This is a genomic window from Streptomyces sp. NPDC030021 (assembly GCF_055574035.1).
Window position 1 is genome coordinate 6,748 of the sequence record NZ_JBVIAH010000029.1, and the last position, 54,740, is coordinate 61,487.

Annotated in this window: 54 protein-coding genes and 1 pseudogene (1 of these 55 running past the window's edge); 28 read left to right on the forward strand and 27 right to left on the reverse strand. The window is 72.6% G+C overall.

Annotation, left to right across the window (positions count from 1 at the left end; all coding sequences use genetic code 11):
* Nucleotides 1-125 precede the first annotated feature (125 nt).
* Together ACZ4YL_RS37040 and ACZ4YL_RS37045 are read left to right on the forward strand one after the other, a co-directional pair.
* Nucleotides 126-1,214, forward strand: a complete 1,089-nt coding sequence (locus tag ACZ4YL_RS37040) for a DNA alkylation repair protein (RefSeq protein WP_468122540.1) — start codon at nt 126-128, stop codon at nt 1,212-1,214.
* Nucleotides 1,215-1,268: 54 nt separating this feature from the next.
* Nucleotides 1,269-3,077: a hypothetical protein gene (locus ACZ4YL_RS37045; protein WP_468122542.1), complete on the forward strand. Its 1,809-nt coding sequence runs from the start codon at nt 1,269-1,271 to the stop codon at nt 3,075-3,077.
* A 60-nt stretch (nt 3,078-3,137) separates the two neighbouring features.
* On the opposite strand, the gene ACZ4YL_RS37050 is transcribed toward ACZ4YL_RS37045, so the two are convergent.
* The 5 genes from ACZ4YL_RS37050 to ACZ4YL_RS37070 all read right to left on the reverse strand — a co-directional run bounded on the left by ACZ4YL_RS37050 (nt 3,138) and on the right by ACZ4YL_RS37070 (nt 9,621).
* Nucleotides 3,138-4,601 (reverse strand): aldehyde dehydrogenase family protein, encoded by a 1,464-nt coding sequence (locus ACZ4YL_RS37050; protein ID WP_468122544.1) that lies wholly within the window; start codon nt 4,599-4,601, stop codon nt 3,138-3,140.
* Nucleotides 4,598-6,337: an N-acyl-D-amino-acid deacylase family protein gene (locus ACZ4YL_RS37055; RefSeq protein WP_468122546.1), complete on the reverse strand. Its 1,740-nt coding sequence runs from the start codon at nt 6,335-6,337 to the stop codon at nt 4,598-4,600. Before ACZ4YL_RS37055 ends, ACZ4YL_RS37050 begins: the two co-directional genes overlap by 4 nt.
* Nucleotides 6,338-6,657: 320 nt before the next feature.
* Complete coding sequence (locus tag ACZ4YL_RS37060) at nt 6,658-7,779, reverse strand: LLM class flavin-dependent oxidoreductase (RefSeq protein WP_052872699.1); 1,122 nt, start codon at nt 7,777-7,779, stop codon at nt 6,658-6,660.
* Nucleotides 7,780-7,874: 95 nt separating this feature from the next.
* Complete coding sequence (locus ACZ4YL_RS37065) at nt 7,875-8,660, reverse strand: SDR family NAD(P)-dependent oxidoreductase (protein ID WP_468122548.1); 786 nt, start codon at nt 8,658-8,660, stop codon at nt 7,875-7,877.
* A 13-nt stretch (nt 8,661-8,673) separates the two neighbouring features.
* Entirely contained in the window at nt 8,674-9,621 is a 948-nt protein-coding gene (locus tag ACZ4YL_RS37070; RefSeq protein WP_468122550.1) for an LLM class F420-dependent oxidoreductase, read from the reverse strand.
* Between the two features lie 149 nt (nt 9,622-9,770).
* On the opposite strand from ACZ4YL_RS37070, the gene ACZ4YL_RS37075 reads away from it, so the two are divergent.
* Entirely contained in the window at nt 9,771-10,409 is a 639-nt protein-coding gene (locus tag ACZ4YL_RS37075; protein WP_468122552.1) for a transmembrane-type terpene cyclase, read from the forward strand.
* Here the strand turns inward: ACZ4YL_RS37075 and ACZ4YL_RS37080 are convergent.
* From ACZ4YL_RS37080 to ACZ4YL_RS37095, 4 genes are all read right to left on the reverse strand, one after another.
* Complete coding sequence (locus tag ACZ4YL_RS37080) at nt 10,381-11,238, reverse strand: L,D-transpeptidase family protein (RefSeq protein WP_468122554.1); 858 nt, start codon at nt 11,236-11,238, stop codon at nt 10,381-10,383. The genes ACZ4YL_RS37075 and ACZ4YL_RS37080 overlap by 29 nt on opposite strands.
* A 64-nt stretch (nt 11,239-11,302) precedes the next feature.
* Entirely contained in the window at nt 11,303-11,977 is a 675-nt protein-coding gene (locus ACZ4YL_RS37085; RefSeq protein WP_468122556.1) for a sensor histidine kinase, read from the reverse strand.
* A 33-nt stretch (nt 11,978-12,010) separates the two neighbouring features.
* A complete protein-coding gene (locus ACZ4YL_RS37090; protein ID WP_468122558.1) occupies nt 12,011-12,541 on the reverse strand; it encodes a HAMP domain-containing protein in 531 nt (176 codons plus the stop codon).
* Nucleotides 12,538-13,200 (reverse strand): response regulator transcription factor, encoded by a 663-nt coding sequence (locus ACZ4YL_RS37095; RefSeq protein WP_468122560.1) that lies wholly within the window; start codon nt 13,198-13,200, stop codon nt 12,538-12,540. Before ACZ4YL_RS37095 ends, ACZ4YL_RS37090 begins: the two co-directional genes overlap by 4 nt.
* Before the next feature lie 90 nt (nt 13,201-13,290).
* Here ACZ4YL_RS37095 and ACZ4YL_RS37100 point away from each other — a divergent pair, with 90 nt between their 5' ends.
* The 6 genes and pseudogenes from ACZ4YL_RS37100 to ACZ4YL_RS37125 form a co-directional block, all read left to right on the forward strand.
* Nucleotides 13,291-13,773, forward strand: coding sequence for a hypothetical protein (locus ACZ4YL_RS37100; RefSeq protein WP_468122562.1), 483 nt, complete (start codon nt 13,291-13,293; stop codon nt 13,771-13,773).
* On the forward strand, nt 13,770-14,894 hold the full coding sequence (locus tag ACZ4YL_RS37105; protein ID WP_468122564.1) for a peptidoglycan-binding protein: 1,125 nt from the start codon (nt 13,770-13,772) through the stop codon (nt 14,892-14,894). Before ACZ4YL_RS37100 ends, ACZ4YL_RS37105 begins: the two co-directional genes overlap by 4 nt.
* 20 nt (nt 14,895-14,914) lie before the next feature.
* Entirely contained in the window at nt 14,915-15,628 is a 714-nt protein-coding gene (locus tag ACZ4YL_RS37110; RefSeq protein ID WP_468122684.1) for an ABC transporter ATP-binding protein, read from the forward strand.
* Nucleotides 15,625-16,851 carry an ABC transporter permease gene (locus ACZ4YL_RS37115; protein WP_468122566.1) on the forward strand — a complete coding sequence of 409 codons (1,227 nt, stop codon included), beginning with the start codon at nt 15,625-15,627 and terminating at the stop codon, nt 16,849-16,851. Before ACZ4YL_RS37110 ends, ACZ4YL_RS37115 begins: the two co-directional genes overlap by 4 nt.
* A 187-nt stretch (nt 16,852-17,038) precedes the next feature.
* Complete coding sequence (locus tag ACZ4YL_RS37120; protein ID WP_468122568.1) at nt 17,039-17,482, forward strand: NUDIX hydrolase; 444 nt, start codon at nt 17,039-17,041, stop codon at nt 17,480-17,482.
* 112 nt (nt 17,483-17,594) lie between these two features.
* Nucleotides 17,595-17,883: pseudogene (locus ACZ4YL_RS37125) on the forward strand (transposase); the annotation flags it as partial.
* 205 nt (nt 17,884-18,088) lie between these two features.
* Here the strand turns inward: ACZ4YL_RS37125 and ACZ4YL_RS37130 are convergent.
* The 4 genes from ACZ4YL_RS37130 to ACZ4YL_RS37145 all read right to left on the reverse strand — a co-directional run bounded on the left by ACZ4YL_RS37130 (nt 18,089) and on the right by ACZ4YL_RS37145 (nt 20,506).
* Nucleotides 18,089-18,553: an SCO4402 family protein gene (locus ACZ4YL_RS37130; RefSeq protein WP_468122570.1), complete on the reverse strand. Its 465-nt coding sequence runs from the start codon at nt 18,551-18,553 to the stop codon at nt 18,089-18,091.
* A gap of 39 nt (nt 18,554-18,592) precedes the next feature.
* Nucleotides 18,593-19,450: a trypsin-like serine peptidase gene (locus tag ACZ4YL_RS37135; protein ID WP_468122572.1), complete on the reverse strand. Its 858-nt coding sequence runs from the start codon at nt 19,448-19,450 to the stop codon at nt 18,593-18,595.
* Between the two features lie 84 nt (nt 19,451-19,534).
* Nucleotides 19,535-20,029, reverse strand: coding sequence for a GNAT family N-acetyltransferase (locus ACZ4YL_RS37140; RefSeq protein ID WP_468122574.1), 495 nt, complete (start codon nt 20,027-20,029; stop codon nt 19,535-19,537).
* A gap of 63 nt (nt 20,030-20,092) precedes the next feature.
* A complete protein-coding gene (locus tag ACZ4YL_RS37145) occupies nt 20,093-20,506 on the reverse strand; it encodes a hypothetical protein (protein WP_468122576.1) in 414 nt (137 codons plus the stop codon).
* Nucleotides 20,507-20,600: 94 nt separating this feature from the next.
* On the opposite strand from ACZ4YL_RS37145, the gene ACZ4YL_RS37150 reads away from it, so the two are divergent.
* Nucleotides 20,601-21,833 carry an MFS transporter gene (locus tag ACZ4YL_RS37150; protein ID WP_468122578.1) on the forward strand — a complete coding sequence of 411 codons (1,233 nt, stop codon included), beginning with the start codon at nt 20,601-20,603 and terminating at the stop codon, nt 21,831-21,833.
* A 62-nt stretch (nt 21,834-21,895) separates the two neighbouring features.
* On the opposite strand, the gene ACZ4YL_RS37155 is transcribed toward ACZ4YL_RS37150, so the two are convergent.
* Nucleotides 21,896-23,122 (reverse strand): amidohydrolase family protein, encoded by a 1,227-nt coding sequence (locus ACZ4YL_RS37155; protein WP_468122580.1) that lies wholly within the window; start codon nt 23,120-23,122, stop codon nt 21,896-21,898.
* Nucleotides 23,123-23,253: 131 nt separating this feature from the next.
* On the opposite strand from ACZ4YL_RS37155, the gene afsR reads away from it, so the two are divergent.
* From afsR to ACZ4YL_RS37175, 4 genes are all read left to right on the forward strand, one after another.
* Nucleotides 23,254-26,493: an SARP-family global regulator AfsR gene (gene afsR, locus ACZ4YL_RS37160; protein ID WP_468122582.1), complete on the forward strand. Its 3,240-nt coding sequence runs from the start codon at nt 23,254-23,256 to the stop codon at nt 26,491-26,493.
* A gap of 178 nt (nt 26,494-26,671) precedes the next feature.
* Nucleotides 26,672-26,872: a hypothetical protein gene (locus ACZ4YL_RS37165; protein ID WP_468122584.1), complete on the forward strand. Its 201-nt coding sequence runs from the start codon at nt 26,672-26,674 to the stop codon at nt 26,870-26,872.
* A 134-nt stretch (nt 26,873-27,006) separates the two neighbouring features.
* Nucleotides 27,007-27,735, forward strand: coding sequence for a class I SAM-dependent methyltransferase (locus ACZ4YL_RS37170; protein WP_468122586.1), 729 nt, complete (start codon nt 27,007-27,009; stop codon nt 27,733-27,735).
* A 76-nt stretch (nt 27,736-27,811) separates the two neighbouring features.
* The gene (locus ACZ4YL_RS37175) at nt 27,812-28,384 is read left to right on the forward strand and encodes a Uma2 family endonuclease (RefSeq protein WP_468122588.1); all 573 of its coding nucleotides are present in this window, start codon (nt 27,812-27,814) and stop codon (nt 28,382-28,384) included.
* 6 nt (nt 28,385-28,390) lie between these two features.
* On the opposite strand, the gene ACZ4YL_RS37180 is transcribed toward ACZ4YL_RS37175, so the two are convergent.
* Nucleotides 28,391-30,025 carry a FadD3 family acyl-CoA ligase gene (locus ACZ4YL_RS37180; protein ID WP_468122590.1) on the reverse strand — a complete coding sequence of 545 codons (1,635 nt, stop codon included), beginning with the start codon at nt 30,023-30,025 and terminating at the stop codon, nt 28,391-28,393.
* 94 nt (nt 30,026-30,119) lie between these two features.
* Here ACZ4YL_RS37180 and ACZ4YL_RS37185 point away from each other — a divergent pair, with 94 nt between their 5' ends.
* Genes ACZ4YL_RS37185 through ACZ4YL_RS37195 form a run of 3 tightly spaced genes read left to right on the forward strand, consistent with a single transcriptional unit; the run spans nt 30,120 to nt 32,504 of the window.
* The gene (locus ACZ4YL_RS37185; protein ID WP_468122592.1) at nt 30,120-31,271 is read left to right on the forward strand and encodes a lipid-transfer protein; all 1,152 of its coding nucleotides are present in this window, start codon (nt 30,120-30,122) and stop codon (nt 31,269-31,271) included.
* Between the two features lie 4 nt (nt 31,272-31,275).
* Nucleotides 31,276-31,731 (forward strand): Zn-ribbon domain-containing OB-fold protein, encoded by a 456-nt coding sequence (locus ACZ4YL_RS37190; RefSeq protein ID WP_468122594.1) that lies wholly within the window; start codon nt 31,276-31,278, stop codon nt 31,729-31,731.
* Entirely contained in the window at nt 31,728-32,504 is a 777-nt protein-coding gene (locus ACZ4YL_RS37195) for an enoyl-CoA hydratase/isomerase family protein (protein ID WP_468122596.1), read from the forward strand. The genes ACZ4YL_RS37190 and ACZ4YL_RS37195 overlap by 4 nt, the downstream gene beginning before the upstream one ends.
* Nucleotides 32,505-32,513: 9 nt before the next feature.
* Here ACZ4YL_RS37195 and ACZ4YL_RS37200 read toward each other — a convergent pair whose 3' ends face one another.
* Nucleotides 32,514-33,113, reverse strand: coding sequence for a hypothetical protein (locus tag ACZ4YL_RS37200; protein ID WP_468122598.1), 600 nt, complete (start codon nt 33,111-33,113; stop codon nt 32,514-32,516).
* A gap of 164 nt (nt 33,114-33,277) precedes the next feature.
* Here ACZ4YL_RS37200 and ACZ4YL_RS37205 point away from each other — a divergent pair, with 164 nt between their 5' ends.
* Nucleotides 33,278-33,742, forward strand: coding sequence for a hypothetical protein (locus tag ACZ4YL_RS37205; RefSeq protein WP_468122600.1), 465 nt, complete (start codon nt 33,278-33,280; stop codon nt 33,740-33,742).
* Between the two features lie 70 nt (nt 33,743-33,812).
* Here the strand turns inward: ACZ4YL_RS37205 and ACZ4YL_RS37210 are convergent, their stop codons facing one another.
* The 3 genes from ACZ4YL_RS37210 to ACZ4YL_RS37220 form a co-directional block, all read right to left on the reverse strand.
* A complete protein-coding gene (locus ACZ4YL_RS37210) occupies nt 33,813-34,310 on the reverse strand; it encodes a peptidylprolyl isomerase (protein WP_327263017.1) in 498 nt (165 codons plus the stop codon).
* Between the two features lie 68 nt (nt 34,311-34,378).
* Nucleotides 34,379-36,781, reverse strand: a complete 2,403-nt coding sequence (afsK, locus tag ACZ4YL_RS37215) for a protein serine/threonine kinase AfsK (protein WP_468122603.1) — start codon at nt 36,779-36,781, stop codon at nt 34,379-34,381.
* Between the two features lie 226 nt (nt 36,782-37,007).
* The gene (locus ACZ4YL_RS37220) at nt 37,008-37,802 is read right to left on the reverse strand and encodes a VOC family protein (protein WP_468122605.1); all 795 of its coding nucleotides are present in this window, start codon (nt 37,800-37,802) and stop codon (nt 37,008-37,010) included.
* Nucleotides 37,803-38,144: 342 nt separating this feature from the next.
* On the opposite strand from ACZ4YL_RS37220, the gene ACZ4YL_RS37225 reads away from it, so the two are divergent.
* On the forward strand, nt 38,145-38,792 hold the full coding sequence (locus tag ACZ4YL_RS37225) for a TetR family transcriptional regulator (protein WP_189971482.1): 648 nt from the start codon (nt 38,145-38,147) through the stop codon (nt 38,790-38,792).
* Between the two features lie 33 nt (nt 38,793-38,825).
* Here ACZ4YL_RS37225 and ACZ4YL_RS37230 read toward each other — a convergent pair whose 3' ends face one another.
* The 3 genes from ACZ4YL_RS37230 to ACZ4YL_RS37240 form a co-directional block, all read right to left on the reverse strand.
* Nucleotides 38,826-39,701 carry an RNA-guided endonuclease InsQ/TnpB family protein gene (locus ACZ4YL_RS37230; RefSeq protein ID WP_468122607.1) on the reverse strand — a complete coding sequence of 292 codons (876 nt, stop codon included), beginning with the start codon at nt 39,699-39,701 and terminating at the stop codon, nt 38,826-38,828.
* Between the two features lie 64 nt (nt 39,702-39,765).
* Complete coding sequence (locus tag ACZ4YL_RS37235; protein WP_468122609.1) at nt 39,766-40,239, reverse strand: nitroreductase family deazaflavin-dependent oxidoreductase; 474 nt, start codon at nt 40,237-40,239, stop codon at nt 39,766-39,768.
* Nucleotides 40,239-41,534 (reverse strand): acyl-CoA dehydrogenase family protein, encoded by a 1,296-nt coding sequence (locus ACZ4YL_RS37240; protein WP_468122611.1) that lies wholly within the window; start codon nt 41,532-41,534, stop codon nt 40,239-40,241. Before ACZ4YL_RS37240 ends, ACZ4YL_RS37235 begins: the two co-directional genes overlap by 1 nt.
* Nucleotides 41,535-41,691: 157 nt before the next feature.
* Between ACZ4YL_RS37240 and ACZ4YL_RS37245 the strand changes: the two genes are divergently transcribed.
* Nucleotides 41,692-42,909: a thiolase C-terminal domain-containing protein gene (locus tag ACZ4YL_RS37245; RefSeq protein WP_468122613.1), complete on the forward strand. Its 1,218-nt coding sequence runs from the start codon at nt 41,692-41,694 to the stop codon at nt 42,907-42,909.
* A gap of 27 nt (nt 42,910-42,936) precedes the next feature.
* On the opposite strand, the gene ACZ4YL_RS37250 is transcribed toward ACZ4YL_RS37245, so the two are convergent.
* Entirely contained in the window at nt 42,937-43,143 is a 207-nt protein-coding gene (locus ACZ4YL_RS37250) for a DUF4287 domain-containing protein (RefSeq protein ID WP_468122615.1), read from the reverse strand.
* Between the two features lie 942 nt (nt 43,144-44,085).
* Here ACZ4YL_RS37250 and ACZ4YL_RS37255 point away from each other — a divergent pair.
* Entirely contained in the window at nt 44,086-44,508 is a 423-nt protein-coding gene (locus ACZ4YL_RS37255) for a hypothetical protein (RefSeq protein ID WP_468122617.1), read from the forward strand.
* A gap of 645 nt (nt 44,509-45,153) precedes the next feature.
* Here the strand turns inward: ACZ4YL_RS37255 and ACZ4YL_RS37260 are convergent.
* Nucleotides 45,154-45,456, reverse strand: a complete 303-nt coding sequence (locus ACZ4YL_RS37260) for a DUF6415 family natural product biosynthesis protein (protein ID WP_468122619.1) — start codon at nt 45,454-45,456, stop codon at nt 45,154-45,156.
* A gap of 158 nt (nt 45,457-45,614) precedes the next feature.
* On the opposite strand from ACZ4YL_RS37260, the gene ACZ4YL_RS37265 reads away from it, so the two are divergent.
* From ACZ4YL_RS37265 to ACZ4YL_RS37275, 3 genes are read left to right on the forward strand one after another with little or no spacing between them, the layout of a single operon-like run.
* Nucleotides 45,615-46,733 carry a helix-turn-helix domain-containing protein gene (locus ACZ4YL_RS37265; protein ID WP_468122621.1) on the forward strand — a complete coding sequence of 373 codons (1,119 nt, stop codon included), beginning with the start codon at nt 45,615-45,617 and terminating at the stop codon, nt 46,731-46,733.
* 12 nt (nt 46,734-46,745) lie between these two features.
* Nucleotides 46,746-47,324: an HD domain-containing protein gene (locus ACZ4YL_RS37270; protein ID WP_468122623.1), complete on the forward strand. Its 579-nt coding sequence runs from the start codon at nt 46,746-46,748 to the stop codon at nt 47,322-47,324.
* A gap of 60 nt (nt 47,325-47,384) precedes the next feature.
* Nucleotides 47,385-48,059, forward strand: coding sequence for a pyridoxine/pyridoxamine 5'-phosphate oxidase (locus ACZ4YL_RS37275; protein ID WP_468122625.1), 675 nt, complete (start codon nt 47,385-47,387; stop codon nt 48,057-48,059).
* Nucleotides 48,060-48,077: 18 nt separating this feature from the next.
* Here the strand turns inward: ACZ4YL_RS37275 and ACZ4YL_RS37280 are convergent, their stop codons facing one another.
* Both ACZ4YL_RS37280 and ACZ4YL_RS37285 read right to left on the reverse strand, forming a co-directional pair.
* Nucleotides 48,078-48,506 (reverse strand): Zn-ribbon domain-containing OB-fold protein, encoded by a 429-nt coding sequence (locus tag ACZ4YL_RS37280; protein WP_468122627.1) that lies wholly within the window; start codon nt 48,504-48,506, stop codon nt 48,078-48,080.
* The gene (locus ACZ4YL_RS37285; protein ID WP_468122629.1) at nt 48,503-48,955 is read right to left on the reverse strand and encodes a DoxX family protein; all 453 of its coding nucleotides are present in this window, start codon (nt 48,953-48,955) and stop codon (nt 48,503-48,505) included. Before ACZ4YL_RS37285 ends, ACZ4YL_RS37280 begins: the two co-directional genes overlap by 4 nt.
* Nucleotides 48,956-49,160: 205 nt before the next feature.
* Between ACZ4YL_RS37285 and ACZ4YL_RS37290 the strand changes: the two genes are divergently transcribed.
* The 4 genes from ACZ4YL_RS37290 to ACZ4YL_RS37305 all read left to right on the forward strand — a co-directional run bounded on the left by ACZ4YL_RS37290 (nt 49,161) and on the right by ACZ4YL_RS37305 (nt 54,316).
* Nucleotides 49,161-50,354, forward strand: coding sequence for a flavin-containing monooxygenase (locus tag ACZ4YL_RS37290; RefSeq protein WP_468122631.1), 1,194 nt, complete (start codon nt 49,161-49,163; stop codon nt 50,352-50,354).
* A complete protein-coding gene (locus ACZ4YL_RS37295; RefSeq protein WP_468122633.1) occupies nt 50,351-50,797 on the forward strand; it encodes a hypothetical protein in 447 nt (148 codons plus the stop codon). Before ACZ4YL_RS37290 ends, ACZ4YL_RS37295 begins: the two co-directional genes overlap by 4 nt.
* Nucleotides 50,798-51,056: 259 nt before the next feature.
* Nucleotides 51,057-53,291, forward strand: coding sequence for an acetate--CoA ligase family protein (locus ACZ4YL_RS37300; RefSeq protein ID WP_468122635.1), 2,235 nt, complete (start codon nt 51,057-51,059; stop codon nt 53,289-53,291).
* A gap of 224 nt (nt 53,292-53,515) precedes the next feature.
* Nucleotides 53,516-54,316 carry an enoyl-CoA hydratase/isomerase family protein gene (locus tag ACZ4YL_RS37305; protein WP_468122637.1) on the forward strand — a complete coding sequence of 267 codons (801 nt, stop codon included), beginning with the start codon at nt 53,516-53,518 and terminating at the stop codon, nt 54,314-54,316.
* An 18-nt stretch (nt 54,317-54,334) separates the two neighbouring features.
* Here the strand turns inward: ACZ4YL_RS37305 and ACZ4YL_RS37310 are convergent, their stop codons facing one another.
* Nucleotides 54,335-54,740: the 3' portion of a VOC family protein gene (locus ACZ4YL_RS37310; protein ID WP_468122639.1), read on the reverse strand. Its footprint extends 380 nt past the window's final position; only the last 406 of its 786 coding nucleotides appear in the window; the start codon falls outside the window, past its right edge; it ends in the stop codon at nt 54,335-54,337.

The following is a 54,740-nucleotide window of genomic DNA, read 5'->3' on the forward strand; positions in this document are numbered from 1 at the left end:
CTCTAACGCCGGCTGCGGGGAGGGTGAGGGGAGACCCACCCTCGTACCTCTACTCCCCCCCCCCCCCCCCCCCCCCCCCCCGGGACCGGCCACCGGACCGGGGCGTCATCGGCGAGACTGGCCCCATGCCCACGGCCGATGAGCTCCTCAGCGCGGACACCGTCACCACCCTCGCCCGACTGCTCGCCCGAGCGGGCGGCCGCCCGTCCTCGCCAGCCCTGCGCGCCCGCGCCGACGCCCTCGACGGGCTGACCTTCAGCGGCCGCGTCGCCGCCGTCCGCGACGCCGTGCTCGACGACCTCCCCGACGCATGGCCCGCCTTCGAGGACGTCGTACGCACCGCCCTCGCCGGGCCCGGCTTCGAGGGCTGGATGACCTTCCCCGTCAACGAGGCCGTCGCCGTCCGCGGGCTGGAGGCGTTCGAGCCCGGGCTGGACCTGCTGCACGACCTCACCTCCCGGCTCACCGCCGAGTCCGCGGTCAGGCCGTTCCTGCGCGCCGACCCGGACCGCGCCCTGGCCGTCGTACGGAAGTGGACGGCCGACCCGGACCCGCACGTACGCCGCCTCGCCAGCGAGGGCACCCGGCCCCGGCTGCCGTGGGCCCCGCAGCTGCCCGCCTTCGTCGCCGACCCGCGGCCGGCCCTGCCGGTGCTGGACGCCCTCTACCGCGACGGGTCCGAGTACGTCCGCCGCTCCGTCTCCAACCACCTCAACGACATCAGCCGCGACCACCCCGCCCTCGCGGTCGAGGCCGCGGGCCGCTGGCTGGCCGAGCCGGAGGCCACCACCGACCGCGTCGTGCGCCACGGACTGCGCACCCTGATCAAGGCCGGGCGGCCCGAGGCACTGGCCCTGCTCGGCCACTCCCCCGACGTGCCCGTCACCGTGAGCGGCCCGGTGGTCGCCGATCCGCGGATCGCCGTCGGCGAGTACCTCGTCTTCGACTGGACGGTCACCAACACCGGCCCGCTCCCGGCCCAGTTGGTCATCGACTACGTCGTCCACCACGCGAAGGCCAACGGCACCCGCACCCCGAAGGTGTTCAAGCTCGTCACCCGCGCCCTGGCCCCCGGCGAAACCCTCGGCGGCACCAAGCGCCACTCCTTCAAGCCCATCACCACCCGCCGCTACCACTCCGGCGAGCACCTGGTGCAGCTCCAGATCAACGGCCGGGTCCGCGGCGAGGCCCCTTTTTCGCTGGACGCGTCCTGACCCCGCCTGACACGCTCTCGGCATGACCTACGGAATCGAGTCCCACCCCGCCCGATGAGCGTCCGCGACGAGCGCGAGCCGCTCGCCCCCCGGACGACGTCCCTGTACGACTACGCCCTCTTCCGGCACGGCATCGAGCCGGACGGCCAGGTCCCGCGCAAGGGCTACCCCTTGCCCGACGGATCCCCGCCGGAGCCCTCCCGAACCCATCTGACCTGGCAAGAGGCGCGGGCCGAAATCACCGCCGCGCTCGCTCCTCCCCTGGCCGACCCCGACCCCGTACGGGCCGCCGAGGCCGTCCACCGGCGGGCCCGCGAGCTGGGTATGACCCACCGCACCCTGCGCGCGCACACCGCACGGCTCACCCTGACCGACGAGGAAGCCGCCCGGCGCACCGCCCGGCAGCTGACCCGCACCGGCACCTCCGTGGCGGCCGTCGGCATCGGCATCGCCCTGCTGATCCGCCTCGGCGAGCCCGAGGACGTGCCCTGCCTCAAAGCCCTCGGCACGCTCTGCGGCCTCGGATCCGCGGCGAGCGCAGCACTCGACCCGCTCGACCGGCAGGCGGCCGCCCTCCTGGTGATCCGCGGCCGGGACCGGTCCGAGCGGCTGACCCCGCTCGCCGCCGCGATCGCCACCGGCGACGCGGAGGCCGTCCGGGCCGCGCTGGTCGCGGTGCCCGACGAGCCACAGGCCCTCCTCCCCCGGCGCATCGCCGAGGCCGCCGACCTCGCCGGGCTGCTGCGCGCCCGTCCTGTGGACCCCGAACTGCTGGCTGTGGCGGGCCGCCTGCTGCACCGGATGTCCCGTGATCCGGGACAACGGCCGGAGGTTCTCGACTACCTGCCGGCCAGGTCCGTGTACGCGTACCTCGTCGGGTATGCCGACTGGCTGCCCCCGACCCCGCAGTTCCACGAGCTGCTGCTGTCGACCGCCCTCGACCTGCACAGCGGTCCCGCCGCACTGCTGAACTGGCGGCCCCACCGGCGGGAGGCCCTGCTCGGCGGCCTTGGGCGGCTGCTGGACGGGCCCGCGTGGACGCCCGGCGCCGAGCCCCCTCCCGGGGCGGAACGCCGCCGCGCGGACTGGATCCGGCGCACCGGGCGGAAGCCGTTCGTCCCCGCGCCGCCGCCGGGATCGCACCCGCGCTGGGAGCTGGCCGTGGTCCACGACGCCCCGGACTCGAACTCCGTCGAGACCCGGATCCTCGTCGACGGACTCCCGCTGCTTCCCGCCCTGTTCGGGAAGGGCCCGGGCAACGCTCCCGAGTACCTGATCGACAACGGCGCCCTGCGCGCCGGGCCCGAGCCGCGCGAGGTACAGCTCGCCGAGGCGTCCTGCACCGAGGGCTGCTGCGGCGCGCTGTACGTGACGATCCGCCGGGACGGCGCGGAGGTGGTGTGGGACGGCTGGCGCGGGGCGAGCGGCCCGCAGCCGCCCGCGTACCGCTTCGACGCGGCCGCCTACGACGCCGAGCTCGAACGTGCCGAGCGGGACCACTCCTGGTGCTGGCCGGCCCGGCGCACGGCGCGGCTGATCACCGCCGGTCTGCGGGAGCGGACGGAGCTGCTGCGGCGCTGGGACCTCGCCGCCACCTGGATCGGGACCGACTGGCACGAGCCGCACACGACAGTGCTGTGGCTGGCGTTCTCGCCCCCGGACGGCGCCGAGGGGCCGGACGGGACCCCGCTGCGGCTGTACTTCGAGTGGCGCCTGCCCGACGACGACGGCCTCCCGCCGCAGGACCGGGCGGCCGCCGCGCTGGAACGGATCGCGAGGTCCGACCCGAAGGGCTACGCCCACCTCCAGCGGGGCAGCGGCGAACTCGCCGAGTCCCTCGGATACAGCTGGCCGCAGAACTAGTTCGGGGTCCGGCCGGGGTATCCACCCCGGCCGGACCCCGTAACGCCGTACCGCCGGGCCTCAGCCCGTCCAGACGATCGACTGCATCTCGCTGTACGCGTGCAGCGCGTACGAGCCCACGTCCCGCCCCACCCCGCTGCGCTTGAAGCCGCCGAACGGCGCTTCCATGTTGCGGCCGATGGTGTTGACCCCGACGCCGCCCGACCGCAGCCGCCGCGCCACGCGGAACGCGCGCGCCGAATCCCCCGACCACACGTAGCTCAGCAGCCCGAAGTCGCTGTCGTTGGCCAGCCGGACCGCCTCTTCCTCGTCGCCGTCGAAGGGGACGACCACGACCACCGGGCCGAAGATCTCCTCACGGACCACCCGCATGTCGTTCGTGCAGTCGACCAGCAGGGTCGGAGCCACGTAGAAGCCGCGGCCGTCCCCCACCACCGGGCGCTCGCCGCCGTACGCGATCCGGGCCCCCTCCTTCTTCCCCAGCTCGATGTACGACTCCACGCGGTCGCGGTGCACCGCCGAGATCACCGGGCCGACGACCGTGCCCGGCGCCGCCGGATCGCCGACCTTCATGAAGGCCAGGTAGCCGGTCAGCTTCTCGATCAGCCGGTCGTGGACGGACCGGTGGGCGATCACCCGGGTCGGAGCCGTGCAGATCTGCCCGGAGTAGAAGGAGAAGGTCGTCCCGATCCCCATCACCGCCGCGTCCAGGTCCGCGTCCTCGAAGACGATCGCCGCGCCCTTGCCGCCGAGTTCCATCAGCTGCCGCTTCATGGAGCGGCCACAGACCTCGGCGATGCGCTGCCCGACGGCCGTGGAACCGGTGAAGGAGACCATGTCCACGTCCGGCGAGTCGACGGCGGCCTCGCCGACCTCCACCGCCTGGCCGCCCACGACGTTCACCACGCCCGCCGGCACCCCGGCCTCGTGCAGGGCGTCCGCCATCCTGAACACCGACAGCGGGTCCTGCGGCGCCGGCTTGACCACCACCGTGTTGCCCATGGCCAGGGCCGGGGCCACCTTGCCCGCCGGGTTCGCCCAGGGGTTGTTGTAGGAGGTGATGCAGGTGACCACCCCGACCGGCTGGCGTACCTCCAGCGCGCCCAGGATGCTCGCCCGCCCCATCGGGCCGGCCTCCGTAACCTGCGGCGGCAGGCCCCGTTCGACCGCTTCGAGGGCCCCTTTCGCATACCGCCGGAAGCGGGTGACGCCCACCCCGACCTGCATGCCGCGCGCGATGCCGGTCGGTGCGCCCGTCTCCTGCCGGGCCAGCACCGCCCACGGCTCGTACTCCCGCTGCATGATGTCCGCGGCCCGGTCCAGGATCGCCGCGCGCGCCTCGGGCGTCGTACGGGACCAGCCCTCGAAGGCCTCGGCCGCGGCGCGCGCCGCCTCCTCGACCTGCAGGCGCGAGGCTTCGGGCGCGAGCCCGACCACCGACTCGTCCGCCGGGTTGATCACCTCGTAGTGGCCGCCCGCGGGCTCCACCCACTCGCCGCCGATGTAGAGCTTCTGCGCGGTCAACGGGTGCTCACCGTCCTCGTGTCCCGGCCCGACCGGAGCACGATCCCGGGGATCGCCCCCGTCACTTCGTCGTCGCGGATGGTCTCCACGCCGTTGACCCGTACCGAGACGATGCCGATGGCCCGCGCGTCCAGCCGCGGGCTGTCCCCGGGCAGGTCGTGGACCAGGGTCGCGGGACCGGCCTCGATCCGCTCGGGGTCGAAGAGGACCAGGTCCGCGTGGAAGCCCTCGGCGAGGCGGCCGCGTTCGCGCAGCCCGAACAGCCGGGCCGGGTCGTCGGTGAGCATCCGTACCGCCTGCTCCAGCGGAACGAGCTTGCGGCCGCGCAGACAGTCCCCGAGGAAACGGGTCGTGTACGGGGCCCCGCACATCCGGTCCAGGTGTGCGCCGGCGTCGGAGCCGCCGAGCATGACGTCCTCGTGCTGCCAGGTCTCCTGGCGCAGGGCCCAGCTCGCCGGATCGTTGTCGGTGGGCATCGGCCAGAGCACCGTGCGCAGGTCGTCGTTGGAGCAGATCTCCACCAGGCACTGGAAGGGGTCCTGGCCCCGTTCGGCGGCGATGTCGTTCACGACCCGGCCGGAGAGGCCCTCGTTCTCCTTGCTGTAGGTGTCGCCGATGACGTAGCGGCCGAAGTGGGCGAGGCGGCGGAAGACGCCGGCCTCCTTGCTGTCGGCGCGGCGCAGCATCTCGGCGCGTACGCCGGCGTCGCGGAGCTTTTCGATCCGCTCGGGGACGGGCAGGCCGAGGATCTCGCCCCAGCCGGGGATGAGGTTGAGCGCGCAGAAGGTCCCCAGCGACATGTTCATGGGGGTGAGGATGGGCATGGTCAGCGCGACGATCCGGCCGCCTGCCTTGCGGGCGCGCTCGCTGGGTATCAGCTGGCGCGGGACCCGCTCGGGGACGGAGGCGTCGATGGTGAGGACGTTCCAGTTGAGGGGCCGGCCGGCGGCGGCGCTCATCTCCACGAACAGGTCGATCTCGTCGTCCGAGAACTGGTCGAGGCAGCCGGCGACGATGGCCTCCAGCTGGGTGCCCTCGTGTTCGGCGACCGCCTTCGACAGCGCGAGCAGCTCGGCGGGCCGGGCGTGGCGGGAGGCCACGGGGGCGCCGGACCCGTCGGAGTGGGTGGAGGACTGGGTGGTGGACAGGCCCCAGGCGCCGGCGTTCATGGCGTCGTGGAAGAGGTCGAGCATCTGCTGCATCTGCTCGGGGGTGGGCTGGCCGCCGACGGCGTCCTCACCCATCACGTGGCGGCGCAGGGCGCAGTGGCCGACCATGAACCCGGCGTTGACGGCGATCCGGCCCTCCAGGGCGTCGAGGTACTCGCCGAAGGTGGACCAGGTCCAGTCGACGCCCTCCTCCAGGGCCTTGAGGGCCATGCCCTCGACCTTGCTCATCATGCGGCGGGTGTAGTCGGCGTCCTCGGGGCGGGCCGGGTTGAGCGGGGCCAGGGTGAAGCCGCAGTTGCCGCCGGCGACGGTGGTGACGCCGTGGTTCATGGAGGGCGTGGCGTACGGGTCCCAGAAGAGCTGGGCGTCGTAGTGCGTGTGCGGGTCGATGAAGCCGGGGGTGAGGACCAGGCCGGTGGCGTCCTCGGTGGTGCGGGCCTCTTCGGTGACGGTGCCGGGTGCGGCTATCGCCGCGATCCGGCCGTCGCGTATCCCCACGTCCGCGACGCGGGCGGGGGCGCCGGTGCCGTCCACGACGGTCGCGCCCTTGATCAGGTGGTCGAGCATGACGTCCCTTCACACTTGGAGCCCCGCCGGCGTTTGAGGCGCGGGGTCCAGGGCGGAGCCCCGGGGAACCCGGCTCCGCCGGGCACCGGGCTCCGCCCGGACCCGCGCCTCAAACTCCCCCGGCTACCGCTGGGAGGTACCCCCTGGCGGGGCTGGAGATGGCCGGCGAGGCTGGATGTGGCCCCGGCCGGTGGCCGCCCGGCCGGGGCCGTGCGGGACGGCGGTCCGGGAAGACGCCGTCCCCGTACACGCGCCGGCCGGCCGGGGCACGTGGGGCTCCGCCCCACACCCCGCGCCTCAAACGCCGGCGGGGCTGAAGATCAGACGGCCTGGCGGAAGCGGGTCGTGCGGTGGACCGGGTCCGTGTCGATGTGGGGGATCACGTGTTCGCCGATCAGCTTGATCGTCGTCATCGTGTCCTCGGGTGAGACACCGGTCGGCAGGCCGAAGGACAGCTGGTCGGCGCCGGCCTGCTCCCAGCGCTTGCACTGGGCCCGGACCTCCGACGGGTCGCCGCAGATCAGCAGTTCTTCCGCGATCAGCAGTTCGATGATCTCCGCGTTGTACTCCGGCAGGGTCTCGGGCCACTGCGGGATCGCCTCGGGCCGCGGGAAGGTGTCGTGGTAGCGGAAGACCAGCGACTGGAAGCGGTTCATGTTGGCGTTGACGGCGATCTCGACGGCCTTGTCGTGGGTCTCGGCGCAGATCGCGGTGGAGGTGACCATGACGTTGTCGTTGACGAAGGCACCGATGGCCTTCGCCTCCCGGATGGCCGTCTTGTACTGGTCGAGGACCCACTCCATGTCGGAGACCTTCTGCACGCTGAAGCCCAGGACGCCGAGGCCCTTCTTCGCCGCCATCGCGTACGAGGACGGGGAGCCGGCGGCGTACCACATGGCCGGGTGGGCCTTGCCGTACGGCTTGGGGAAGATCTTCCGCGGCGGGAGCGACCAGTGCTTGCCCTGGAACCCCTCGTACTCCTCCTGGAGGAACATCTTGGGGAATTCCGCGATGGTCTCCTCCCAGATCTCCTTGGTGCCGTTCATGTCCTCGATGCCCGGCAGGAAGCCGAGGATCTCGTGGCTGCCCGCGCCGCGGCCGGTGCCGAACTCGAAGCGGCCCTTGGAGAGGTGGTCGAGCATGGCGACCTTCTCGGCCACCTTCACCGGGTGGTTCACCGGGGCGAGCGGGTTGAAGATGCCGGAGCCGAGGTGGATGCGCTCGGTGGCGTGCGCGAGGTACCCGAGGAACACCTCGTTCGCCGACAGGTGCGAGTACTCCTCAAGGAAGTGGTGCTCGGAGGCCCAGGCGTACTTGAAGCCGGACTTGTCCGCCTGTATGACGTACTCGGTCTCCTCGATCAGCGCCTTGTGCTCTGCCTCGGGGTCGACCTTGGACCGCGCCTCAGGCACGTATCCCTGCACAAAGAGCCCGAATTCCAAGGGGGTTCACCGTCCTTTGATTTCTGACGTTCCGTCAGATTCGATGTCTCGACTGTTCCACTGCCGGGGCGTGAGCGTCAATACCTGACGCTCCATCAGAGAATGCTGACGCCAGCCAGCCAGCCGCCGTCGATCACGAACGGCTGGCCGGTGATGTACGAGGAGTCCTCGCCCGTCAGGAAGAGCGCCAGCTTCGCGATCTCCTCCGGCTGCCCCACCCGCCCCAGCGGGACCACCCGCTTGTAGAGCTCGGCCATTGCGTCCCGGGCCTCGTCGGTCATGTTCGCCGGGTCCAGCAGGCCCGGGTTGGCCATCGGGGTGTCCACGGCGCCCGGGCACATCGCGTTGACCCGGATGCCCTTGCCCGCCAGTTCCAGCGCGGCCACCCGGGTGAGGCCGAGGATCGCCGCCTTGGTGGCGGCGTACGTGCCGACGTACGCCATGCCCGTCAGGCCCGTGTACGAGGAGGTGTTGACGATGGTGCCGCCACCGGCCGCCTCGATCTCGGGGGCCACCGCCTTGATGCCGAGGAAGGCGCCCACCTGGTTGACCTGGACCACCTGCTGGAACTCCTCCAGCGGGGTCGCGGTCAGCTCGTTGAAGCGCAGGATGCCCGCATTGTTGACCAGACCGTCGATCGGGCCGAAGGTCTCCTTCGCGACGGCGATCGCGGCCGCCCAGTCCTCCTCGCGGCTCACGTCCATCCGTACGTACCGGGCCCGGTCCTCACCGATGTCCTTGGCCACCGCCGCGCCCTGCTCGTCCAGCACGTCACCGAGGAGCACCCGCGCCCCCTCGGCGGCGAAGAGCCGGGCCTCCTGCTCGCCCTGCCCGCGTGCCGCGCCGGTGATGATGACGACGCGCCCGTCCAGCTTGCCCATGGTCCGTCAGCCCCTAGTCGTTGAGGAGGGGGGCCACCTCGGCCCCGAAAGCGGTGATCTGGTCGACGAGTTCGGCGCGGTCGCGGCTGCGGAAGCGCACCTGGATCTGGTCCACGCCGAGCGTCTTGTACTCCCGCAGGGACTCGGCGAGCGCCTCCGCCTTGCCGGTGAGGGTGCGGCGGCCGGTGTCCCAGCCGGGCTCGCCGACGTACAGCGCCTCGGTGATCGCGCCGAATTCGAAGGGATGGGTGACCCCGGCCGCCTCGCGCAGCTCCCCGATCCGGGCGATCTGCTGCGGGAGCTTGTCGCGCGGGTCGCCCTGCGGGAGCCAGCCGTCCCCGCGTACGGCGGCGCGGCGGACGGCGGCGGGCGAGGAGCCTCCGACCCAGACGGGGATCCGCTCCTGCGCGGGCCGGGGCAGCTGGCCGAGGTCCTTGAAGGAGAACAGCTCGCCCTCGAACTCCGGGTACTCCTCGGGCCCCAGCGCCGCCCGCAGCGCGTCCAGGGTCTCGTCGAGGACGGCGCCGCGGCGCGCGAAGTCCACGCCGAGGATCTCGAACTCCTCCTGCACATGCCCGGCGCCCACCCCGAGGATCAGCCGGCCGCCGGAGAGGTGGTCGAGGGTGGCGTACTGCTTGGCGCTGATCAGCGGGTGGCGCAGGCCCAGGATCGCGACGTGGCTCAGCAGCCGCACGCGCTCGGTGATGCCGGCCAGGAAGGACAGGGTCGCCACCGGGTCGTACCAGACGGTGCTCATGGGGCCGGCGAGCCGCCGCGGGATGGCCACGTGGTCACAGGTGGCCACGTACCCGAAGCCGGCCCGGTCGGCGGCCCGCGCGATACCGGCGAGATCGGCGGCGGTGGCCGACGCCTCCCAGGGCTCGGCGTAGATGGTGCTCTGCGACTGGACCGGGAGCTGCATCCCGTACACCAGCCGGCCTTGCGGAAATACGCGCGCCATGACGGGCCCGCCTCGCCTTCGTCTGCCGATTCGTCATATCGGTGCGGGGCCATCGTCGTAGCTGACGGACCGTCAGACAAGGGGTGTGACACACGCCCGGCCGAACAGGGGGCGTTCCCCTGCGCCGTTCCCCTCGCTAGGGTGCGCGGGTGGATCTGATACTCACGCTGGTCAGCGGGATCGCCTGGACGGTCGTGTACGTGGAGGCGATCCGCGTCGGGCTGCGGGACCGGACGTACGCGATGCCCGTCGCCGCGCTCGCACTCAACTTCGCCTGGGAGGCGACCTACGCGGCCCGCGACATCTCGGTCGGGGTCTCCACTCAGGGCGTGGTCAACGTGGTGTGGGCCGTGGCCGACCTGGTGATCGTCTACACCTACCTGCGCTTCGGGCGGGCCGAGCTGCCGGAGTTCGTGACCCGGCCGCTGTTCGCCACCTGGTCGGTCCTGGTGTTCGGTACGGGATTCGCCGTGCAGTGGATGTTCCTGGCGCACTTCGGGGCGCACGACGCGAGCCGGTACTCGGCGTTCCTGCAGAACCTGCTGATGTCCGGCCTGTTCATCGCCCTGTACGCCTCCCGGCAGGGGCCGCTCGGGCAGTCCCTGACCATCGCCGTCGCCAAATGGCTGGGGACGCTCGCCCCGACCCTGCTGTTCGGGGTGCTGGAGGACGCGCCGTTCATCCTCGGTCTCGGGATCCTGTGCAGCGTCTTCGACCTCGCCTACATCGGGCTGCTGCTGCGGCCCCGTCTCGCCCGCCTCAGAAGCCTTCCGGCCCCATCACGATGACCGGCTTGGCCGCCGGGTCGAGGGTCTCCAGGACCTTCTGCATGGCCGCCTTCGGGATGCCCACGCAGCCCTGCGAGGGCCCGTCGTGGTCCACGTGCAGCCAGATGTTGCCGCCCTTGTCCTCGCCGTCCGGCATGACCGGGTCCAGCGGGGACCGGCCCGGCCTGCGGTTGAAGTCGATGGCGACGACGTAGTCGAAGGAGCCCGCCAGGGACTCCCCGTTCACCCCGAGGCCCGAAGGGACGAAGCCGTTGCTCTTGTCGTACGGGAGCCGGGTCCCGGGCGGCTTCGACAGCAGGCCGCCCGCGTCGGTGAGTGCGAAGACGCCCATCGGCGAGGTCAGATCTCCGTACGTGCGTTCGACGGACCAGCCCTTGGCCCCGTTGCGGGCCGGCCAGCTCTCGGTCCGGACCCAGTCGGCGCCGGCCGCGGGGCGCGTGTAGAAGGTGGCGGTGGACTCCGAGGAGTCCACCGACTTGCCGGTGACCAGGATGAGCTGACGGGACTCGGCCGGGATCCGGGCCCGGGTCTGCTCGCTGACGCCGGGCAGCCCCTGCGGAGCGGCGGCCTGCTGCGCGGCCCGCCGGGCATCCTGCTGGGCGGCGGCCCGCTGCGCATCACGCGCGGCACGGTCCTCCGCCTGCGGGCGGGCGTCCGCGCGGGCCTGCGGCCGGGGGTCGGAGGCCTTGTCCGGGTCCTGGGCCACGAACACCCAGCCGGCCGTGAAGGTCGCCAGGCCGAGCACGGCGGCGAGGGCCACCCGGCGGTTCCTGCGGATCGCACGGGGCTTGCGGGACGGGCGGGAGCGGGCTCGGTCGTGCTGGCTCATTCCTCCGACCGTACATCAGCAGGCCCCCGGAGCCCGGGTGGTTACGACGTGCGCGCCTCGCGGGTCAGCGGGAGGCGGGAGGCGGGAAGCGGACGCGGACCGTGAGGCCTCCCTCCGGGGCCGGATTGGCCTCTGCCGTCAGCTCCGCCCCGTGCGCACGCGCGATCGAGGCCACGATCGACAGCCCCAACCCGGCGCCCTCACCTGCGGTGTGCAGCCGTTCGGCGCGTCTGCGGAAGGGCTCCAGCAGCCCCGGCACGTCCGCCGGATCGATCACGGGGCCGGTGTTCGACACCGTCAGTTCCCCCTCGGCGGAGGTGGACACGGTGATCCGGCCGTCCGCGCGGTTGTGGCGTACCGCGTTGGTCAGCAGGTTCCGCAGCAGGTGCCCCAGCAGGGTCCGGTCGCCCGGCACGGTCAGCGGCGCGAGGGTCCGTACGACGGTCAGCCCCTGCTGCGGACAGGCCGCCAGCTCGGCCGCCGCGAGCGCAGCCAGGTCCACCGGACCGGTGGACTCCAGCCCCTGTTCCGAGACGGCGAGCAGCAGCAGCGACTCGATGAGGTGTTCGCTGGAGTCGGCGACACCGATCAGCTTGGCGCGGATCCGGGCCACCTTTTCCGGCGACGGGTCCCCCGCCAGGCCGATCTCGGCCGCCGCCCGCTGCACGGCCAGCGGGGTGCGCAGTTCGTGCGCCGCGTTCGCCGCGAACCGCCGTTGCGCGGAGACCAGCTGCTCCATCCGCCCCAGCATCGCGTCGAAGGTGTCGGCCAGCTACTTGAGCTCGCCGGGCGGCGCGTCGAGGGAGATCCGCTCGTCCAGGTTCTCCCCGGACAGGCGGCGCGCGGTCTCGGTGATCACGCCGACGGGGCGCAGCACCCGGCCGGCCATCCACCAGGCGAGCCAGATCGACAGCACGGCGAAGACGGCCAGCGCGAGGAGGGAGTACATCAGCAGCCGGTGCCGGGTGGCGTCGGTGACGGCATCGGAGAGGTTCTGGGTGTAGGCGTAGCCCTTGAGCTGCTCGGGGGTGGGGGTCTGGCCCGGGGGCAGCTTCTGCGCCGGTTGGCAGGGGCAGCCGGGGGCGAAGGTCCGGCCGGGGACGGGCGGCCCCGGCGACTGGAGGACGTAGGCCGGCGAGACGGTACGGACGGCCCCGCTGACGCTCGCGTACAGGCCCTGGCCGACGAGGACGTAGACCAGCGCCACCAGGCCGCCGCCCGCCAGGAGCAGCAGGGAGCCGTACAGGGCGGTGAGGCGGCCGCGCTCGGTGCGCAGCAGCCGCGTCGCCGGGCGCCCGCTCACCGGGCCGCGACCCGGTAGCCCGCGCCCGGCACGGTCTCGATCAGCGGCGGCTCGCCCAGCTTGGCGCGGAGCTTGCTGAGGGTGACGCGGACGGCGTTGGTGGAGTAGCTGGTGTCCTGCTCCCACACCTGCTCGATCAGGTCGTCGTTGCTGATGACGGCGCCCTCGGCGCGCAGCAGCGCCTCCAGCACCGCGAACTCCTTGCGGGACAGCGCGAGCCGGTGCCCGTCCCGGGTGGCGCTGCGCCGGGCGGTGTCGACGGCGACCCCGGCACGCTCCAGTACGGGCGGCAGCGCGGGGCGGGCCCGCCGGCCAAGGGCCAGGACGCGGGCGAGGAGCTCGTCGTAGGCGAAGGGCTTGGTGAGGTAGTCGTCGGCGCCGAGACCGAGGCCCTCGACCCGGTCCCGTACGGTCCCTGAGGCGGTCAGCATCAGGACGCGGGTCAGCAGCCGCTCGCGCACGACCTGCCGGCAGACCTCGTCGCCGTGCAGGCCGGGCAGGTCGCGGTCCAGGACGAGGACGTCGTACTCGCCGAGGCGCAGCCGCCGCAGGGCCTCCGGGCCGTCGCTCGCCTCGTCGACGGCGAGCGCGTCGCGGCGCAGCCCCTCGGCGATCATCTCCCGGAGGAATTCCTCGTCCTCCACCACCAGTACGCGCATGGCCTCCTCTTTACCGGAGATCGGTATTTCGCCGTTGTAAGCAGGGTGCGAGAGGGAAGCGAAAGGCCCTTTCACCGCAGGCTCGGGCCTATGAAGCGATCCCTGATCATGACCACGGCCGCGGTCGTCACCGGGCTGACCCTGTTCGCCACCGCCTGCGCGAACGACGCGCCGTCGGGGAAGAAGGACTCCACCGGGGGCGCCGGCGGGGGCGGCGCCGGCACGGTGGCCGACAACGCGGTGAAGATGCGCCAGTGCCTGCGCGAGCACGGCATGGACGTGCCCGACCCCGAGCCCGGCCAGGACCCGCGCGGGATGACGCTGGGCGGGGACGCCGATCCGCAGAAGATGCAGGAGGCCATGAAGGCGTGCGGGATGAGCACCGGCGCCGGCAAGGAGCCCACGCAGGAGGAGAAGGACAAGGAGCTGGAGTGGATCCGGTGCATGCGCGAGAACGGGGTCGCCCTCAAGGACCCTGAGTACAACGGCGGCATGAAGAGCGCCACCGAGATCCCCAAGGGTCAGGAGAAGGCCTTCGAGGAGGCCCAGAAGAAGTGCGACACGGGCCGATGAAGAGGCGGGCCAAGTGGCTGCTGGGCTCGCTGGCCGCCGTACTGACCGTCTCGGGCGGCGGCTGGGCCGTCATGGCGCAGCCGCAGCGCGACGCGGGTGAGCAGGAGCGGCGCGCGGCCGGTGGACTGCCGCCGGCCACGGCGCCGGTCAAGCGCGGCGACCTCGGCTCGGGCCTCCAGGTGGAGGGCACCCTCGGCTACGCGCGGGAGCGCAAGCTCAACGCGGGCGGACCCGGCGTGCTGACGTGGGTCGCGGGCGAGGGCGCGGCGGTGGAGCGGGACGGGAAGCTGTACGAGGTCAACGGCCGGGTGGTGCGGCTCATGTACGGGTCCACGCCGATGTACCGGCCGCTGAAGGCCGGCGACAAGGGCGAGGACGTCAAGCAGCTCAAGCGCAATCTGCAGGCCCTCGGGTACGGGACCGGGCTCGACCCGGAGGACGGCACCTTCACGGCGGGAACGGCCACGGCGGTCAAGCGGTGGCAGAAGGCGCACAAGACGGCGGAGACGGGCGAGGTCGGCAAGGAGGACATCGCCTTCGCCTCGGGGCCGCAGCGGGTGCGCGCGGGCGACGCGGCGGTCGGTGACGAACTGGCGTCGGGCAAGCCGGTGCTGACGGTGACGGGCACCGAGCGGATCGTCCGCTTCCAGCTGGACGCGGCGAAGGCGGGCGCGGCGAAGGCCGGCGACCCGGTGACCGTACGGCTGCCGGGAGGCGGCAGCGCCACCGGGAAGATCGACTCGGTGGGCGGGGCCGACCGGCCCGACGACAAGAACGGCGGCGGCGCGGGCGGCCCGGGCGGCGGCGGTGGTGGTGGCGGTGGCGGCGACAAGAAGGCGCAGGTCGAGGCGGTCGTCACCTTCGACAAGCCCGCCGAGGTGGGCGCGCCGGACCAGTCCCCGGTGAGCGTCGGCCTGACCGGTGAGACCCGCAAGGGCGTGCTCTCCGTACCGGTCAACGCGCTGCTGGCGCTCGCGGGCGGCGGCTTCGGCGTCCAGGTCGTGGAGGACGGCCGGGCCCGCGAGGTCCCGGTCGAGCTGGGCATGTTCGGCAACGGCCGGGTCGAGGTGACCGGCGGCGCCCTTGAGGAGGGCATGCAGGTGGGGATCCCGAAACTGTGACGGCCACGACGACGCATCCGATGGCGCATCCGACGGCTCATCCGGACCCGGTCGTGGAACTGACCGGGGTCACCAAGGAGTACCCGGGCGGGGTCGCGGCCCTGCGCGGGGTCGACCTGACCGTCGCCGCCGGCGAACTCCTCGCCATCGTCGGCCCGTCGGGCTCCGGCAAGTCCACCCTGCTGCACATCGTCGGCACCCTGGACCGCCCGACCGCGGGCGGTGTACGGATCGCCGGGTACGACATCGCGGCCCTCCCGGACCGTTCGCTGTCGGCCCTGCGCTCCCGGCACGTCGGCTTCGTCTTCCAGTCCTTCCACCTGGTGCCGGGCATCAGCGCCCGGGCCAACGTCGCCGAGGGCCTGCTGTACAGCGGCCTCCCGCGGGCCGAACGGCTGCGCCGGGCGGCACAGGCCCTGGACCGGGTGGGCCTCGGCGACCGGATGGACCACCGGCCGCACGAGCTGTCCGGCGGGCAGAAGCAGCGGGTGGCGATCGCCCGGGCGGTGGCGGGCGCGCCGGACCTGCTGCTGGCCGACGAGCCGACGGGCGCGCTGGACACGGCGTCCGGGGAGTCGGTGATGGAGCTGCTGCGCGAGCTGAACCGGGACGGGGCCACCATCGCCGTGATCACCCACGACCAGGAGATCGCGGCGAGCCTGCCGCGGCAGGTGCGGATCCGCGACGGGGAGATCGTCGCGGACGTACGGAACCGGGCGGGGGTGCCGTCATGAGCCGCGCGAGGCCTCGTACGGGGCCGCGCGCCCGGCGGTTGAAGCCGCCGCGGCTGTCCCCGCGGGACGTGCTGCACGTCGGGTCGGCGGGCCTGCGCGCCCGCCCGACGCGGGTGTTCCTGTCCGCGCTCGGCATCGCCATCGGCATCGCGACGATGATCGCGGTGGTCGGGATCTCCTCCTCCAGCCAGGCGAAGCTGCTGCGGGAGCTCGACAAGCTCGGCACCAACATGCTGGTCGCGAAGCCGGGCGAGGGGATGTTCACCGGTCAGGACACCAAGCTGCCCAAGGACGCCCCCGCCATGATCTCCCGGATCGCGGGGGTCGAGTCGGTCGGCACCACCGGTGACGTGCCCGAGTCCGTACGCCGCTCGGAGAACATCCCGAAGGGGGAGACGGGCGGGATCGTGCTCAAGGCGGCCAAGGACGACCTGCTGGGCACGCTGCGCGCGCGGATGGCGAGCGGCACCTGGCTCAACGCGGCCACCGGCCGCTACCCGTCGGTGGTGCTCGGGGACGTCTCCGCGCGCCGGCTCGGCATCACCGGACCGGGTCAGCAGGTCTTCATCGGCGGCCGGTACTTCACGGTGACCGGCATCCTGGAGCCCGTCCCGCTGGCCCCGGAGATCGAGCGCTCCGCGCTGATCGGCTGGGACGCGGCCGAACAGCTGCTGGGCTTCGGCGGTCACCCGACGGCGGTGTACGAGCGGTCGGCGGACGACCGGGTCGCGGCGGTCCGCGCGCTCATCCCGCGGACGGCCAACCCGCAGACCCCGAGCGCGGTGCAGGTCTCCGACCCCTCGGCGGCGCTCCAGGCGAAGGCGGCCACGGAGGGCGCGTTCAGCACGCTGTTGCTGGGGCTGGGCGGGATCGCGCTGCTGGTGGGCGGGGTCGGCGTCGCCAACACGATGATCATCTCGGTGCTGGAGCGGCGGCACGAGATCGGCCTGCGGCGGTCCCTGGGCGGCACGAAGGGCCAGATCCGGATCCAGTTCGTGACGGAGTCGCTGCTGCTGTCCGGGCTGGGCGGCCTGGCGGGCATCGCCCTGGGCGGCGCGGCCACGGCGGCCTACGCCCGGGCCGGCGACCTGCCCTGGGTGGTCCCGCTCTGGGCGGTGACCGGCGGCTTCGCCGCCACCCTGGTGATCGGCACCCTGGCCGGGCTCTACCCGGCGGTGCGCGCGGCCCGGCTGTCGCCGACGCTGGCGCTGGCGGCGGCGTAGCGGAAAGGGCCGGGGCGGTTCCGGGGGCGGGGCGGGCCGGGGGCGGTGCCGGGGGCGGGGCGGGCCGGGGGCGGTGCCGGGGGCGGGGCGGGCCGGGGGCGGTGCCGGGGGCGGGGCGGGCAAACAGCGGTAAAAGGCCAGGTGCACGCCCATCCCCCGGAACCGATCACCGGCGTACATTGAATCGATGATGCGAACTCCACGCCACGCAGCGCGCGTTGTCATCCTGTCCCCCACCGGGTCCGTGTTCCTCTTCCGGGAGGACAACGTGGAGGTGGGCATCCACTGGCTGCCGCCCGGCGGTGGCATCGATCCCGGCGAGAGCCCCGAGGACTGCGTGCGGCGCGAGCTGCGCGAGGAGACCGGCTGGACCGACCTGGAACCCGAACGGCTGCTCTGCACCTGGGAGCACGACTTCACGCACCAGGGCATCCCGGTCCGCCAGCACGAGCACATCTTCGTCACCACGGGACCGCACCGCGAGCCGGTCCTGGAGGCCCCGGACATCCACTGGCAGTGGCTGACCCCGCAGCGCCTGGCCACCCTGGGCGAACCCCTGTGGCCCCCGCGCCTGCCGGACCTCCTGGCCGACACCTCGGCGGAACCGGTCCACCTGGGGCTGCTGGCCTAGGAGCTGTCCGGCCGATCATGCGACTGTCGCCCGGTCTGCTCGTTATCCAGATACGGGGCGGGGAGAACGCGGTGATCCGTCGGACGCGGAGTGGGAGCGGCTACAGCCGTTCCTGCCGGTGAGCAACGGCCGGTGCGGACGATGGCGCGATCACCGGCAGGTGATCGACGGAATTCTGCACCGGGTTCGGACCGGGGTGCACTGGCGCGATCTGCCGGAGCGGTTCGGACCGTGGAAGACGGTCTACGAACGCCATCGTCTGTGGTCGGCGGACGGCACCTGGGAACGGCTGCTGCAGCAGGTCCAAGCCGCGGCAGACGCGGTGGGCGAGATCGACTGGGACGTCTCGGTGGACTCCACCATCGTGCGCGCGCACCAGCACGCGGCCGGCCCCAGGACCAACCCGCCGCCGGGACCTGCCGCGTCAAAGGGGGACGAGGGAACAGAACATCAGGACGAGCCGCCGTGGCAGAGCCTCCTCGGCCGCCTGGTGGAGGTGGTGAGCGAGGCGAGGGCCTGGGCCGCCCGCGGGGCGGCTTCACCAGCAAGGTTCATCTGAGTGCCGACGGCCGCTGCCGCCCGCTGTCCCTGGTCATCTGGCTGCGGTCATGATTCGCCGTGCTGGTCATCCGTCTCGGACGCAACCGGCTCGGCGCCGAGCGGCCAGCGGTAGCCGGCGTCATGCAGCTTGCTCAACGCCGAGTGATCATTGGACACCAGCACCTGGGCCAACCGGGCCGCCGCGGCGACGACAGCAGACCAGCCCGGTGAGTCCAGATAAGCCTCGTCGCGGGCAGCGGCGCCGACCGAGTCCTGCACCGCGCTGTAGGCGGTACCAATACCTGCCATCAGCTCAACTTCCTCCTCGCTGCGAAGGCACTGCCCCAGCCAGGGCGACGGATCGTCCGCATCGCAGAAGCCGTCGAAAAGCACATGCACGGTGTAGTTGAGGTCCTCGGACTGATCCGGATCGAGCCACACCTCTCGCTGCCATGTCGGGCTGGCCAGCGCCACGACGGCAGGAACGACATGGAGGCGGTAGTGGGGCAGAGCAATACCGTGATCAATCACGAGCCAAGGGTACGCACCTCATGATCGGCCGGACAGCTCCTAGGGGGTGGCGGGCTTCGCGGTGGCCTTGGCGTAGAGCGAGGCCGCGTACTCGCCGAGGACCGTGCTGGTCGACACGTCGTCCGTGTCCCCGCCCGTGAGGATGCCGATGATCTTCCCGTCGCCGGCGATCCACGCGCTGCCGCTGGTGCCGCCCGGGAAGTCGGCGCAGTCGAAGCGCTGTTGGGTCGCGCTCATGCGGACGGCGACCGACGTGCAGGTACGGGGAACCTTGCGGTCGGCGGGGTAACCGGTCACGGTGACCTCCTCGCCCGCGCGGCCGCTGGTGTCGAGGACGGCCGCGCCGGTCACGTCCTCGATGGTGCGGCCCTTGGCGTCCGGGGCGAGGCGGGCGAAGGCCAGATCGTAGTCGTCGTCCGTACCCTCGGCCCAGCGGTCGTCCTCGAAGACTTCGTCGATCTTCCAAGTGCCGTACGGGGCGAACCCGTTCGCGTACGCGGGTGCGAAGACGGCGCTTCCGCCGCTCTGGTCCCCTTCGAGCAGGCAGTGCCCGGCGGTGATGATCAGGTTCCGGCCGGGGCTGCTCACCACGGTGGCGGTACAGAAGTGATCACTGTCCAGGCCGTTGGTGAACAGGGCTCCGGTGAAGGCGGCGGGCCCACCGGGCGCCGGGGTGACAGCCGGCGGCAGGGTGGCGCCGGGAGGTGGGGACAGCTGCGGCTTCGCCACTTGCGATCGCGACGACGGCCCCGTCGGGGAAGCGCTCGGCGCGGCCTTCGCCCGTACCGCGGGGACCCCCTCCGGCGGCGGCGCGAGCTTGGCCACCGCGGCGGACGCCCCCAGGGCCGCCACCGCGCACAGCACCGCCGTCACGACGGTCCGCTTGTCCACCGGCATGATCATCCTCCCGCTTTGCCCTGGCGAAGCATGCCCCGGCGGCAGGGTCGGGTGCAAGGCCGAGGACGGCTCCCGGCCTGTGCCTCACACGGTTTCGGCCCGCAGGTCGCATACGAAGCGCAGGCCCGGACGGCCGTCCAGGTCGACATCGCCGGTGGTCACGAATCCCGTACGGGCCAGCACGGCGCGTGAGCCGGCGTTGTCCAGCGTCGTGACCGCCCGCAGCGTGGCCAGTCCGTACTCCGTGACCGCCAGCCCGCAGGCCTCCCGGACCGCGGCCGTGGCCAGGCCGCGGCCCGTGGCCCGCTCGGCGATCCGGTACCCGAGCTCGGCCGAACCGTCCGCCACGTCCACGAGGTTGACGCGGCCCACCACCTCCCCGCCGTCGTCCACCAGGACGTGGAAGAAGCACAGTCCGGCGGCCTGCTCGGCCATGAGCGCGGCGTGCCGCGCGTCGAAGTCGGCGAAGTAACGATCGCCGCGGTCCGGGACCGACGCGGCGAAGTGGGCCCGGTTCTCCCGCTCGAACGCGAGCAGGGCGGGAGCGTGGTCGAAGCGCAGCAACTGGAGTCGGGGCACGGCCCGATGCTAGTGCTGTGGCCGGGAAGGTCTGCCGGGTCGCGGCGTCCGGTGCATGGGTTCTCACGGACGCCGGGTCGGGCGCTCGCGCAGGCGCTGGCGGGCCGCGACGCCGAGGGTGATCCCCCAGAGCAGGAAGAGCGCGTACCAGAAGAGCCCCCAGGCTGCCTGCGGGTGGGCGTCCTTGGCGGCGAAGGCGGGCGAGGAGACGACGCGGCCGACGGCCGGCAGGTACCGCATCGCGAAAGAGGTGAAGCCCCACAGCGTCATGCCGCACGCGGCGATCCCCGCCGGTACGGCGATCAGGAGGGCGGGGATTTGGCGGCCCCACGGGCTGACCAGCGCGAGGGAGAGCACGGCGCCGAACACCGCCACCGCGCCCATCACCCAGTAGCCTATGGCGGCCTCCAGGTTGTCCTGCGGGCCCCGGCGAAGTCCCTCACCGGCCCGGCGCCTGCGCGGATCCGGCCGCCGCACGATCCCGTCCTCCCCCCGCGCGGGGAGGCCCGCGTGCGGCGTATAGGTCGTCTGCCCGATCCCCGGCCCCCGCCTTAGAACCCAGGCTGGGCCGGTGATCGATCGAGGAGTGGGAAAGGTCCTGCGGGACCGCAACGCGGGGCTCTACCTGTCCGGGGTGGTGGTCTCGGGATTCGGTACGACCGCCATGTGGCTGGTCGCCGGGGTCTGGGTGAAGTCGCTGACCGGGTCGGACGCGCTCGCGGCCCTGACCGTGTTCACCCTGTGGGCGCCGGTCCTGGCCGGACCGGCGCTGGGGGCGCTCGCCGACCGGCTGCCCCGGCGGCCGCTGCTGGTAGCCCTCGGCCTCGTGATGGCCGCGCTGCTGCCCGTACTGACCCTGCTGGACTCGGCGGACCGGGTGTGGCTGCTGTTCGCGGTCCTGCTCGTGTACGGGATCTGCGGCACCGTGCACGGGGCGGCGGAGGCGGCCCTGGTCCCGCAGGCCGTCGACCACCGGCTCCTCGGGGACTTCAACGGGCTGCGTCTGACCGCCGACGAGGGCATGAAGCTGCTCGCACCGCTGGTGGGGGCCGCCCTGTTCGCCCGCTTCGGCGGGGCGTCGGTGGCCCTGCTCGACGCAGTGACCTTCGCGCTGGCGGCGGGGATCTTCGCCCTGCTGCGGGTGCCCGGGGAGCCGCCGGAACGGGAGCGGATCCGGGACGGGCCGGGGGGATTCGCGCGGATGCCGGAGGGCTGGCGGCAGCTGCGGCAGGCCCCTGCGGCGCGCACGCTGGTGCCGGCCGGCGCCGCCGTGATGTTCCTGGCGGGGCTGAACGGCGCGGTGATCTACGCGGTCGCCGGGGACGTGCTGGGGCACGCGCCCACCTACGTGGGGGTGCTGTACGCGGTGCAGGGCGCGGGTTCGGTCGTGAGCGGGCTCGTGGCGGGCCCGCTGCTGCGGCGGATGCCGGAGAGGCTGTTCACGGCCGCCGGAATGGCCCTGTTCGCCGTCGGCGCCGGGGTCCGGGCGCTGCCGTACGACGCGGTGGCCCTGGCGGGCAGCGCGGCCATCGGCGCCGGGCTGCCGTGCGTGCTGATCGCGGCGCTGACGGCGGTGCAGCGCGAGGTCCCGAACGCCGCGCTGGGCCGCGCCGCGGCCACGGCCAACACCCTGATCTTCGTGCCGAACGCGCTGGCCCTGGCGCTGGGTTCCGTCCTGGTGGCCTTCGTGGACGTGCGGGTGCTGCTGCCGGTGCTGACGGTGGCGGGGCTGGCCGCGGCGCTGCTGCTCGTGGTCCGGGGTGCGGACCGGGCGCGAGTGGCCGTAGGGCAGCCTTGGATGTAGGGCACCCATGGCCGTAGGGCGCGGCCGGTGGAGGGGGCCGGCCACGCCCTGCGGCTGGGGGCTCAGGCCCCCGGCCCCGCCCACAGGCCGTCCGCCGTGAGCCCGAGCAGGTCGATCGCGTTGCCGCGCACGATGCGGTCCACGACGTCCGGTGCCAGGTGGCCCATCTGGGACTCGCCGACCTCGCGGGACTTGGGCCAGGTCGAGTCCGAGTGGGGGTAGTCCGTCTCGTAGAGGACGTTGGCGACGCCGATCGAGTCGAGGTTCTTCAGGCCGAAGGCGTCGTCGAAGAAGCAGCCGAAGACGTGCTCGGCGAAGAGCTCCGACGGCGGGCGCAGCACCTTGTCCGCGACTCCGCCCCAGCCGCGGTTCTCCTCCCAGACCACGTTCGCGCGCTCAAGGATGTACGGGATCCAGCCGATCTGGCCCTCCGCGTACATGATCTTCAGGTTCGGGAAGCGCTCGAACTTGCCGCTCATCAGCCAGTCGACCATCGAGAAGCAGCAGTTGGCGAAGGTGATGGTGGAGCCGACCGCGGGCGGGGCGTCGGCCGAGGTGGACGGCATGCGGGAGGAGGAGCCGATGTGCATGGCGATGACCGTGCCGGTCTCGTTGCACGCCTCCAGGAAGGGGTCCCACTCGTCCGTGTGGATGGAGGGGAGGCCCAGGTGCGGGGGTATCTCGGAGAACGCGACCGCGCGCACCCCGCGCGCGGCGTTGCGGCGGACCTCGGCGGCGGCCAGGCGGGCGTCCCAGAGCGGGATCAGAGTGAGGGGGATGAGGCGGCCGCGGGCGTCCGGGCCGCACCACTCCTCCACCATCCAGTCGTTGTAGGCCCGTACGCCGAGGAGCCCCAGCTCGCGGTCCTTGGCCTCGGTGAAGGTCTGGCCGCAGAAGCGGGGGAAGGTCGGGAAGCAGAGGGCCGACTGGACGTGGTTGACGTCCATGTCGGCGAGCCGGTCGGGAACCGAGAAGGACCCGGGGCGCATCTGCTCGTAGGTGATGACTTCCAGTTTGATCTCGTCGCGGTCGTACCCGACAGCCGTGTCGAGGCGGGTGAGCGGCCGGTGCAGGTCCTCGTACACCCACCAGTCGCCGATGGGGCCGTCGTCGCCCTTGGCGCCCATCACGGGGGCGAACTTGCCGCCGAGGAAGGTCATTTCCTTCAACGGGGCGCGGACGACGCGGGGGCCGGTGTCGCGGTACCTGGACGGGAGCCGGTCCCGCCAGACGTGGGGGGGCTCAACCGTGTGGTCGTCCACCGAGATGATCTTCGGGAAGGTCTCCATGGCTCATACGGTAGCGCTGATCTGACGAACCGTCAGCTAGTTGGCCGGTGATCGGTCGGACACGGGCTGACGTGTACGCGCGAGACAGGGCAGACTGACCCTTACACCGACGGAAGGCAGGGGGACGACAGATGGACGGCGTACCGGCCATCCCGAGCCCGCGGAAACATCCCGAGGCCCGTACGGCTGCCGTCGTACCCGAAGCCGGTCCGGGGGCGCCCCCCGCACCCGCGACCTCCGCACCCGCGGACGAGCCCGCGGCGGCCCCGGCCCCCACCCGCCCGGCACGGTCCGGGTCCACGGCGGGTCCTGCCGCCGAACCCACCGCACGGGCCGATTCCGCCAAGGGCCCGGCGGGCGCGGCCTCCCCGGCCCCGGCCCGCGCCACCGCCCCCCGAACGAGTCCGGAGCGGTCCGGGTCCGCCGAGCCCGCCGCAGGCGACACGGCGGGCGGCACAGGTCCGGGCGAGTCCCGCTTCGCCGTCCTCGGCCCCGTCCGCGCCTGGCGCGGCGCCGAGATCCTGCCCTCCGGCACCCCCCAGCAGCGCGCCCTGCTCGCCGTGCTCCTGCTGCGCGACGGCCGCACCGCCACCGCGCCCGAACTCATCGACGCCATCTGGGGCGAGGACCCGCCGCAGCAGGCCCTCGCCACCATCCGTACGTACGCCTCCCGCCTGCGCAAGGTCGTCGCCCCCGGCCTCCTCGTCACCGAGTCCGGCGGCTACGCCATCCGGCTGCGCTCCACCGCCACCCTCGACCTCGGCGTCGCCCGCAGCCTCGCCGCCGACGCCGAGGCCGCGCGGGCCGCCGGTGACCGCGCCCTCGCCCGTACGCTCCTGGCCCGCGCCCTCGACCTCTGGGAGGGCGAGCCCCTCGCCGGGGTCCCCGGCCCGCACGCCGACACCGAGCGCATCCGGCTCGCCGAATGGCGCCTCCAGCTGCTGGAGACCCGCCTCGACCTCGACCTGGAGGTCGGCCACCACGCCGAGGCCGTCTCCGAGCTCACTGCCCTCACCGCCGCCCACCCGCTGCGCGAACGCCTGCGCGAGCTGCTGATGCTCGCCCTCTACCGCAGCGGCCGGCAGGCCGAGGCCCTCGCCGTCTACGCCGACACCCGCCGGCTCCTCGCCGACGAGCTCGGCGTCGACCCCCGCCCCGAACTGGCCGCGCTCCAGCAGCGCATCCTCAACGCCGACGCCGATCTCGCCCGCGCGGAGGACCCGGCCCCGGCCGCCGCGACCGTTCACGTGAGGCCCGCCCAATTGCCTGCGACCGTCCCCGACTTCACCGGCCGCTCCAGCTTCGTCGCCGAGCTCGGCACCATCCTGTCCGGCGGCGCCCAGGACCAGGTCATGGCCGTCTCCGCGCTCGCCGGCATCGGCGGCGTCGGCAAGACCACCCTCGCCGTCCACGTCGCGCATGCCGCCCGCCCGCACTTCCCCGACGGGCAGCTCTACGTCGACCTCCAGGGCACCGAGGCCCGCCCCGCCGAACCGGAGGCCGTCCTCGGCTCCTTCCTGCGCGCCCTCGGCACCCCCGACACGGCCATCCCCGACTCCCCCGCCGAGCGGGCCGCGCTCTACCGCTCCACCCTCGACGGCCGCCGCGTGCTGGTCCTCCTCGACAACGCCCGCGACGCCGCCCAGGTCCGCCCGCTGCTGCCGGGCACCGCCGGCTGCGCCGCCCTCGTCACCAGCCGGGTCCGCATGGCGGGCCTCGCCGGCGCCCATCTCGTCGACCTCGACGTGATGAGCCCCGAGGAGGCCCTCCAGCTCTTCACCCGCATCGTCGGCGAGGAGCGCGTACGCGCCGAACGCCAGGCCGCCCTCGACGTCGTCGGCGCCTGCGGCTTCCTGCCGCTCGCCATCCGCATCGCCGCCTCCCGGCTCGCCGCCCGCCGCACCTGGACCGTCTCCGTCCTGGCCGCCAAGCTCGCCGACGAGCGCCGCCGCCTCGACGAGCTCCAGACCGGCGACCTCGCCGTCAAGGCCACCTTCGAGCTCGGCTACGGCCAGCTGGAGCCCGCCCAGCAGCGCGCCTTCCGCCTCCTCGGCCTCGCCGACGGCCCCGACATCTCCCTCTCGGCGGCGGCCGCCGTGCTCGACCTGCCCGAGTACGACACCGAGGACCTCCTCGAAGCCTTAGTCGACTGCTCCCTCCTCGAATCCGCCGCCCCCGGCCGCTACCGCTTCCACGACCTCGTACGCCTCTACGCGCGTGCCTGCGCCGAGCGCGACGAGCAGCCGCCGAGCGGGCGCGAGGCGGCCATGGACCGGCTGCTGGACTTCTACCTGGCCACCGCCTCCGGGGTCTACGCCCTGGAACGCCCCGGCGACCGGCTGCCCGCGCACCTGTCCGACACCCACTACCCCGGGCTGGTCTTCGCCGAACCGCGCGCCGCCCTGGACTGGCTGTACGCCGAGGCCGACCCGCTGCTGGCGTGCGTACGGCAGGCCTCCGTACGGGGTGGCGAGTCGCTGGTCCTGCGCCGGGCCGTGGACCTGCTGTGGGCGGCGAAGGACCTCGCCGAGTCCGGGGCCAACTCCCGGCAGTACGAGTCGGCCGCCGTGGCCCTGCGCGACGCCGGCCAGGCCGCGAAGGACCCGTACGCCGAGGGCCGCGCCCGCACCACCCTCACCAACGTGCACCTGGTCGCGGGCCGCTTCGCCGAGGCCGACGACGAGGCCGCCCGGGCCACCGTGCTCGCGCGCGAGGCCGGCGACCCGCTGCCCATGTGCTGGGCCCCCAACGACCGCGGGATCATCGCCCTCTACGAGGGCCGGCACGCGGACGGCGAGCGCTACCTGCTGCAGGCCATCGAGTGCTTCCGAGCCGACGGCAACAACGTCGGCGAGGCCAGCGCCCTGTGCAACCTCTCCCGCATCCATGTGGAGCTGGACCGTCTGCCCAGCGCCATAGACCTGGCCCAGCAGGGCATCGCCATCTACGACCGGATGGGCCTGAGCCTGCGCCTGGCCAACGGCCGCTACGCGCTGGGCATCGCCCTCACCCAGGCGGGGCGGCTCGGCGAGGCACTGGCGCAGCTCGCCGAGGCGCTGTCGCTGTTCCACGAGAACCGCCAGCCGCTGTGGGAGGGCGTGACCCACTTCCGGCTCGCCGAGGCCCACCTGGCGGCGCGCCGGCCCACGCTGGCCGCCTCGCACGCCGAGCAGGCCATCGCGCTGCGCGGGATCGGCGGGGAGTGGCGCCGGGCGACGGTCCTGACGGTGCTCGGCAAGGCGCTGCGGCGGCTGGGGCAGCGGGACCGGGCGCGGGCCTGCTGGCGGGACGCGGAGACCGTGTTCACGCAGCTGAGGTCGGCCGAACTGGGCGAGGTACAAGCCCTGTTGGCCTCGGAGATCGCGGCCTGAGCTGCGGGGACGCCGGTTGAACGCGGCGTTCATCGTTCGTTTATCGCCGTCCGACACGATAAGTGCATCGACCCGGCGCCTCGGGGGAGCATCCGGGCCGGTTGGTGGACTACCCGTTCGGCGGTCATCGGGGGAATCGCCGAACGGGCCCAGCCCTACCCACCCATCAGGAGAATCGATGACGACGAACGAGAACCTCAAGCCGCTCGACAACCACGCCTCGGGCGTCGAGATCGAGACCCTGGACAACCACGCCTCGGGCATCGAGATCAAGCCGCTGGAGAAGACCGAGGACCCGGCTGCGGCTCCGGTCACGGCGCCGGCCGCGGGCGAGGAGATCCGGACGCTGGACAACCACGCGTCCGGTCCGCGCCCGTAGCACGCACAAGACGTACGGGGGATTCCACGGGGGAATCGGGGGAACGGCGGTCGTGGTGGCCCGGAGGGGGAGCCACCACGACCGCCGTACACGTGTGCCCGGGCCGGTGCCCGGCGGCGGCATAGGCTGGGGGTGTGTTCTCCTCCCACGGGCCGAGCGTCCGCGAACTGGCAGTGCAGGGCCTCTCCTCGGTGGAGCGGGGCTACGACCTCCTCGCGCCGAAGTTCGACCACACCCCCTTCCGCACCCCGGACCGGATGCTCGACGCCGTCGAGGAGACCCTCGCCCAGGTGGAGGGCGGCTTCGGGGCCGGCCTGGACGTGTGCTGCGGCACGGGCGCCGGGATCGACATGCTGCGCCGGCTGTGCCGCGACCGGATCACCGGGGTGGACCTCAGCGCGGGCATGCTCGCGGAGGCCGGGCGCGCGTACGCGGACGATGACCGCGTGGACTTCGTACGGGCCGACGCGCGGGCCCTGCCGCCCGCCCTCGCGGACACGTACGACCTGGCGGTCAGCTTCGGCGCCTTCGGCCACTTCCTCCCGGGGGAGCGGCCCGCGCTCTTCTCCGGGATCCACGCGGCGCTGCGCGAGGGCGGCGTCTTCGCCTTCCCGATCGGCGCCCCGCTGCCGCTCGGCTCCCGGGTGTGGTGGGCGACGACGGGCTTCGACGCGGCGATGCGGGTGCGCAACGCGGTGTGGCGTCCCCCCTTCGTCATGTACTACCGCACCTTCCCCCTGGGCCCGGTCCGCGAGGACCTCCGGGCGGCCGGTTTCACGGTGGAAACGGTCCCCCTCGACCACTTCGGCCACCGCCCGGACGGCACCCCCCACTGGCGCCTCCTCCTGGCGCGCCGCCTCTAGCGGGCCCGTGCCGCCGTATCCCGGTGTGCGGGGGCCACCGCCCAGTAGCTGAACCAGCGCACCCCTGGAGGACACCATGGCCGCCGAGCTCCCCGAATGGATGCTCCCGCCCCGCCCGAGCGGCTGGGAAGCGGACGACCTCGATCACCTGCCCCAGGCTCCCCGGCACACCGAGCTCATCGACGGAGCGCTGGTCTTCAGGGTCTCCCCGCAGCGGTCCTGGAACTCCCGGCTCGTGGAGAACCTGACCTTCGCTCTGCGGCAGGCGGCACCTGACGGCATCGAGATCGAACGGCAGATGACCGTACGGCTCGACCGGAAGAGCCGCCCGGAACCGGACATCCTGGCTGCGGCTGTCCCCTACGACCCGGACCGTACCCGCTACCTCCCTGACGAGGTGGTCCTGGTGATCGAAGTGGTGTCCGAGGAGTCGGTGGACCGCGATCGTTCCATCAAGCCCTTCAAATACGCCCAGGCGGGAATCCCCCACTTCTGGCGCGTCGAGGACGAGACGACCGGGCCCGCCGTCCACGTCTACGAGCTGGACACCCTCACCCGGTCGTACGTCGCGACCGGAATCCACCGGGAGTGGCTCAAGGTGGCGGTTCCGTTCGCCGCGACCATCGATCTGGGCAGCCTCGTCCCCTGATCCGCCTCAGGGGGTGCGGAGGGCGCGTTTGAGGATCTTGCCGCTCGCGTTGCGCGGGAGTTCCGTCACGAACTCCACCGCGCGCGGGACCTTGTAGTTGGCCATCTCGCGGCGGGACCAGGCGATCAGGTCGTCCGCGGTGAGGGTGGAGCCGGGGCGGCGGACCGCGTAGGCCTTGCCGACCTCGCCCAGGCGCGGGTCCGGGATGCCGATCACCGCGACGTCCGCGATGTCCGGGTGGAGGCCGAGGAGTTGCTCGATCTCGGCGGGGTAGGCGTTGAACCCGCCGACGATGAACATGTCCTTGATCCGGTCGGTGATGCGCAGGTTGCCGTCCTCGTCCAGGTGCCCCACGTCGCCGGTGTGCAGCCAGCCCTCGGGGGTGATCGTCCGGGCGGTCTCCTCGGGGTCCTCGAAGTAGCCCTGCATGACGTGGTAGCCGCGGACCGCGATCTCGCCCACGTGCCCGGTCGGCTGCGGCCGCCCGTCCGCGTCCAGGATCACCACCTCCGTGTCCGGTATGGCCCGCCCGGAGGTGGCGGAGACGGTCTCCGCGGGGTCGCCGCGGCGGCACATGGTGACGATGCCGCTGGCCTCGGAGAGCCCGTACGCCGTGAGGACGGTGGCGATGCGCAGTTCGCCGCGCAGCCGTTCGACGAGCCGCAGCGGGACCACGGCCGCGCCGGTGACGACCAGGCGCAGGGCGGAGAGGTCGTGGTGGTCGCGCTGGGGGTGGTCGAGGAGCGACTGGTGGAGGGTGGGCGGCCCGGGGAGTACGGAGATCCGCTCGGCGGCGACGTTCGCGAGGACGGTGTCCACGTTGAACACGGGCTGCGGGACCATCGTGGCCCCGCGCATCAGGCAGGCGATGATCCCCGCCTTGTAGCCGAAGGTGTGGAAGAAGGGGTTCACGATCAGGTAGCGGTCGCCCTCGCGCAGTCCGGCGAGCTCGCTCCACACGTCGTAGCAGCGCAGGGACTGGGCGTGGGTGATGACCGCGCCCTTGGGGCTGCCGGTGGTACCGGAGGTGAAGATGATGTCGGAGGGGGACTCGGGACGGATGGCCTCGGCGCGCTCGCGGACCGCCGCGGCCGGTACGCCGTCCCCGCCCGCCAGGAAGTCCTTCCAGGTGCGGAAGGAATCGGGGGCGTCGTCGGCGAGGACGACGACCTGTTCCAGGTGCGGCAGTCCCGGCAGCGGCCCGGCGCCGGTGCCCTCGGCCGCGGCGCGGCGCAGGGAGGCGACGTAGGAGGTGCCGAGGAAGGTGCCGGTGACGAAGAGCAGCCGGGCCCGGCTGCGCTCCAGGACGTACGCGGCCTCCGCGCCCTTGAAACGGGTGTTGAGGGGGACGAGCACCGCGCCGGCCGAGACGGCGCCGAGGGCGGAGACGATCCACTCCAGGGTGTTGGGGGCCCAGACCGCCACCCGGTCGCCGGGCTCGATCCCGGCGGCGATGCAGGAGGCGGCGGCACGCTCGACGCGCTCGCCGAGCTGCGCGTAACTGATCCGGGTGCGCCCGTCGACGACGGCCTCGCGGTCGGCGTACTGTGCCGCTGCCGCCCGGACGAGCTGCGCGATGCTGCCCCAGCGCAGATCCCCGCGTACGTTCTCGCGTACGTCCTCGCGCCCGTGGTCGCCCATGCGTGCCGCCTTCCCGCAGACCCAGTAGCTGACTATCCGTCAGATTAGCTGTAGCCTTCGCGGCTGTCAGTACTGGCGCACCCCGGAGGTGGCGATGGCGGCAACGCTCAAGGACGCGACGGCGATAGTCGGCATCGGACAGACCGCCTTTGCCAAACAACTCCCGCAGTCCGAAAAGGAACTGGCCTGCCGGGCCATTCTCGCGGCCCTCGCCGACGCCGGCATCGAACCGTCCGAGGTCGACGCCTTCGCCTCCTACACCATGGAGGAGACCGACGAGGTGGAGGTCGCCAAGGCCATCGGCGCCGGCGACGTCACCTTCTTCTCCAAGATCGGCTACGGCGGGGGCGGTTCCTGCGCCACCGTCGGCCACCTCGCCTCCGCCGTCGCCACCGGCCAGGCCACCGTCGGCGTCGCCTGGCGCTCCCGCAAACGCGGCTCGGGCCCCCGCCCCTGGAAGAACACCGCCGTCCAACTGCCCACCCCCGGCCAGTGGACCAGACCCTTCGGCCTGCTGCGCCCCGCCGACGAGATCGGCATGCTCGCCCGCCGCTACATGCACGAGTACGGCGCCACCCGCGACCACCTCTTCAACGTGGCCATGGCCTGCCGCAACCGGGCCAACGCCAACCCAGCCGCGATGATGTACGAACGCCCGCTGACCCGCGAGATGTACATGACCTCCCGCATGATCAGCGACCCGCTCTGCCTCTTCGACAACTGCCTGGAGACCGACGGCGCGCTGGCCTGCGTGATCGTCTCCGCCGAGCGCGCCCGCGACTGCCGCCAGAAGCCCGTCTACGTCCACTCCGTCGCCCAGGGCCTGCCCGCCCAGCACCACGGCATGGTCAACTACTGGAACGACGACCCGCTGTCCGGCCCCGCCTGGACCGCCGCCCGCCACCTGTGGAAGCAGGCCGACTTCGGGCCCCAGGACGTGGACGTCGCCCAGATCTACGACGCCTTCACCCCGCTGATCCCGCTCTCCCTGGAGGGCTACGGCTTCTGCGGCCGCGGCGAGGGCGCCGCCTTCACCGAGGGCGGCGCCCTGGAGATGGGCGGCCGGCTCCCCATCAACACCGGGGGCGGCGGCCTGTCCGAGGCGTACGTGCACGGCTTCAACCTGATCAACGAGGGCGTCAAGCAGCTGCGCGGCATCTCCACCGCCCAGGTGCCCGACGCCGCGACCTGCCTGGTGACGGCGGGCGAGGGAGTCCCGACGTCCGCGATCCTGCTGAGGAGCTGACCCGATGACCACCACGCCCAGAGCCGCCGACGAACTCCTCCTGCCGGTCCCCGACGAGGACGGCGCCCCCTTCTGGGAGTACGCCGCCCAGGGCGAGCTCCGCGTCCAGGCCTGCGCCGCCTGCGGCCGGCTGCGCTTCCCGCCCCGCCCCTGCTGCCCGCACTGCCGGTCCTTCGACAGCGAGTGGCGCCGGATGAGCGGCCGCGGCCGCATCTGGTCCTACGTACGGCCGCACCCGCCGCTGCTGCCCGCGTACGCCGCGCAGGCCCCGTACAACGTGATCCTCGTGGAGCTCGCCGACGCCCCGCACATCCGGCTCGCCGGAAACCTGGTGGCCTCGGCCGACGCCCCGCTCGACTCGGTGGACCCGGCCCGGCTGCGGATCGGCGCCCGGGTGCACGTGGTCTTCACCGAGACGGGCGGCATGGCCGTGCCCCGCTGGGTCCTGGAGAAGTCATGACCGTGCGGGTGGAACGGGACAAGGCGACCGGCGTCGCCGTCGTCACCCTGGACCGGGAGCACCGGCACAACGCCATCGACCTGGAGACCGCCGCCGAACTGAGCGCGGTGTGGCGGGAGTTCCGGTTCGCCGAGGAGGTACGGGCGGTGGTGCTGACGGGCGCCGGGGCGGCCGCCTTCTGCACCGGCATCGACCGCGGCGTCGACGTGCCGCAGCCCGCCTCCCCGTACTCGGCCGACGACCCGCTGATCGCCATCGGCCCCAAGGCGGGCGACCTGTGGAAGCCGGTCGTCGCCGCCGTCAACGGCATGGCCTGCGGCGGGGCCTTCTACCTGCTGGGCGAGGCGGAGTTCCTGATCGCCTCCGAGACCGCCACCTTCTTCGACCCGCACACCACCTATGGGATGGTCAGCGCCTACGAGGCCGTCTACATGGCACAGCGGATGCCCTTCGGGGAAGCGGCCCGGATGTCCCTGATGGGCACGGCCGAGCGGCTCTCCGCGCGCCGGGCCCACGCGATCGGCCTGGTCTCGGAACTGACCGCGCCCGAGGGGCTGCTCCCGGCGGCCCTGCGGGCGGCGGAGACCCTGGCCGGCTTCCCCACGGAGGCCGTGCAGGGCACCGTACGGGCCCTGTGGTCGGCGAAGCAGGCCGCGCTCCAGCAGGCCCTGGCGCAGGCTCCGGCGCTGATCGCGCTGGGGAACCTGGCGCCGGAGCGGCAGGCGGAGCTGTTCGGCTCGCGGCGGCCCGGTACGGAGTTCAGGCTGCGCTGAGGGCAGGCCTCAGTGCTTGCGCGTGGACTTCGGGGTGGACTTCTTCGGGGTGGACCTGGGCGCGGGCTTGGAGCCGCCCGAGGTGGTCCTGGCCGGTCCCGGCGTGCCGGTGCCGGACGATTCGCGGGGCGGGTCGAGCCTGCACGTGGTGACCTCGGCCGCACGCGAGGGCTCCTGGAGCGCGACCTCGACCGTACGGGTCTCACGGGCCTCCAGGGTCGCCTCGACCTCGGTGGACTCGATGGTGGCGCCGTTCGCACCCTCCCGGTACAGATTCACCGTGAAGGTCGCCCTGCGGTCCACGTTCGAGGTGAACCTGACCGTGGTGACCGGCGGGGTGGCGCCGACGCAGGTGACCACGACCGCCGTGGCCGGGGCGCCGCTCGCACTCGCGGAGGGCGACGCGGTGGCCGTGCCGTTGTTGCTGCCGCTGCCGTGGCTCTTCTTCTTGCTCTTGGAGCTGGAGCACCCGCCACCGCTGCTACCGCTGCTGCTCTTGCTCTTGCCGCTGCTCCCGCTGCTGCTTGCGCCGTGCGACGAGAAGCCGGTCAGCGCGAGCACGACCCCCACCAGCACAGCGGTGAACCTGATACGACGCCCAGCCACCATGGCCCGAACTCCTCCCCCTGGGACAACGGCGGGTCACGCTACCAGCCGGGACGCGCCACATAAGAGGAACATAAGGACTACTTCCCGCCGGAACGGTCCGGGGTGCGGGCCGCGGGGGCCGGGCGTAGCGTCGGGATCGAGATCCCTATCCCGGAGGGCCGGGCATGCTCCGCAACGCACTCGGCTCCCTGATGGGTCTGATCGGAGCGGCGGCCGCCGTCTGGAGCCCCTTCCGTGCCTGGTACGACGGCCGTCACGGACGCGACTACGGCGTCCAGGAACTCTTCACCTCCGCCGGGATCACCGGCCACACGCCCATCCTGCTGGCCTCGATCCTGCTCCCGTACCTGTTCGCCGCGGTCCTCACCCTGTGCGCGGTGCTGCTCCGCTCGCGGCTGCTGATGGCGCTGGCGGGGCTGGTCGTACTCGGCTTCACGATCCTGTGGATGGTCCGCCAGGGCCAGGCCGTGGGCAGCCTCTCGGTGGGCGGCGCCGGCCGGGGCCTCGGTGACGGCCTCGCCAACGCCCTCGGCGCGGGTGCGCTGATCCTCCTGGGCGCAGCGGTCATGCGCGGCCGCCCCGCCCCGCGCACCCGCCCCCTCCCCCCGACGACGCCCGTTCCCGGCTGACCCCGGAAACGGCGGCGGCCCCGGCCCCCCGGAGGGGGCGGGGCCGACCGGCCGGACAGGCGGGTGGGAATCAGGCGGCGTCGACGACGCCGGAGGCCGCGATCTCGACCTTGCCCTTGGGGGCGCCGGACTGGGAGCCCAGGGCCTCGATCTGGTCCACGAGCTCCTGGCCCGAGACGACCTCGCCGAAGACGACGTGCTTGCCGTCGAGCCACGAGGTGACGACGGTGGTGATGAAGAACTGCGAGCCGTTGGTGTTGCGGCCGGCGTTCGCCATCGACAGCAGGTACGGGCGGTCGTGCTTCAGCTGGAAGTTCTCGTCCTCGAACTTCTCGCCGTAGATGCTCTTGCCACCGGTGCCGTTGTGGTTGGTGAAGTCACCGCCCTGCAGCATGAACTGGGGGATGACGCGGTGGAAGCCCGAGCCGGCGTAGCCGTAGCCGTTCTGGCCGGTGCACAGCTCGCGGAAGTTGCGCGCCGTCTTCGGGACGACCTCGTCGAAGAGGGCGAAGACGATGCGGCCGGCGGGGGCGCCGTTGATGGTGATGTCGAAGTAGACGTTGCTCATGGGGTCCATCCTGTCACTCCCGGTGCGGTGCGCTACCCGGCGGGGCCGCAGCCCCGCCTCCGGGCAGGTCAACCGCTCGTACGGGTGCCCGTACCCTTCGCCGCGTCCAGGGCATACACGCAGCGGTCCTTGCTGCATGCGTAGACCACGCCCGCCTCCGCCACCGGGGCGCCCGTGATCTCGCCGCCCGTGGCCAGCTTCCAGCGCAGCTGGCCGCCCGCCGCGTCCAGGGTGTACAGGCAGTGGTCGGCCGAACCGAAGTGCACCCGGCCGTCCGCGACCGCCGGCAGGCCGGTGATCTCGCCGCCCGCCGCGAACCGCCACTTCGGGGTGCCGGTGACCGCGTCGAGCGTGTACAGCGCGCTGCCCGCGCCCAGGTGGACGTTGCCGTTCGCGACCACCACCGGGTCCGAGGACTGCCGCCCCTCGGTCGCGATCCGCCAGCGGTCCTGGCCGGTGGCCGCGTCGAGGGCGTAGACCGTGCCCAGGTAGTCGACGAGGTAGACCCCGCCGCCCGTGACGGCCGCGCCCGGCGCGAAGGCCGGGGGCGCCAGGAAGACCGCGGGGGCCTCGAAGTGCCAGCGGACCCGGCCCGAGGCCCGGTCCACCGAGATGACCCGGGTGCCGGCCGCGACGTAGACGTTGCCGTCCGGGGCCGGGGTGACCCGCACGGGCACGTTCCCGCAGGAGGCCGCGTCACCGATCGGGTAGGACCAGGACTCGCGGCCGGTGCGGGCGTCCAGGGCGCGCAGCCGGGCGTCCTGCCACACGTACACCGTGCCGTCGTGGAGGACGGGGGCCGCCTCCGGGGTCTCGAAGTCGCTCTGCGCGCCGGTCAGCTCCCACAGCTTGTGGCCGTTGGAGGCCTCCCGGCCCTGTACGCCGCCGCCGCGCGTGGCGGTGACGACCGTGCCGCGCTCGGCGCGCAGCGCGTACACCCAGGCGTCGGTGGACAGCCGCCACCGCTCGGAGCCGTCGCCGGCGTCGAGCGCGTAGAGGGAGGGGCCGTCGGAGGCGTGGATCCGGCCGTCGGCGACCGCCATGGACCAGGCGACGTCGCGGGTCTTGAACTGGCGGCGGCCGCTCGCCACGTCCAGCGCGTGGACCTCGAAGGAGGTCACGTAGAGCAGGTTCCCGGCGACGGTCGGGGTGCCCCAGACCTCGTTGGACATCCGGAAGCGCCACGGCCGCCAGCGGCCGCTGTCCGGGGCCGGAGCGGGGCTCGGTACGGGCTGCACCGCCGAGGGGGTGGCCACCGACCCGCCGGGCGGGCGGATCCAGCCGGTCGCCGAGTCCGCGGCGGCGGAGGAGGCGTGCGCGGCCGGGGCGGCGGCGCTCGCGCGCGGCCCGGGCCCGATCGGCACCGGCGAGCCGCCCAGGCGCACCGGCTCGCCCGAGGGCACCGGGGACATCGGCGGGTGGTGCGGGCGCTGCGGGACGGCCTGGCCGGTACGCGGGTCCACCCAGGAGTCGGCCCCGCGCGGGCGGCGGTGCGTGACGGCCTCGGAGGCCGGCCCGCGGCCCCCGGAGCCCGGTCCGGGCGCCGGCACCACGGGGACGGGCGCGGGCGGCGTGCGGTGCCCCGCGCGCCGGGCCTCGATCATCGCGACGGCCCGGGCGGGCAGCCACGCCGAGGCGGTGCCGCTGTCGTCGCCGCCGTCGAACAGGTGCGGGGCGAGCTGCGCCTGCAGGTCGGCCGGGGTGGGCCGGAGCGTGGCGTCCATCTGCATGCAGGAGTCGATCAGCGGCCGCAGCTCGGGCGGGAGCCCCTCCAGATTGGGGCCCTCGCGCAGCAGCATGAAGACCGTCTCCACCGGGTTCGCCCCGTGGTACGGCGGGTGCCCGGTCGCGGCGAAGACGAGGGTGGAGCCGAGCGAGAAGACGTCGCTGGCGCCCTTGACGCTGCGCGAGTCCTTGGCCTGCTCGGGCGACATGTAGGCGGGGGTGCCGACGGCGACGTTCGTCATGGTCAGGCGGGTGTTGGAGACCCCGCTCGCGATACCGAAGTCGATCACGCGCGGGCCGTCCTCGACGACGAGCACGTTGGACGGCTTCAGGTCGCGGTGGACCAGGCCGGCGCCGTGGATGGACTGCAGGGCCTCGGCGATACCGGCCGCGAGCCACCGTACGGCCTGGGCGGGCATGGGCCCGCACTCGTTGACGATCTCCTCCAGGGAGGGCGCCGGGACGTAGGCGGTCGCCAGCCACGGCACGGCGGCGCGCGGGTCGGCGTCGACCACGGCCGCGGTGTAGAAGCCGGACACGGCGCGGGCCGCCTCCACCTCGCGGGTGAAGCGGACGCGGAAGAGCTGGTCCTCGGCGAGCTCGGTGCGCACCGTCTTGATCGCGACCCGCCGTCCGGACGCGGACCGCGCGAGATAGACCAGCCCCATGCCGCCGGCGCCGAGCCGTCCCAGCACCTCGAAGGGGCCGATCCGTCTCGGGTCGTGCTGCGTCAGCTGCTCCACCACTCGCCTCCACACCTCCCCGTACGGGCCACTCAGCGGGCCCGCTTCACCGGCACGGGGCCCCGCCCCGTGCAGCGTCTCACTCCGGGCGCCGCCCGGGTCGAGCAACCCCGATTCTGTCAGGCCCGGACCCGGTCCGGCCCCGGCACGTCGAGCCGGGCGGTGTGATCTGCTCGGCGATCTTCCCGGGACGGGGGCGATATGGGCTGCGCGGCCCGGTGCGCAGGGGTTACGCGTCCGGCCTGGTGCGGGGTTCCGAGAGCAGCCCGAAGACCGCCCCCTGGTTGTCGGCGACGACCGCGATCCGCCCGTAGGGGGTGTCGAAGGGGTCGGCGGTGACCCGGCCGCCGAGCCGCTGCACCATGGCGACCGACTGGTCGCAGTCCGGTACGGCGAAGTAGGCGAGGAAGTGCGCGGGCATGGCCTCGGGGAAGGCGTCGGTGATCAGGCTGCGGCCGAGGACGGCGGTGTCCGTGCCGGGCGCGGTCCCCGGCGGGGACCAGATGCGGTACTCGACGCCTGCGTCGTCCTGGTCCTGCGGGACGTAGCCGAAGACCTTGGCGTAGAAGACGTCGACGGCGTCGCGGGCCCGGGTGTAGACCTCGCTCCAGCAGTACGTGTACGGCTCCTGCTGGGCGTCGAAGCCGTGGTGGGTGCCGGGCTGCCACAGGCCGAAGACGGCGCCGCCGGGGTCGGCGGCCATCGCCGCGGTGCCGTACGGGCCGACCGGCATCGGGTCCATCACCATCTGGCCGCCGGCGGCGCGGATGCGCTGGGCGCAGGCGTAGGCGTCGGTGGTGTAGAGGTAGATCCCCCAGACGGTGGGCATGCGGCCGTCGGGTTTGGGGGCGAGGGCGGCGACGTTGCGGCCGCGGCTGTAGGCCTGCGTGTAGTGGCCGTACTCGGCGCCCGCACCTTCGGCGAAGGTCCACCCGAAGAGCTCACCGTAGAAGCGCTTGCCCGCCTCGACGTCCGGAAGCGAGGCGTCCACCCAGCAGGGTGCGCCTTCCGCGAATGCGGCCATGGGCCCGTTTCCTTCCGTTGTGCGGGGGTGTGTACCCTCCCAACCCTCTCAGCCATGATCCGCCCGAAAACTTGTCCACAGCCTGTTGATAAGACTATTCGGGGGAAATCTTGCGGAACCGGGCGACACGCCCGGGCCGGGGGGCGGGCCACGACCGGGGCCGGGGGCGGCGCGCGGCAGGCGCGGGGACACGGCCCGGCCGGGGGCGCGCGGGGGCCGATTTCCGTCCGGAATGCGCCGGCGCGGCCGCCCGGGACCGCCTTCCGCCCAGGCCAGTGACCCCGTAACCCCATTTGCAGGCGGCCGAATAGCGCGCCGATCACCCCTCGGTAAGCTGACGGCATGACAGGACAAGTACGCACCGTCGACGGGCGTGTCGCCGGCCGGCGCGGCCAGGCGACGCGGCAGAAGCTGCTCGACTGCCTCGGCGAGATGCTCAGCTCCTCGCCGTACCGCGACGTCAAAGTGATCGACGTCGCCCGCAAGGCCGGCACCTCCCCCGCGACCTTCTACCAGTACTTCCCGGACGTCGAGGGCGCCGTCCTGGAGATCGCCGAACAAATGGCCACCGAGGGCGCGCAGTTGACGTCGCTCGTCGAGGGCCGGACCTGGGTCGGCAAGTCAGGGTGGGCCGCCGCCGAGGAACTCGTCGAGGGTTTCCTGGAGTTCTGGCGCCGCAACGACGCGATCCTGCGGGTCGTCGACCTCGGCGCGGCCGAGGGCGACAAGCGCTTCTACAAGATCCGCATGAAGATCCTGAACTCGGTCACCAACTCCCTCACGGAATCGATGAAGGAGCTCCAGGCCAAGGGCAAGGTCGACAAGGACATCAGCCCCGCGGCGATGGCCGGCTCACTGGTCGCGATGCTGGCCGCGGTCGCCTCGCACCAGAAGGGCTTCCAGACCTGGGGCGTCAAGCAGGCCGAGCTCAAGCCGAACCTGGCGCTGCTCGTCCACCTCGGCATCACGGGCAAGAAGCCCACGAAGTGACGATTCTCGCCCCATGGATTGGGGCGATTCCCTTCAACTCGCGTGGGCGGGCTTCGGGGCTTCACGCATCCGCCTCCGGCCGGTGGCCGGGACTCGCACCCTGGGGATGCTGCGCGTGCTGTTGATGTCCGAGCCACCCGTCCGGCGGGCTCGGGCCTCGATCTCCACCGAGGCATCGTGGTCGGCATCGCCCTCGTGCCCACAGTGGGTACAGGCAAACAACCGACCACAGCCCTTGCGGGATTCGGGATCGACCTGGCCGCATGCGGCACAGGTCTGGGAGGTGTGGAACGGCGCTACCGCAACGAGTACGGATCCGAACAGGTGGGTTTTGTATTCAAGCTGTCGCCGCCGCTCTCCCGGGATGTCGTCGAGGATCGACCGGTTCAGTCCGGCCTTCTGGCGGACGCTCTTGCCCGGCCTTTCGGCGATGCCCTTTGCTGAGGCCGTCATGGCCGTCACGCGCAGATCCTCGACACCGATCAGGCCGTGATTTTTGGCGAGGTCGGTGGTGAGCTTGTGCGTGAAGTCCTGGCGGCGGTTAGCCCGCCGGGTGGTCAGCTTCGCGATCTGGGCGACCGTCGCATGCAGGCGGGTCCCGTACTTCCCTCCGTTGTGCTTCCTCGCGTAGGTGATCTGTCTCGCCTTGCGCTGCTCCAGAGCCTTGAGTCGCTTCTTCTCGTTGGCCGTCAGTGAAGGGGGCATGAGGCGGGATGTGGTCTCGGTGGACACGAATGCGGACGCGGCGACACCGAAGTCCACCCCGCACGCGGGCTTCCCGTTAGGCATTCCCGGCTTGCGGCCCGTATGGACACCGAACGAGACGTGCCAGCCGCCGCCGTCCCGGGACACCGTGGCGTTACGGATCGTGCCCCCGATGGCGCGGGCGGGCTGGAGCCCGATGCGCACTGGCTTCGATGGCGGCGGACCACTCCAGGGTCCGCCGCCCGGCACCTCTCCCGTACTCCTGCGATCAGCGACGCTCCAGGCGGAACAACCGAATCTCGCGCTCGATGCGCGCCTGGTACGTCGCATACGGCGGCCAGAACCTCAGCACCGCCTGCCACGCCTCCGCGCGTTCCTCACCCGCCAGCAGCCGGGCCCGGACGGGGATGTCCCGGCCTTGCCAACTCACGTCCGCGTCCGGGTGCTTGAGCAGGTTCCCGGTCCATGCCGGGTGCCCGGGCCGGCCGAAGTTGGAGCCGATCAGGATCCACGTCGCCCCGCCGTCCTCCGGCATGCAGGCGAGCGGGGTCGTGCGCGGCTCTCCGGTCTTGGCACCCTTGGCGGTGAGGATCACGCCCGGCAGCATCTGGGCGCTGAGGATGACCTTGCCGCGGGTCAGCTTGTGCACCGCCTTGTCCATGGCGGGGATGAAGTGCGGTGCGATCTTGGCGAAGAGCATGGTCGAGGAGACCTTCTGCATCAGCTTGACGCCGGGAGCCATCAGACGGCCACCTTCTCTGGTGCGGGCGGGGACGTGGGCGGGGACGTGGGGTCGGGCGAAGGTTCCGGCGGAGCCGGGGCCGGAGCGGCCGCCCGGGCCGCCGGGTCCGCCGGGTCCGCCGGGTCCGCGAACAGGCCCGCGCGGTCGGCGGCGTGCGCCCGCAGCCGGTGGACCGGGCCGAACAGCAGCTCGTCGGCCGCCGCCCGCTTGAAGTAGAGGTGCGCGTCGTGCTCCCAGGTGAAGCCGATGCCGCCGTGCAGCTGGATCGCCTCGCCCGCGGTCACCCGTAGGGCCTCCAGGGCCTGGGCGAGCGCGAGGCCCCCCTGGTCCGGGTCCCAGGCGGCGTAATAGGCCGCCGAGCGGGCCGCCTGCACCTGCACGTACAGGTCGGCGAGGCGGTGCTTGACCGCCTGGAAGGAGCCGATCGCCCGGCCGAACTGCTCGCGCCCGCGTACGTACTCCACCGTGCGGGCCAGCGCCTGGCCGGCCGCGCCGACGGCCTCGGCGGCCAGCACGGCAGCGGCCGTACGCCCGGTGGCGGCGAGCGCGCCGAGCACATCCGCCCCTTCGTCGCCGAGCAACTCCGCGGTCACGTTCCGCAGTTCGATCCTGGCCTGCGGGCGGGTCTCGTCCAGAACGGTCTGCCGGGACCGTACGAGTCCTGGCGCGTCCTCCCGCACGAGGAACAGCAGCGTGCGGCTGCGCGCGAAGCCGCCGGTGTGCGCGGCGACCAGCAGCAGCCCGGCGCTGTGCCCGTCGAGCACCTGGACGGCCTCCCCGTACAGCCGCCAGCCGCCGCCGGAGCCGTCGGCGGTGACGGCGCGGGCCTGGACACCGCCCGCGCGGCCGCCGCCGGACCACTGCCCGGAGGTGTCCTCGCCGGTCAGCGCGAGGGCGGTGGCCAGCGCCGGGCCGCTGACGGCGAGGGCGGCGGTCAGCCCGCCCGTGGCCAGCGGCGGGAGCAGCGCGGAGCGCTGGGCCTCGGTGCCGAGGGCGGTGATCAGGGGCACGCACAGCGCCGCGGTGGCCAGCAGCGGCGAGGGCAGCAGCGCCCGGCCCGTCTCCTCGCAGGCCAGGGCCAGGTCGGCGGGGGCGCAGCCGACACCGCCGTACTCCTCGGCGATGGCGATGCCGGGCAGCCCGAGCTGCCGGGCCAGCTGCTGCCAGAGCTCGCGGTCGTGTCCGGCGGCGGTACGGACGGCGGCCTTGACCTCGTCGGGGCCGCAGCGTTTGCCCAGGATCTCGCGCAGGGTACGGCGTATCTCGTCCTGCTCCGCGGTGAAGGCGGCATCCATCGTCGGGCTCCTCCCGGGGGCACCTCCCAGCGGTGGCTGGGGGCATCTGACGGGCCGTCATATTAGGCCCGGCGGGGACAGATGCACAGGGGGCGGCGGGGGTGGGTTGCACGGCGGGGTCTAGCGTCTGACACTTCGTCAGATATACCGTCCCCTCATGCCTGGACCCACAACTGGACCCACACCGGGACCCACATCCGGACCCACGTCCCGCGCCCGCCGGAGGGTCGCGGTGGTCGGCGTCGCCCTCTCGGACTGCGGCCGGGTCGACGGCCCCACCCCCTACGCCCTGCACGCACAGGCCGCCCGGCGCGCCCTGGCCGACTCCGGCCTGCACCGCTCCGTCATCGACGGCTTCGCCTCGGCCGGCCTCGGCACGCTCGCACCGGTCGAGGTGGCCGAGTACCTGGGCCTGCGCCCCACCTGGGTCGACTCCACCTCGGTCGGCGGCTCGACCTGGGAGGTCATGGCCGCCCACGCGGCGGACGCGATCGCCGCCGGGCACGCCAACGCCGTACTCCTGGTCTACGGCTCCACGGCCCGCGCGGACATCAAGGCGCGACGCCGCACGTCCAACCTCTCCTTCGGCGCGCGGGGACCGCTGCAGTTCGAGGTCCCGTACGGCCACACACTGATCTCCAAGTACGCCATGGCCGCCCGCCGCCACATGCACGAATACGGGACGACGCTGGAGCAGCTCGCCTCCGTGGCCGTACAGGCCCGGGCGAACGCGGCCACCAACCCGGACGCCATGTTCCGCGACCCGATCACGGTCGAGGACGTACTCGGCGGCGACATGATCGCCGACCCCTTCACCAAGCTGCACTGCTGCATCCGCTCGGACGGCGGCTGCGCGGTGCTCCTGGCGGCGGAGGACTACGTACCGGACACCGCGAAGGCCCCCGTCTGGATCCTGGGGGCCGGCACGTCCGTCTCCCACACCACCATGTCGGAGTGGGAGGACTTCACGGTGTCCCCGGCGGCGGTGTCGGGCCGCATCGCCTTCGAACGGGCCGGCCTCACCCCGGCGGACGTGGACCTCGCGGAGATCTACGACGCCTTCACCTACATGACCCTGGTGACCCTGGAGGACCTCGGCTTCTGCGCGAAGGGCGAGGGCGGGGCCTTCGTGGAGAAGGGCCGCCTGCTGCGCGACGGGGAACTCCCGGTCAACACCGACGGCGGCGGCCTATCGGCCTGCCACCCCGGCATGCGCGGGCTGTTCCTCCTGGTCGAGGCCGTCCGCCAACTCCGCGGCGAGGCGGGGGCCGGCCAGGTCACCAAACCCGGCGGCCGCCTCCCGGAGGTCGCCCTGGCCTCGGGCACGGGCGGCTGGTTCTGCTCGTCGGGAACGGTCCTGCTGGGGCGGGGATGACCGGCCCCCGCCCGGGGGCGGGGACCGCTACTTGCCCTCGGCGAGGGTGTGCGCCACGAGGGCGCTGGCGTGACCGTGCCCCAGACCGTGCTCGGTCTTGAGCCACGAGACGAGCTCCATGTGCTTGGTCAGCGGCGAGGACCGAATGAGGTCCTGCCACTCCCCGATCGGACGTCCGTACTTCTTCTCGATCGAGGGGAAGTAGCTGGCGGGGCCCTTCGCTGTCTCGGCCATGATGCGTGTCCCTCCAGGGGGGGGTGGGGGTGTGTGCGGTGCGGGGCTGTGCTGTGCGGTGCGGTCTCGTAGGTATGACTGCGTCGGGGACGAGAACTCATCGGTGGGACGGAAGATTTCTTCGGGGGCGGGAGGGCAGGGCTTCGGGAGGCGGGAGCTGCTCGGGCGGCATCAGAGTGGCGTATGGGGTTTCCCGTCAGTCCCATCGTCTCTCCGTGTCGGGCCGGTCCCTCAAGGGCGCTCCCTTCGGTCGCGTCACTGCGTGATGACCTGCGGCCACCCTTGACCGACCGTCCCGCCCCGGACATACGAGGACAGCCGGGAAACCCCCAAAGGAACGGGCCGGGCACTCAAGGATCAGGACGGGGTGATCAGAGACGCCCAGGACGATCCCGGTAGGGGCACGTTCCCGAGACGGGGCCCATCCACACCGGGGCCCGGGTCGGTGGGGCGCGCCCCACCGCTACGCGCTCCTCACCTCTCAGCGTCCCCACACCGTCCTGGGCTGGACATAGGCCCCCCACGCGCTCGATCCGGCGGTCGACCTGCGTCCGACGACCGTCCGGGGCCGGGCACAAGCCGCCCAAGGCCCTTGGTCGCTCCTCTCGGGAGGCGTCGGGCGGCTGTCCGAGGCGGAAAGGCGTGGGACAGCGGCTATGTCGTCGTGGATGCGGGTCAGCGCACGCGGGGCGCCCGAAACCCGCGTTCGAGGGTGGGTTGTGATGTCGCGATCGCGCCGCCCCGGCTCCACGACGGAATGGTCGAGCTGTGAGCCGTCAGCCCCTCTCGGCGGCTCTCTTCAGCTCCGGACCGCCATCGGTCGCCGGGCGCCTCTCACCCGCATGGCCCCACCCGCGCGCCATGGAGGTTCGTCACGCGCAGGATGGCCCGTAGGGATCCGGACGACGTGGACGGAACGCAGGGACATCAGGAGGCGGCGTTATGTTCTTCTTCTACAGCAAGGACACGGGAGCCGCAGGAACGGGCAAGCTCGGTGCCAGTGGCGAATACGTCAGCTTGAAGGACTTCCCGGCCGGACAGTTCGGCAAGTGGAGCCACATCGCCTTCGACGACGGTGCCTCCAAGCTCTTCTTCTACAGCAGGGACACACGGGCCGCCGGATCGGGCAAGCTCGACGCCAGCGGCAACTACGTGCACCTGAAGAGCTTCCCGGCCGGACAGTTCGGGAGCTGGACCCACATCGTGCCGACCCGCCGCAAGCTCTTCTTCTACAACAAGGACACACGGGTAGCCGCATCGGGCGAACTCGATGAGAGCGGCAACTACGCGCACCTGAAGGACTTCCCGGCCGGACAGTTCGGAGACTGGACCCACATCGGTGTGACCCAAGAGGGCACTCCGTGACGGGACGGCCCGACCACCGGCGGTCGTCGGACGCATATCGAGCGCCGGACCGAGGAGCGTGGGCGGCCCATGTCCAGCCCAGGACGGTGTGGGGACGCTGAGAGATGAGGAGCGCGTAGCGATCGGACGCGCTTCCCCCGACCCGGGCCCTGGTCTGTGATGGGCCCCGCCTCCCGGTCATGGCTCTTCGCGCCCGACCAGGCAGCGCATCTCTGACCGCCCCGTCCTGATCCTTGAGTGCCCGGCCCGTTCCTTTGGGGGCTTCCCGGAAGTCTTTCGTTTCTCCGGGGCGGGACGGTCGGTCAAGGGTGGCCGAAGGCCATCACGCAGTGACGCGACGAAGGAGCGCCCTTGAGGGACCGGCTCGACACGGAGGGACGATGAGACTGACGGGAAACCCCCATACACATCCCTGATACCGCCCGAGCCGCTCCCGCCCTCCGGAGTCGCGTGGCCGCCGTCACGGAGTCTCCCGAGTGCGGGTACCGACCGCGTCGGTCCGGGACGAGCCGCGGGACTTCTTGAGAGAGCAGTCGGGGTGCGCGTACGCGGGTGGCCGGACCGCGGACGCGGAGAAGTCAGGGCCGACCCGGTTGACGGGGATGGCAGGGACGCTCTTGTCGCAGTACACGCAGTACTCGACGCTCACTGAGTGGCCTCGTTCAGCAGTGCGAGCATCCGGCGGACCGTCCTGGCCAGGCCGCGGGCGTAGTTCCATTGCCCCAACGGCCCGCCGTTCGGACCTTCACTCGTGAGCGTGTGCCAGTCAGCCAGTGGAGCTGCCGACTCCTTGAGGTCTACGACCTCGACCAAGAGCAGGCTGCCATACTCCAGGAGCCGCTCGGCGAGGATTTCGACGTCGACATCGTCGGGCTTCCGGTTGTACGGGACGAGCGCCCTCCTCACGAGGTCTGCGCTCGTCTCAAGGTCGCTTCGTGCGCTCGTCATGGCAGTCTCCCTACCGTCGTCTGCGGGTCTCCTCTGGCTCCCGCCGCTACGCTGAGCAGTCGGGCGACCACGGCTTTGAGCGTAGATTTCCGACCGCCTCGCCCGAAGTGACCATCAGTACGGGTTACTTGGCAGCACGCCTCGGCATAGGGAGCGTCATGAGCAGCAACCCGACCATCGCCCTGACCGGTGGTCAGGGCGGCCGGCGGCGAAGCCGCTGCGGACTGGTCTCCGGCTACGTGTTCCGCGTCATCCGGGAGCAGCTAGGCCATACCCAGGAGACCCTCGCCGAGGCCTTCGCCGTCTCGGCGGACACCATCGCCGGATGGGAGACCGGTAGGCGCCCCATGACTGCCCTGGCCGTCGGCCAGATGCTGGCACACCGACACCGGCTGATGAGGATGGGTGCCGGAGCCGCCCCGCTCCTTGCCCTGGAGAAGGCGCTGGAAGCTGACGTCCTGCTGGCCAGCGCTCTTGACGACGAGGGGGCGCCCGCCAACAGCCCGCTCGGGGCGTGGGTCATGCGGCGTGATCTCGTAGAGGTGCTCGCCTGGCCGCTGAACGGGGTCACCCCAGAGCCGATGCGCGCCCTCCAGGCCCCGTCACGGCCTCGCCGGGGTCCCGCCGCCGACCGGCCCGAGCTCAGCAGCGAGGAGCGCCTCAGGTTCTTCTGCCACATGCGGCGCATGGCAGAGGAGGCCCACACCGGTCGCCAGTTCCTCCTTCGGAGGCAGGCCCTTTACCTCGCGGGCTACGACGACGCGGCCGACACTTCCGACTGGCTCACCCAGCAGCGAAAGACCGAGCAGCCCTCCGACTGGCTCACTCAGTGGCTCACCTCCCGCTCCGTCGCCGCCGTGGCCGCCCGCCGGGGAGACCGGGACCGGATGCAGCACTTCATCTCGACCACGCTGGATGACCAGGACGCCGGCGAGGCCGCCAACCTGAGCTACTGGGCCTACTGGATCGGGGAATCGGGGCACCCCGAGCTCTCCGACGACTTCATTGCCGCCCCCGGTGTCATGAACTGGCACGGCCACAGGCTGCTCCGGCATCTGGTCGCCGGACTCGTCCCCCAGCACGGCTTCTTCGATCTCAACCTGCACACTCTGTGGGCGCTGCTCGCGGCCCGCCCGGGACTCCTCCGGACCAGCTCGGATGCCGGGCGGGCGCTGCGAGCACAGCTGCCCTTGCTATTGGATAGCACAACGGCCTCGGCACGTGCGCGTCGAGAGCTGGAGGGCATCCGGTACGCGATCCGCCTCGCCGAGGCGTAAGAAGGAGACACAGTGGCTGACGATCTGTCCGCGGTGGCGCGCTTCCTCTACGAGGCCGGCACGCTCAAGCACACCCGCCGTACAGGCTGGTGGATGGCCGGCGTCAACGATCCCGAGAGCGTCGCGGAGCACTCCTGGCGCACCTCTCTCATCGCGTCGATCGTCGCGAAGCTGGAAGGCGCCGATCCCGCGCGTGCCGCCTTCCTCGCCGTGTGGCACGACACCCAGGAGACCCGCACCGGGGACGTCAACCACCTTGGGAAGAAATACGCGACCAGCGCCGACCCGCAGGCGGTGACCGCCGACCAGACCGCGGGTATGCCGGACGTGCTCGCGTCGACGATCCAGGAGCTGGTGGCCGAGTACGAGTCGAAGGACTCACCGGAGGCGGTCTGCGCGCGCGACGCGGACAAGTTGGAGTGCATGCTGCAGGGCATCGAGTACAAGGCCCAGGGGTACGAGGCTGCGCAACGGTGGATCGACAACAGCCGAGCCAGGCTCACGACCGAGGCGGGTAAGAGGCTCGCCGAGGACTTGCTCGGGCAGGATCCGCTCGGCTGGTTGCGGGCGGCCATCGGCGAAAAGGGCTGAGCCGTACGAACGGCGGATGGGAGTGGCCCGCCCGCGGGTTCCTGTTGTTCGATGGGCTGCATGACCAGCGAGATCAGCAGCGACGAATTCCGCGCCACTCTGCATTCCCTGCGCGTGTGGGACTCCCCGCTCCCCGGGTTCGATGCCTCCGCCGCGCCCCGGGAGCCCTTGGCGCTGTTCCGGGAGTGGTTCGTGCATGCCGCCCGGGCGGGGCAGTTGGAGCCGCACACCATGACTCTGGCGACGGTGGACGGGGAGGGGCGGCCCGATGTGCGGACGTTGATGCTGCACGACGTCGACGCGCGCGGCTGGCACTTCGCCTCGCACGCCACCAGTGCCAAGGGCGTGCAGCTGGCCGGGCGCCCGGATGCGGCGCTCGGGTTCTACTGGCCGGCCGTGGGCCGCCAGGTCCGCGTCCGGGGGCGGGTCACCGCCTGCGGGCCCGAGGAGAGCCGGGCGGACCTGGCGGTCCGCTCGCGGGGTGCGCTCGCCGCCGCGCTCACGGGCCGGCAGAGCGAGGTGCTCGGCTCCGCCGAGGAGCTGGCGCGGGTCTCGGCGGCCGCCTGGGAGCGGGCCGGAGCCGAGCCGGACGCGCCGGCTCCGACCTGGACGCGGTACGTGCTGGACCCCGCCGAGGTGGAGTTCTTCCAGGGTGACGCCGCACGCCGGCACATCCGCCTGCGGTACTCCCGTACCGCGGACGGGTTCTGGGAGCGCGAGCTGCTCTGGCCCTGACCTCCGGTCCGAAGGCCCTCAGTCCGGGGGCGGCGCCGGCTGGAAGACCGCCGCCCACACCCCGTCCGCGGCCTCGCGGAAGGTGACCGTCAGCGGCATGCCGATGCGCAGGTCCGCCGCTTCGCAGTCCACCACCTCGGTCATCATCCGCGGGCCTTCGGCGAGGTCGACGACCGCCGCCGTGTACGGGACGCGCGTACCGAACGGCGGGAGGTCGTTGCGGTGGATGACCGACCACGTGTAGAGGGTCGCCCGGCCGCTCGCCGTCTCCCACGTCACGCGGTCCTCGCCCGCCCAGCAGAAGGGGCAGAACTCGCGCGGGTAGTGGTGCGCCCGCCCGCAGTCGGCGCAGCGCCGCAGGAGCAGTCGGCCCTCGGCGGCCGCGTCCCAGTAGGGGCGGGTGAACTCGTCCGCCTCGGGGAGGTCGTAGCGCACCGTGCCGGTCACAGGAACAGTCCGATCGCCGCGTCGAGGGACCAGGTCTGCCAGGACATGGCGAGGAGGGCGACGAGGGAGATGAGCGCCATCATCGCGTTCTGACCCTGCTCGGCCCAGTCGTGGATCATCAGCACCAGGTAGAGCAGGTTCAGCAGGAGTCCGCCGATCAGTGCGACCGGGGCCAGGAAGCCGAGTACCAGGCCCAGCCCGAGGGCGAGTTCCGCGTAGACGACGATGTACGCCATCGCCTTCGGCCGCGGTGCGACGACCAGTTCGAAGCCGCCCTTGACGAAGGTCCAGCGGTGTTTGCCGGCGACGTCGGCGGCCCAGGCGATGCCGGTGCCGCGCTCGAACCAGCCCTTCTTGTCCTTGTGCCGCCAGCTCTCCAGCCACCACAGGCCGAGGCCTATCCGGAGCACGGCGAGCCATTCGGCCCCACTGAGCCAGATGGTCTGCATCGGCAGCCCCCACCCCTCTCGCGATCGACGCGCACGCTCTATCTGACGGTACGTCAGTTGAGCGGATCCGGGGCGATCGCGCAAGGCCCCGGCCGGCTGCGGATCCGCGGCCCCGCGGGCGTTCCGGGCGCCCGTGATCGATCCGCAATCGATTCCCCGCCCGACCGAGACCCATCAACCCAGCGTGGCGATACGATCACACCTCATGCCCGAAGACCCCGCAGCACCCGACATGACCACCCAGCCCCGCCCCGTGTACGTCATCGGGGCCGGCCCCGGCGGCCTCGCCGCGGCCGCCGCGCTGCGCGCCCGCGGGGTCCGCGCGGTGGTCGTCGAGAAGTCCGACGCGGTCGGCGCATCCTGGCGGCAGCACTACGACCGGCTGCGCCTGCACACCACGCGCCGGCTCTCCGCCCTCCCGGGCCTGGCCATGCCGCGCCGCTTCGGGCGCTGGGTCTCCCGCGACAACGTCGTGCGCTATCTGGAGAAGTACGCCGAGTTCCACGAGCTGGAGCTGGTCACCGGTGTGGAGGTGACCCGGATCGAGCCCGCCGGGCCCGGCCCCGAGGGCGAGGGCGGCTGGACCCTGCACGCCAGCGGCGGCCGGGAGCTGGCGGCCGCGGCCGTGGTCGTCGCCACCGGGTACAACCACACGCCCGCGCTCCCCGACTGGCCGGGCCGGGACGCGTACGAGGGCCGGCTGCTGCACGCCGGCGAGTACCGCAACCCCCAGCCGTACGCCGGCCAGGACGTCCTCGTCGTCGGCGTCGGCAACACCGGCGCCGAGATAGCCGTCGACCTCGTCGAGGGCGGCGCGGCGCGGGTGCGGCTCGCCGTGCGCACCGCGCCGCACATCATGCGCCGCTCCACCGCCGGCTGGCCGGCCCAGCGCAGCGGGATCCTCGTACGCCGACTGCCGGCGCCGCTGGTGGACCGGCTGTCGGTGCTCGTCGCCAGGGCCTCCGTCCCGGACCTGTCGGCGTACGGGCTTCCGCGCCCGGCCACCGGCCTGTACAGCAGGGTCAAGCAGGGGTCGATACCGGTTCAGGACGTCGGTCTGGTCGACGCGGTCCGCAGCGGCAAGGTGGAGCCGGTGGCCGCCGTCGAGGCCTTCGACGGCGCCGAGGTGGTGCTCGCGGACGGCTCGCGGATCACCCCGGACGCGGTGATCGCGGCGACCGGCTACCGCCGGGCCCTGGAGGGGCTGGTCGGCCACCTCGGGGTGCTCGACGAGCGCGGCCGCCCGCGTACGCACGGCGCCCGCACCCCCGAGCAGGCCCCCGGCCTGTACTTCACGGGATTCAGCAACCCCATCAGCGGCATGTTCCGGGAGATGGCCCTGGACGCGGAGAAGATCGCCAAGGCGGTCGCCCGGCGGTCCGGGGCGGGCGCCTCGTGAAGCTGCCCGGCTCGAACGCTCCGGCACGGATCCGGGAGGCCGCCCTGACCGCCTGGAGCGAGCCGCTGTCCCGCTGGTACGTGGTGCTGCTCGCGGTGTGCACGGTGTGGTCCATGACCGGCGGCGTGGGGCTCGGCGGGGACGGCTGGCTGATCCGCAGCATCGCGGTGATCCTGACGATGCCCTGGCTCCTCGTCGTGCACCTCTTCCTCGTCGTCACCCAGGTCGACACCTGGCTGCTCGGCTACAACTTCTACTTCGAGTCCCCCGCCTGGCTGTTCGAGCCGCTCTGGGTCCTGTACTGCCTGACCGCCGGGCTGCTGAACGCCCGGCTGCTGGCCCGCGTGTCGCGCTCGGCACGGGAGGCGGGATCCGCGCCATGGTGGGTCCCGGCGTTCACCCTGGCCTTCTTCGCCGGGCTGTTCGCCCTCTGGCACGCCTGAGCCGCGACGGCCGGGCCGAGTCGGGTCGGGCCGAGTCGGGTCGGGTCGGGTCGGGTCGGGTCGGGGTCGGGGCGCGCCGCGTCGGCCGAATCGCGCCCTGGACCGGTCCCGGCGGGATCTGTCACCGTTCACTCCACCACATCACCTCCACACCTTTCCTGCGCAGCCCTGTTCCTGACGGCACGTCAGTTCAGTAATCTGACTACACGTCAGTTATTGAGTTCCATCGAGGTTCATCGAGCAGGAGCGGGCGGCAACGATGCTTGGATCTACTCACGGCACCCTCACCACCGACTTCCGCGCACGTGTCGAGGCCTGCGGGGAGTCTCCCAGGACCGCCGTCCACTCGTCGGCGGCCCCCTCCGCCGACGACGCGGTCCCCCTGGACGTCAGCGGACGACCGCTGCACGCCGACGTGCCCGACCTGGACCGGTTCTTCCGGCCCGAGTCTGTGGCCGTCATCGGCGCCTCCGACACGGAGGGCCGGCCCAACACCGGCATCACCCGCCAGCTCATCGCCTGGGCGGAGCGCGTCGGCGCCCGGATCCACCCCGTGCACCCCACCCGCCCCACCGTCTTCGGGCTGACCTGCCACGCCTCCGTGGCCGACCTGCCCGAACAGGTGGATCTCGCCGTCCTCCTCGTCGCCGACCCGCTCCCCGTCATCGAGGAACTGGCCGAGACCAAGGTCAAGTTCGCGGTCGCCTTCGCCTCCGGCTTCGCCGAGACCGGCGACGCGGGGGCCGCCGCCCAGGAGCGGCTCGGCGCCGCCGTCCGCGGCTCCGGCCTGCGCCTGCTGGGCCCCAACACCAACCTCAACGCCTTCGAGAAGTTCCGCGAGGACCTCGACGGCCCGGCGATCGCCCTCATCACCCAGTCCGGCCACCAGGGCCGGCCCGTCTACACCCTCCAGGAGCTGGGCATCCGGCTCTCCCACTGGGCGCCCACCGGCAACGAGGCGGACCTGGAGACCTCCGACTTCATCTCCTACTTCGCCGAGCAGCCCGAGGTCGGGGCCATCGCCTGCTACGTGGAGGGCCTCAAGGACGGCCGGTCCTTCCTGCTCGCCGCCGACCGGGCCGCACGCAACGGCGTCCCCGTCGTCGCCGTCAAGGTCGGCCGCACCGAGACCGGCGCCCGCATGGCCGCCTCCCACACCGGGAAGCTCACCGGCGCCGACACCGTCGTGGACGCCGCCATGCGCCAGTTCGGCGTCATCCGCGTCGACGGTCTCGACGAGCTCCAGGACACCGCCGCCCTGCTCGCCCGGGCCCGCAAGCCCAAGGCGGACGGGGTCGTCGTCTACTCCATCTCCGGCGGCACCGGGGCGCACTTCTCCGACCTGGCCACGGAGGCGGGCCTGACCCTGCCCACCCTCTCGCAGGCCAAGCAGGACGAACTCCACCAGTGGATCCCGCCGTACCTGAACGTCGCCAACCCCGTCGACAACGGCGGCCACCCGGTCGGCGACTGGCGCGGCCGGAAGATCATCGACGCGATCCTCGCCGACCCCGAGGTGGGCGTCCTGATCTGCCCGATCACCGGCCCCTTCCCGCCCATGAGCGACAAACTCGCCCAGGACCTGGTGGACGCCGCCGAGCAGAGCGACAAGCTGATCTGCGTGATCTGGGGCTCCCCCGTCGGCACCGAGGACGCCTACCGCACCACCCTCCTCGGCTCCTCCCGCGTGGCCACCTTCCGTACCTTCGGCAACTGCATCACCGCCGTACGCGCCTACCTCGGCCACCACCGCTTCACCGCCGGATATCGCTCCCCGTTCGAGGACGCACCGCGCACGCCCTCGCCCTCGTACCGCAAGGCGCAGGCCCTCATGCGGCCGTCCCAGCAGCTCAGCGAGCATGCGGCGAAGCAGCTCCTGCGCGCCTACGGGATACGGGTCCCCCGCGAGCAGCTGGTGACCAGCGCGGCGGCGGCGGTCCGCGCGGCCGGGCTGGTCGGCTACCCGGTGGTGATGAAGGCCTCGGGCCCGCAGCTGGGGCACAAGACGGAGCTCGGCCTGGTGAAGATCGGCCTCACTTCGGCGAGCCAGATCCGTGACGCGTACCGGGAGCTGACCGACATCGCGCGCTACGAGAACGTGCCGCTCGACGGGATCCTGGTCTGCCAGATGGTGGAGCGGGGCGTGGAGATGGTCGTCGGCGTGACCCAGGACGACCTCTTCGGCCCCACCGTCACCGTCGGGCTGGGCGGGGTCCTGGTGGAGGTCCTGCACGACGCGGCGGTCCGCGTGCCGCCGTTCGGCGAGGACCAGGCGCGGGCGATGCTGAGGGAGCTGCGCGGGCATGCACTGCTGGAGGGCGTACGGGGAGCGCCCCCGGCCGATGTGGACGCCCTGGTGGAGGTCGTCCTGCGCATCCAGCGGATGGCGCTCGAACTGGGCGACGAGCTCTCCGAGCTGGACATCAACCCGCTGATGGTGCTCCCGCGGGGGCAGGGGGCGGTGGCGCTGGACGCGCTCGCCATCTGCCGCTGACCCCGGTGGGCCCGGCCGCCGCTGCGCGGAGCCTTCCCGAAACCGGGCTCTGCCCGGACCCGGTCCTCAAACGCCGGACGGGCTGAAAATCCAGCCTCGCCGGCGTTTGAGGCGCGGGTCCGGGCAGAGCCCGGGAAACGGAGAAAGGGCGGGGCGGGGAGAAGCTCCGCGCAGCGGCAACCGGCACCAGGCCGCAACCACCGACCACGAAGGGAGCCCCACCCATGACCCGCGCCCCCGAGGACGAAGTCCTCCACCGCACCGAGAACAACGTCTCGTGGATCACCCTCAACCGCCCCGAGGCCATGAACGCCGTCACCTGGGACCAGCGCGAGCGCGTCATCGCGCTGCTCGCCGAGGCCTCCGCCGACCCGGCCGTGCGGGCCGTCGTCGTCACCGCCACCGGCAAGGGCTTCTGCGCGGGCGCCGACCTGCGCGGCAGCGCCCCTGCGGGCGAGAGGGTCGCCGGTGACGTCGCCCGTATGATCCGCCTCGGCGCGCAGCGCCTGATCACGGCCGTGCTCGACTGCGAGAAGCCCGTCCTCGCCGCCGTCAACGGCACGGCCGCCGGTATCGGCGCCCACCTGGCCCTCGCCTGCGACCTCGTGATCGCCGCCGAACCGGCCCGTTTCATCGAGGTGTTCGTCCGCCGCGGCCTGGTCCCCGACGGCGGGGGCGCGTATCTGCTGCCCCGGCTCGTCGGGCCGCAGAAGGCCAAGGAGCTGATGTTCTTCGGCGATGCCGTCCCGGCCGCCGAGGCCGAGCGCCTGGGTCTGGTCAACCGGGTGGTTCCGGCGGAGGAGTTGGAGGCGACGGCTCGTGAATGGGCCGAGCGGCTCGCCCAGGGGCCCACCCGGGCCCTGGCCATGACCAAGCAGCTGGTCAATGCCTCCCTGGACGGCGACCGGGCGGCCGCGCTCGCCGCCGAGGCCACCGCCCAGGAGATCAACATGACCACCGCCGATGCGAACGAGGGCGTGGCGAGCTTCGTGGAGCGCCGCACGCCCAAGTACCTCGGCCGCTGACGGAACCGCAGCGGCGTACTACATCCGCGGGTCGGGCTTGAGCAGCGCGAACACCGCTCCGGCCGGGTCGGCCAGCCAGGCGATCCGGCCGACCTCGGGGAGGTCGGTGGCCGGCATGAGCACCGAGCCGCCGTTCGCCTTGGCCGCCGCGACGGTGGCGTCGACGTCCGCCGAAGCGAAGTACGGCACCCAGCGCGCCTGCTCGCCATCGCCCTCCCCCAGGAAGGGGGCGACCCCGCCGAAGGAGGCGTCCTGCTGGTCCCCGTCGGCGGTGCTCAGCACCCGGTACATCATTCCGGGCGCGGGCATTTCGGCGCTGCGCCAGCCGAACACCCCGGTGTAGAAGGCGATGACGGCGACGGGGTCCGCCACGTGGAGCTCGGTCCACACCAGCGTGTTGTCGGCGGAGGTCAGCTGGAGTCCG

Bases quoted from the DNA above. Each gene is read 5' to 3' on its own strand.
- ACZ4YL_RS37040 (WP_468122540.1), top strand. From the start codon at position 126: ATGCCCACGGCCGATGAGCTCCTCAGCGCGGACACCGTCACCACCCTC.
- ACZ4YL_RS37045 (WP_468122542.1), top strand. From the start codon at position 1,269: ATGAGCGTCCGCGACGAGCGCGAGCCGCTCGCCCCCCGGACGACGTCC.
- ACZ4YL_RS37055 (WP_468122546.1), bottom strand. From the start codon at position 6,337: ATGCTCGACCACCTGATCAAGGGCGCGACCGTCGTGGACGGCACCGGC.
- ACZ4YL_RS37065 (WP_468122548.1), bottom strand. From the start codon at position 8,660: ATGGGCAAGCTGGACGGGCGCGTCGTCATCATCACCGGCGCGGCACGC.
- ACZ4YL_RS37070 (WP_468122550.1), bottom strand. From the start codon at position 9,621: ATGGCGCGCGTATTTCCGCAAGGCCGGCTGGTGTACGGGATGCAGCTC.
- ACZ4YL_RS37080 (WP_468122554.1), bottom strand. From the start codon at position 11,238: ATGAGCCAGCACGACCGAGCCCGCTCCCGCCCGTCCCGCAAGCCCCGT.
- ACZ4YL_RS37085 (WP_468122556.1), bottom strand. From the start codon at position 11,977: ATGGAGCAGCTGGTCTCCGCGCAACGGCGGTTCGCGGCGAACGCGGCG.
- ACZ4YL_RS37095 (WP_468122560.1), bottom strand. From the start codon at position 13,200: ATGCGCGTACTGGTGGTGGAGGACGAGGAATTCCTCCGGGAGATGATC.
- ACZ4YL_RS37100 (WP_468122562.1), top strand. From the start codon at position 13,291: ATGAAGCGATCCCTGATCATGACCACGGCCGCGGTCGTCACCGGGCTG.
- ACZ4YL_RS37105 (WP_468122564.1), top strand. From the start codon at position 13,770: ATGAAGAGGCGGGCCAAGTGGCTGCTGGGCTCGCTGGCCGCCGTACTG.
- ACZ4YL_RS37110 (WP_468122684.1), top strand. From the start codon at position 14,915: ATGGCGCATCCGACGGCTCATCCGGACCCGGTCGTGGAACTGACCGGG.
- ACZ4YL_RS37115 (WP_468122566.1), top strand. From the start codon at position 15,625: ATGAGCCGCGCGAGGCCTCGTACGGGGCCGCGCGCCCGGCGGTTGAAG.
- ACZ4YL_RS37120 (WP_468122568.1), top strand. From the start codon at position 17,039: ATGATGCGAACTCCACGCCACGCAGCGCGCGTTGTCATCCTGTCCCCC.
- ACZ4YL_RS37135 (WP_468122572.1), bottom strand. From the start codon at position 19,450: ATGCCGGTGGACAAGCGGACCGTCGTGACGGCGGTGCTGTGCGCGGTG.
- ACZ4YL_RS37155 (WP_468122580.1), bottom strand. From the start codon at position 23,122: ATGGAGACCTTCCCGAAGATCATCTCGGTGGACGACCACACGGTTGAG.
- afsR (WP_468122582.1), top strand. From the start codon at position 23,254: ATGGACGGCGTACCGGCCATCCCGAGCCCGCGGAAACATCCCGAGGCC.
- ACZ4YL_RS37165 (WP_468122584.1), top strand. From the start codon at position 26,672: ATGACGACGAACGAGAACCTCAAGCCGCTCGACAACCACGCCTCGGGC.
- ACZ4YL_RS37175 (WP_468122588.1), top strand. From the start codon at position 27,812: ATGGCCGCCGAGCTCCCCGAATGGATGCTCCCGCCCCGCCCGAGCGGC.
- ACZ4YL_RS37180 (WP_468122590.1), bottom strand. From the start codon at position 30,025: ATGGGCGACCACGGGCGCGAGGACGTACGCGAGAACGTACGCGGGGAT.
- ACZ4YL_RS37185 (WP_468122592.1), top strand. From the start codon at position 30,120: ATGGCGGCAACGCTCAAGGACGCGACGGCGATAGTCGGCATCGGACAG.
- ACZ4YL_RS37190 (WP_468122594.1), top strand. From the start codon at position 31,276: ATGACCACCACGCCCAGAGCCGCCGACGAACTCCTCCTGCCGGTCCCC.
- ACZ4YL_RS37195 (WP_468122596.1), top strand. From the start codon at position 31,728: ATGACCGTGCGGGTGGAACGGGACAAGGCGACCGGCGTCGCCGTCGTC.
- ACZ4YL_RS37200 (WP_468122598.1), bottom strand. From the start codon at position 33,113: ATGGTGGCTGGGCGTCGTATCAGGTTCACCGCTGTGCTGGTGGGGGTC.
- ACZ4YL_RS37205 (WP_468122600.1), top strand. From the start codon at position 33,278: ATGCTCCGCAACGCACTCGGCTCCCTGATGGGTCTGATCGGAGCGGCG.
- ACZ4YL_RS37210 (WP_327263017.1), bottom strand. From the start codon at position 34,310: ATGAGCAACGTCTACTTCGACATCACCATCAACGGCGCCCCCGCCGGC.
- ACZ4YL_RS37220 (WP_468122605.1), bottom strand. From the start codon at position 37,802: ATGGCCGCATTCGCGGAAGGCGCACCCTGCTGGGTGGACGCCTCGCTT.
- ACZ4YL_RS37225 (WP_189971482.1), top strand. From the start codon at position 38,145: ATGACAGGACAAGTACGCACCGTCGACGGGCGTGTCGCCGGCCGGCGC.
- ACZ4YL_RS37235 (WP_468122609.1), bottom strand. From the start codon at position 40,239: ATGGCTCCCGGCGTCAAGCTGATGCAGAAGGTCTCCTCGACCATGCTC.
- ACZ4YL_RS37240 (WP_468122611.1), bottom strand. From the start codon at position 41,534: ATGGATGCCGCCTTCACCGCGGAGCAGGACGAGATACGCCGTACCCTG.
- ACZ4YL_RS37245 (WP_468122613.1), top strand. From the start codon at position 41,692: ATGCCTGGACCCACAACTGGACCCACACCGGGACCCACATCCGGACCC.
- ACZ4YL_RS37250 (WP_468122615.1), bottom strand. From the start codon at position 43,143: ATGGCCGAGACAGCGAAGGGCCCCGCCAGCTACTTCCCCTCGATCGAG.
- ACZ4YL_RS37255 (WP_468122617.1), top strand. From the start codon at position 44,086: ATGTTCTTCTTCTACAGCAAGGACACGGGAGCCGCAGGAACGGGCAAG.
- ACZ4YL_RS37260 (WP_468122619.1), bottom strand. From the start codon at position 45,456: ATGACGAGCGCACGAAGCGACCTTGAGACGAGCGCAGACCTCGTGAGG.
- ACZ4YL_RS37265 (WP_468122621.1), top strand. From the start codon at position 45,615: ATGAGCAGCAACCCGACCATCGCCCTGACCGGTGGTCAGGGCGGCCGG.
- ACZ4YL_RS37275 (WP_468122625.1), top strand. From the start codon at position 47,385: ATGACCAGCGAGATCAGCAGCGACGAATTCCGCGCCACTCTGCATTCC.
- ACZ4YL_RS37285 (WP_468122629.1), bottom strand. From the start codon at position 48,955: ATGCAGACCATCTGGCTCAGTGGGGCCGAATGGCTCGCCGTGCTCCGG.
- ACZ4YL_RS37290 (WP_468122631.1), top strand. From the start codon at position 49,161: ATGCCCGAAGACCCCGCAGCACCCGACATGACCACCCAGCCCCGCCCC.
- ACZ4YL_RS37300 (WP_468122635.1), top strand. From the start codon at position 51,057: ATGCTTGGATCTACTCACGGCACCCTCACCACCGACTTCCGCGCACGT.
- ACZ4YL_RS37305 (WP_468122637.1), top strand. From the start codon at position 53,516: ATGACCCGCGCCCCCGAGGACGAAGTCCTCCACCGCACCGAGAACAAC.